Source organism: Streptomyces sp. NPDC048002 (assembly GCF_040653275.1).
GTDB lineage: Bacteria > Actinomycetota > Actinomycetes > Streptomycetales > Streptomycetaceae > Streptomyces.
This window is the reverse complement of record NZ_JBEZNL010000039.1, coordinates 1-56,367: the sequence shown is the minus strand read 5'-3', so window position 1 is coordinate 56,367 and position 56,367 is coordinate 1. Positions and strand designations below refer to the sequence as shown.

At 73.5% G+C, this 56,367-nt stretch carries 50 protein-coding genes and 1 pseudogene (1 of these 51 only partly in view); 33 read left to right on the top strand and 18 right to left on the bottom strand.

What is annotated here, in order from left to right:
- A protein-coding gene (locus AB0E07_RS32650) for a DUF6596 domain-containing protein (RefSeq protein ID WP_362260221.1) crosses the window boundary here: on the bottom strand, positions 1 to 166 show its 5' portion. It extends 980 nt beyond the left edge of the window; 166 of the gene's 1,146 nt are visible here — the first part of the coding sequence; it begins with the start codon at positions 164 to 166; the stop codon falls past the left edge of the window.
- Complete coding sequence (locus AB0E07_RS32645) at positions 159 to 572, bottom strand: YciI family protein (protein ID WP_362260219.1); 414 nt, start codon at positions 570 to 572, stop codon at positions 159 to 161. The genes AB0E07_RS32650 and AB0E07_RS32645 overlap by 8 nt, the downstream gene beginning before the upstream one ends.
- A 206-nt stretch (positions 573 to 778) precedes the next feature.
- Between AB0E07_RS32645 and AB0E07_RS32640 the strand changes: the two genes are divergently transcribed.
- The 9 genes from AB0E07_RS32640 to AB0E07_RS32600 all read left to right on the top strand — a co-directional run bounded on the left by AB0E07_RS32640 (position 779) and on the right by AB0E07_RS32600 (position 8,754).
- The gene (locus tag AB0E07_RS32640; protein ID WP_362260217.1) at positions 779 to 1,444 is read left to right on the top strand and encodes a helix-turn-helix domain-containing protein; all 666 of its coding nucleotides are present in this window, start codon (positions 779 to 781) and stop codon (positions 1,442 to 1,444) included.
- An 8-nt stretch (positions 1,445 to 1,452) separates the two neighbouring features.
- Entirely contained in the window at positions 1,453 to 2,232 is a 780-nt protein-coding gene (locus AB0E07_RS32635; RefSeq protein WP_362260215.1) for an SDR family NAD(P)-dependent oxidoreductase, read from the top strand.
- Between the two features lie 38 nt (positions 2,233 to 2,270).
- On the top strand, positions 2,271 to 3,311 hold the full coding sequence (locus AB0E07_RS32630) for an NAD(P)-dependent alcohol dehydrogenase (protein ID WP_362260213.1): 1,041 nt from the start codon (positions 2,271 to 2,273) through the stop codon (positions 3,309 to 3,311).
- A gap of 193 nt (positions 3,312 to 3,504) precedes the next feature.
- The gene (locus AB0E07_RS32625; protein WP_362260211.1) at positions 3,505 to 4,932 is read left to right on the top strand and encodes an ATP-binding protein; all 1,428 of its coding nucleotides are present in this window, start codon (positions 3,505 to 3,507) and stop codon (positions 4,930 to 4,932) included.
- A complete protein-coding gene (locus AB0E07_RS32620) occupies positions 4,929 to 5,351 on the top strand; it encodes a roadblock/LC7 domain-containing protein (protein ID WP_351931119.1) in 423 nt (140 codons plus the stop codon). The genes AB0E07_RS32625 and AB0E07_RS32620 overlap by 4 nt, the downstream gene beginning before the upstream one ends.
- On the top strand, positions 5,348 to 5,710 hold the full coding sequence (locus AB0E07_RS32615) for a DUF742 domain-containing protein (RefSeq protein ID WP_362260208.1): 363 nt from the start codon (positions 5,348 to 5,350) through the stop codon (positions 5,708 to 5,710). Before AB0E07_RS32620 ends, AB0E07_RS32615 begins: the two co-directional genes overlap by 4 nt.
- Complete coding sequence (locus AB0E07_RS32610; RefSeq protein WP_362260206.1) at positions 5,682 to 6,290, top strand: ATP/GTP-binding protein; 609 nt, start codon at positions 5,682 to 5,684, stop codon at positions 6,288 to 6,290. Before AB0E07_RS32615 ends, AB0E07_RS32610 begins: the two co-directional genes overlap by 29 nt.
- Complete coding sequence (locus tag AB0E07_RS32605) at positions 6,287 to 7,522, top strand: cytochrome P450 (RefSeq protein WP_362260204.1); 1,236 nt, start codon at positions 6,287 to 6,289, stop codon at positions 7,520 to 7,522. Before AB0E07_RS32610 ends, AB0E07_RS32605 begins: the two co-directional genes overlap by 4 nt.
- Positions 7,519 to 8,754, top strand: coding sequence for a cytochrome P450 (locus AB0E07_RS32600; protein ID WP_362260202.1), 1,236 nt, complete (start codon positions 7,519 to 7,521; stop codon positions 8,752 to 8,754). The genes AB0E07_RS32605 and AB0E07_RS32600 overlap by 4 nt, the downstream gene beginning before the upstream one ends.
- 126 nt (positions 8,755 to 8,880) lie before the next feature.
- Here the strand turns inward: AB0E07_RS32600 and AB0E07_RS32595 are convergent, their stop codons facing one another.
- Positions 8,881 to 10,386 carry a helix-turn-helix domain-containing protein gene (locus AB0E07_RS32595; RefSeq protein ID WP_362260200.1) on the bottom strand — a complete coding sequence of 502 codons (1,506 nt, stop codon included), beginning with the start codon at positions 10,384 to 10,386 and terminating at the stop codon, positions 8,881 to 8,883.
- Between the two features lie 185 nt (positions 10,387 to 10,571).
- On the opposite strand from AB0E07_RS32595, the gene AB0E07_RS32590 reads away from it, so the two are divergent.
- From AB0E07_RS32590 to AB0E07_RS32580, 3 genes are all read left to right on the top strand, one after another.
- On the top strand, positions 10,572 to 11,192 hold the full coding sequence (locus AB0E07_RS32590) for an L-threonylcarbamoyladenylate synthase (RefSeq protein ID WP_362260198.1): 621 nt from the start codon (positions 10,572 to 10,574) through the stop codon (positions 11,190 to 11,192).
- Positions 11,193 to 11,299: 107 nt separating this feature from the next.
- Positions 11,300 to 12,061 (top strand): dienelactone hydrolase family protein, encoded by a 762-nt coding sequence (locus AB0E07_RS32585; RefSeq protein ID WP_362260196.1) that lies wholly within the window; start codon positions 11,300 to 11,302, stop codon positions 12,059 to 12,061.
- Between the two features lie 111 nt (positions 12,062 to 12,172).
- Positions 12,173 to 12,952: an SDR family oxidoreductase gene (locus AB0E07_RS32580; protein WP_362260194.1), complete on the top strand. Its 780-nt coding sequence runs from the start codon at positions 12,173 to 12,175 to the stop codon at positions 12,950 to 12,952.
- 16 nt (positions 12,953 to 12,968) lie between these two features.
- Here the strand turns inward: AB0E07_RS32580 and AB0E07_RS32575 are convergent, their stop codons facing one another.
- Together AB0E07_RS32575 and AB0E07_RS32570 are read right to left on the bottom strand one after the other, a co-directional pair.
- Entirely contained in the window at positions 12,969 to 15,362 is a 2,394-nt protein-coding gene (locus AB0E07_RS32575; RefSeq protein WP_362260192.1) for an excinuclease ABC subunit UvrA, read from the bottom strand.
- A gap of 232 nt (positions 15,363 to 15,594) precedes the next feature.
- Positions 15,595 to 16,506, bottom strand: a complete 912-nt coding sequence (locus tag AB0E07_RS32570) for an EamA family transporter (protein WP_362260190.1) — start codon at positions 16,504 to 16,506, stop codon at positions 15,595 to 15,597.
- Between the two features lie 495 nt (positions 16,507 to 17,001).
- Between AB0E07_RS32570 and AB0E07_RS32565 the strand changes: the two genes are divergently transcribed.
- Complete coding sequence (locus AB0E07_RS32565) at positions 17,002 to 17,973, top strand: alpha/beta hydrolase (protein ID WP_362260188.1); 972 nt, start codon at positions 17,002 to 17,004, stop codon at positions 17,971 to 17,973.
- A 71-nt stretch (positions 17,974 to 18,044) separates the two neighbouring features.
- Here AB0E07_RS32565 and argG read toward each other — a convergent pair whose 3' ends face one another.
- On the bottom strand, positions 18,045 to 19,484 hold the full coding sequence (argG, locus tag AB0E07_RS32560) for an argininosuccinate synthase (protein ID WP_362260186.1): 1,440 nt from the start codon (positions 19,482 to 19,484) through the stop codon (positions 18,045 to 18,047).
- 175 nt (positions 19,485 to 19,659) lie between these two features.
- Between argG and AB0E07_RS32555 the strand changes: the two genes are divergently transcribed.
- A complete protein-coding gene (locus AB0E07_RS32555) occupies positions 19,660 to 20,499 on the top strand; it encodes an MHYT domain-containing protein (RefSeq protein ID WP_362260184.1) in 840 nt (279 codons plus the stop codon).
- 72 nt (positions 20,500 to 20,571) lie between these two features.
- The gene (locus AB0E07_RS32550) at positions 20,572 to 22,074 is read left to right on the top strand and encodes a metallophosphoesterase (RefSeq protein ID WP_362260182.1); all 1,503 of its coding nucleotides are present in this window, start codon (positions 20,572 to 20,574) and stop codon (positions 22,072 to 22,074) included.
- 110 nt (positions 22,075 to 22,184) lie between these two features.
- Here AB0E07_RS32550 and AB0E07_RS32545 read toward each other — a convergent pair whose 3' ends face one another.
- A complete protein-coding gene (locus AB0E07_RS32545; protein WP_362260180.1) occupies positions 22,185 to 24,008 on the bottom strand; it encodes a glycoside hydrolase family 15 protein in 1,824 nt (607 codons plus the stop codon).
- Between the two features lie 100 nt (positions 24,009 to 24,108).
- Positions 24,109 to 26,010 carry an alkyl sulfatase dimerization domain-containing protein gene (locus AB0E07_RS32540; protein ID WP_362260178.1) on the bottom strand — a complete coding sequence of 634 codons (1,902 nt, stop codon included), beginning with the start codon at positions 26,008 to 26,010 and terminating at the stop codon, positions 24,109 to 24,111.
- 245 nt (positions 26,011 to 26,255) lie between these two features.
- Between AB0E07_RS32540 and AB0E07_RS32535 the strand changes: the two genes are divergently transcribed.
- Together AB0E07_RS32535 and AB0E07_RS32530 are read left to right on the top strand one after the other, a co-directional pair.
- Positions 26,256 to 27,083, top strand: coding sequence for a YhjD/YihY/BrkB family envelope integrity protein (locus tag AB0E07_RS32535; protein WP_362260176.1), 828 nt, complete (start codon positions 26,256 to 26,258; stop codon positions 27,081 to 27,083).
- Between the two features lie 105 nt (positions 27,084 to 27,188).
- On the top strand, positions 27,189 to 27,695 hold the full coding sequence (locus AB0E07_RS32530) for a hypothetical protein (protein WP_362260174.1): 507 nt from the start codon (positions 27,189 to 27,191) through the stop codon (positions 27,693 to 27,695).
- Positions 27,696 to 27,713: 18 nt separating this feature from the next.
- On the opposite strand, the gene AB0E07_RS32525 is transcribed toward AB0E07_RS32530, so the two are convergent.
- The 5 genes from AB0E07_RS32525 to AB0E07_RS32505 form a co-directional block, all read right to left on the bottom strand.
- Positions 27,714 to 28,688, bottom strand: coding sequence for a TauD/TfdA family dioxygenase (locus tag AB0E07_RS32525; protein WP_362260172.1), 975 nt, complete (start codon positions 28,686 to 28,688; stop codon positions 27,714 to 27,716).
- A 126-nt stretch (positions 28,689 to 28,814) separates the two neighbouring features.
- Positions 28,815 to 29,282, bottom strand: coding sequence for a peroxiredoxin (locus AB0E07_RS32520; RefSeq protein ID WP_362260170.1), 468 nt, complete (start codon positions 29,280 to 29,282; stop codon positions 28,815 to 28,817).
- 75 nt (positions 29,283 to 29,357) lie between these two features.
- The gene (locus AB0E07_RS32515) at positions 29,358 to 29,864 is read right to left on the bottom strand and encodes a MarR family transcriptional regulator (RefSeq protein ID WP_362260167.1); all 507 of its coding nucleotides are present in this window, start codon (positions 29,862 to 29,864) and stop codon (positions 29,358 to 29,360) included.
- A 48-nt stretch (positions 29,865 to 29,912) separates the two neighbouring features.
- Positions 29,913 to 30,968 carry an iron chelate uptake ABC transporter family permease subunit gene (locus AB0E07_RS32510; protein WP_362260165.1) on the bottom strand — a complete coding sequence of 352 codons (1,056 nt, stop codon included), beginning with the start codon at positions 30,966 to 30,968 and terminating at the stop codon, positions 29,913 to 29,915.
- The gene (locus AB0E07_RS32505; RefSeq protein WP_362260263.1) at positions 30,965 to 31,966 is read right to left on the bottom strand and encodes an iron chelate uptake ABC transporter family permease subunit; all 1,002 of its coding nucleotides are present in this window, start codon (positions 31,964 to 31,966) and stop codon (positions 30,965 to 30,967) included. The genes AB0E07_RS32510 and AB0E07_RS32505 overlap by 4 nt, the downstream gene beginning before the upstream one ends.
- A gap of 141 nt (positions 31,967 to 32,107) precedes the next feature.
- Here AB0E07_RS32505 and fes (AB0E07_RS32500) point away from each other — a divergent pair, with 141 nt between their 5' ends.
- The 7 genes and pseudogenes from fes (AB0E07_RS32500) (at position 32,108) to AB0E07_RS32470 (ending at position 41,441) form a co-directional block, all read left to right on the top strand.
- Positions 32,108 to 33,418, top strand: a complete 1,311-nt coding sequence (fes, locus tag AB0E07_RS32500) for an enterochelin esterase (protein ID WP_362260163.1) — start codon at positions 32,108 to 32,110, stop codon at positions 33,416 to 33,418.
- 41 nt (positions 33,419 to 33,459) lie between these two features.
- The gene (locus tag AB0E07_RS32495) at positions 33,460 to 34,434 is read left to right on the top strand and encodes an ABC transporter substrate-binding protein (protein WP_362260161.1); all 975 of its coding nucleotides are present in this window, start codon (positions 33,460 to 33,462) and stop codon (positions 34,432 to 34,434) included.
- Positions 34,435 to 34,585: 151 nt separating this feature from the next.
- Complete coding sequence (locus AB0E07_RS32490) at positions 34,586 to 35,779, top strand: isochorismate synthase (RefSeq protein ID WP_362260159.1); 1,194 nt, start codon at positions 34,586 to 34,588, stop codon at positions 35,777 to 35,779.
- 82 nt (positions 35,780 to 35,861) lie between these two features.
- A pseudogene (locus AB0E07_RS32485) lies at positions 35,862 to 36,488 on the top strand (isochorismatase family protein); the annotation flags it as partial.
- On the top strand, positions 36,477 to 36,788 hold the full coding sequence (locus AB0E07_RS32480) for a phosphopantetheine-binding protein (protein ID WP_362260261.1): 312 nt from the start codon (positions 36,477 to 36,479) through the stop codon (positions 36,786 to 36,788). The pseudogene AB0E07_RS32485 and the gene AB0E07_RS32480, both read left to right, overlap by 12 nt.
- Positions 36,785 to 40,633, top strand: coding sequence for an amino acid adenylation domain-containing protein (locus AB0E07_RS32475; protein ID WP_362260157.1), 3,849 nt, complete (start codon positions 36,785 to 36,787; stop codon positions 40,631 to 40,633). The genes AB0E07_RS32480 and AB0E07_RS32475 overlap by 4 nt, the downstream gene beginning before the upstream one ends.
- 28 nt (positions 40,634 to 40,661) lie before the next feature.
- Positions 40,662 to 41,441, top strand: a complete 780-nt coding sequence (locus AB0E07_RS32470) for a 4'-phosphopantetheinyl transferase superfamily protein (RefSeq protein ID WP_362260155.1) — start codon at positions 40,662 to 40,664, stop codon at positions 41,439 to 41,441.
- On the opposite strand, the gene fes (AB0E07_RS32465) is transcribed toward AB0E07_RS32470, so the two are convergent.
- Positions 41,368 to 42,624 (bottom strand): enterochelin esterase, encoded by a 1,257-nt coding sequence (gene fes / locus AB0E07_RS32465; RefSeq protein WP_362260153.1) that lies wholly within the window; start codon positions 42,622 to 42,624, stop codon positions 41,368 to 41,370. The two genes, AB0E07_RS32470 and fes (AB0E07_RS32465), sit on opposite strands and share 74 nt — an antisense overlap.
- 137 nt (positions 42,625 to 42,761) lie before the next feature.
- On the opposite strand from fes (AB0E07_RS32465), the gene AB0E07_RS32460 reads away from it, so the two are divergent.
- Positions 42,762 to 44,504 carry a hypothetical protein gene (locus tag AB0E07_RS32460; protein WP_362260151.1) on the top strand — a complete coding sequence of 581 codons (1,743 nt, stop codon included), beginning with the start codon at positions 42,762 to 42,764 and terminating at the stop codon, positions 44,502 to 44,504.
- Between the two features lie 50 nt (positions 44,505 to 44,554).
- A complete protein-coding gene (locus tag AB0E07_RS32455; protein ID WP_362260149.1) occupies positions 44,555 to 45,607 on the top strand; it encodes a YncE family protein in 1,053 nt (350 codons plus the stop codon).
- Positions 45,608 to 45,771: 164 nt separating this feature from the next.
- Here the strand turns inward: AB0E07_RS32455 and AB0E07_RS32450 are convergent, their stop codons facing one another.
- Positions 45,772 to 46,419: a TetR family transcriptional regulator gene (locus AB0E07_RS32450; protein ID WP_362260147.1), complete on the bottom strand. Its 648-nt coding sequence runs from the start codon at positions 46,417 to 46,419 to the stop codon at positions 45,772 to 45,774.
- 188 nt (positions 46,420 to 46,607) lie between these two features.
- Here AB0E07_RS32450 and AB0E07_RS32445 point away from each other — a divergent pair, with 188 nt between their 5' ends.
- The 3 genes from AB0E07_RS32445 to hemC all read left to right on the top strand — a co-directional run bounded on the left by AB0E07_RS32445 (position 46,608) and on the right by hemC (position 49,580).
- A complete protein-coding gene (locus tag AB0E07_RS32445) occupies positions 46,608 to 47,588 on the top strand; it encodes an ATP-dependent DNA ligase (RefSeq protein ID WP_362260145.1) in 981 nt (326 codons plus the stop codon).
- 163 nt (positions 47,589 to 47,751) lie between these two features.
- Positions 47,752 to 48,528 carry an NPP1 family protein gene (locus AB0E07_RS32440; protein WP_362260143.1) on the top strand — a complete coding sequence of 259 codons (777 nt, stop codon included), beginning with the start codon at positions 47,752 to 47,754 and terminating at the stop codon, positions 48,526 to 48,528.
- 116 nt (positions 48,529 to 48,644) lie between these two features.
- On the top strand, positions 48,645 to 49,580 hold the full coding sequence (gene hemC, locus AB0E07_RS32435; RefSeq protein ID WP_362260141.1) for a hydroxymethylbilane synthase: 936 nt from the start codon (positions 48,645 to 48,647) through the stop codon (positions 49,578 to 49,580).
- Between the two features lie 9 nt (positions 49,581 to 49,589).
- Here the strand turns inward: hemC and AB0E07_RS32430 are convergent, their stop codons facing one another.
- Entirely contained in the window at positions 49,590 to 50,105 is a 516-nt protein-coding gene (locus AB0E07_RS32430) for a hypothetical protein (RefSeq protein ID WP_362260139.1), read from the bottom strand.
- 428 nt (positions 50,106 to 50,533) lie between these two features.
- On the opposite strand from AB0E07_RS32430, the gene AB0E07_RS32425 reads away from it, so the two are divergent.
- Positions 50,534 to 51,325 carry an RNA polymerase sigma factor SigF gene (locus AB0E07_RS32425; protein ID WP_362260137.1) on the top strand — a complete coding sequence of 264 codons (792 nt, stop codon included), beginning with the start codon at positions 50,534 to 50,536 and terminating at the stop codon, positions 51,323 to 51,325.
- Between the two features lie 204 nt (positions 51,326 to 51,529).
- Positions 51,530 to 52,333, top strand: coding sequence for a VOC family protein (locus AB0E07_RS32420; protein WP_362260135.1), 804 nt, complete (start codon positions 51,530 to 51,532; stop codon positions 52,331 to 52,333).
- 21 nt (positions 52,334 to 52,354) lie between these two features.
- Here the strand turns inward: AB0E07_RS32420 and glgX are convergent, their stop codons facing one another.
- Together glgX and AB0E07_RS32410 are read right to left on the bottom strand one after the other, a co-directional pair.
- Positions 52,355 to 54,505, bottom strand: coding sequence for a glycogen debranching protein GlgX (gene glgX / locus AB0E07_RS32415; RefSeq protein ID WP_362260133.1), 2,151 nt, complete (start codon positions 54,503 to 54,505; stop codon positions 52,355 to 52,357).
- A complete protein-coding gene (locus AB0E07_RS32410) occupies positions 54,502 to 54,999 on the bottom strand; it encodes a pep a2 (protein ID WP_362260131.1) in 498 nt (165 codons plus the stop codon). Before AB0E07_RS32410 ends, glgX begins: the two co-directional genes overlap by 4 nt.
- Before the next feature lie 327 nt (positions 55,000 to 55,326).
- On the opposite strand from AB0E07_RS32410, the gene AB0E07_RS32405 reads away from it, so the two are divergent.
- Positions 55,327 to 55,626: a DUF5133 domain-containing protein gene (locus AB0E07_RS32405; RefSeq protein ID WP_362260129.1), complete on the top strand. Its 300-nt coding sequence runs from the start codon at positions 55,327 to 55,329 to the stop codon at positions 55,624 to 55,626.
- Positions 55,627 to 55,704: 78 nt separating this feature from the next.
- A partial coding sequence (locus AB0E07_RS32400) for a maltotransferase domain-containing protein (RefSeq protein ID WP_362260127.1) occupies positions 55,705 to 56,367 on the top strand: 663 nt, incomplete at its 3' end.

The following is a 56,367-nucleotide window of genomic DNA, read 5'->3' as shown; positions in this document are numbered from 1 at the left end:
TGACCAGCCAGCCCTTGGGGTCGCGCGGCGGATCCGCGGGCCACACCCGCAGCGCCCCGATCAGCGCCTCCTGTACGGCGTCCTCGGCCGCCGCGAAGTCTGCTCCGCGGCGGACGAGGACGCCGATCACGCCGGGCGTGAGGCTCCTCAGCAGGGCCTCATCCATGGCAGTCCAGGGTGGGGGTCGCGGCCAGGAAGGGGCGCACCTCCAGCCACTCGTGGATCGGCCGGCCGCCCGCGCCGGGGGCGGCGGACAGTTCCCCGGCCAGTTCGACGGCGCGCTCGTAGGTGTCGACGTCGATGATCATCCAGCCGGCGATGAGGTCCTTGGTCTCGGCGAAGGGTCCGTCGGTGACCGGGGGGCGGCCCTCGCCGTCGTAGCGGACCCAGGCCCCCTCGGGGGCGAGCGCCTGGCCGTCGACGTACTCGCCGCTCTTCTCCAGCCGCTCGGCGAAGTCCCGCATGTACTGGACGTGCGCCGAGATCTCCTCCGGGGTCCACTGGTCCATGGGGACGTCGTTGGCCGGGGCCGGGGCGCCGCGGTAGTGCTTCAGCAGCAGGTACTTGGCCATGATCGCTCCTCGGTACGCGTGCGGCCCATTGTGGTCGCGTTCACCCCGGGGACGGAGCCGGACCGGGGTTCTCGACATCACCGTACGGAGATTTCCGCACGAGTTTCCGTCGGCGCCCGATCGGGTTCCGGTTGATGTCTCAATGGGATACATGTCTCACCGGGCCTCATGTCCCATTGGGACATGACAGGTGTACCGTGGAGGACATGAAGGCAACGGAGCCCCCCGCACCGGAGGACCGCCGGCAGCGCAAGGCGCGGCAGACCCGTGACGCGCTCGCCACGGCCGCCCTGGACCTGATCCTGGAACGCGGCGCGGCGGCCACCACGGTCGAGGAGATCGCCGAACGCGCGGACGTCACCCGCCGCACCTTCAGCCGGCACTTCACCGGCAAGGAGGAAGCGGCCCTGGACTTCGTCCGCGGCGACGGCGACCGGATCAACGCCCTGCTGCGGGACCGCCCGGCCACGGAGCCGCCCCTGCTGGCCTACCGGCTGGCGGTACGCGCCTGGCTCGCCGACCGGGAGAACCCGGCCTGGCATCTGCGTCCGCGGATGCGCCGGCTGCTCGCCCTGCTGGACGGCGAGCCCGCTCTGTTCGCCGCCTACGAACGCATCCGGGTCGACGCCCAGGAGGAATCGATCCGGATCATCGCCGACCGGCTCGGCACCGACGACGTACGGGACCTGCGCCCGGCCGTCGTGGTCGACGCCGCCGCCGGCGTCCTCACCGCCGCGCTGCGCAACTGGGCGCGTCGCGGCGGTGACCCGGAATCGGGAGCCGCAGACCTCGCCGCACTGGTGGAGCAGGCCTACGACGCCCTCGTCTCGGAGGCCGCGACCGCGGCCTCGCACCGCACCACCGAAAGGTGAGCAGCACCATGAGCACCACTCCCCTCACCGACTACGCCACCGAGTTCGCCGGGCGCACCGCCCTGGTCACCGGTGCCGCCTCGGGCATCGGCCTGGCCACCGCCCGCCGGCTGGGCGCCGGGGGCGCCCACGTCGTCATCGCGGACTTCAACGAGGAGGGCGCGCGGAAGGCCGCCGCCGAAGTCGTCGCCGAGGGCCTGTCGGCCGCGGCCGTGGGCCTGGACGTCACCCGGCCCGAGTCGGTCGAGGCGGCCGTCCGGTTCGCCGTCGACACCTTCGGCGGCCTGGACCTGGCCGTGAACAACGCCGGCATCGGCGGCCCGAGCGCCCCGACCGGCGAGTACGACATCGCCGCCTACGACCGCGTCGTCCGCACCAACCTCGACGGCGTCTTCTACTCGATGCGCCACGAGCTGCCCGCCATCGAGGCCGGCGGCAGGGGCGGCGCGATCGTCAACGTCGCCTCCATCCTCGGCTCGGTCGGTTTCGCCGGCTCCCCCGCGTACGTCGCCGCCAAGCACGGCGTGGTGGGCCTGACCAAGGCGGCCGCCGCCGAGTACGCCGCCAAGGACATTCGCATCAACGCCGTGGGGCCCGGCTTCATCGAGACCCCGCTGCTCCAGGGCATGGACCAGGCAGCCTACGACGGACTCGTCGGCCTGCACCCGGCCGGCCGCCTCGGCCGCCCCGAGGAGGTCGCCGAACTGATCGTCTTCCTGCTCTCCGGGCGCGCCTCCTTCGTCCACGGCAGCTACCACCTCGTCGACGGCGCCTACACCGCCGTCTGAGTCCCCCCACGTTCCCCCTCGGACGAAGGAGTCCGGCCATGAAGGCACTTCAGTACCGCACCATCGGCGCACCCCCCGAGGTGGTCACCGTCCCCGATCCCGAACCGGGCCCGGGACAGGTTCTGTTGAAGGTCACCGCCGCGGGCGTCTGCCACTCCGACATCGCGGTGATGAGCTGGCCCGCCGAGGGCTTCCCCTACGCGCTGCCCCTCACCCTCGGCCATGAGGGCGTCGGCACGGTCGCCGCCCTGGGCGCGGGGGTCACCTCGGTACGCGAGGGCGACGCGGTCGCGGTGTACGGGCCCTGGGGCTGCGGCACCTGCGCCCCCTGCGCCGAGGGCAAGGAGAACTACTGCCTGCGCGCCCAGGAGTTGGGCATCAACCCGCCGGGGCTCGGCGCGCCCGGCTCGATGGCCGAGTACATGATCGTCGACGATCCGCGTCACCTGGTGCCGCTGGACGGGCTGGACCCGGTGGCCGCGGTCCCGCTGACCGACGCGGGGCTGACGCCGTACCACGCGATCAAGCGCTCGCTGCCGAAGCTGGTGCCGGGGTCGACCGCGGTGGTCATCGGCACGGGCGGGCTCGGGCATGTGGCGATCCAGTTGCTGCGCGCGCTGACGCCGGCCCGGGTCATCGCCCTGGACGTCAGCGAGGACAAGCTGCGGCTGGCGCGCGAGGTCGGCGCCCACGAGGCGGTGCTCTCCGACGAGCGCGCCGCGGGCGTGGTGCGCGAGCTGACCGGCGGAGTGGGCGCGCAGGCCGTGTTCGACTTCGTCGGGGCGCAGCCGACCGTCACCACGGCAGGCGCCGTCGCGGCCGTCGAGAGCGACGTCACGATCGTCGGCATCGGCGGCGGGGCGCTGCCCGTCGGCTTCGGTCACCTGCCCTTCGAGGTGTCGGTGACCGCGCCGTACTGGGGCAGCCGCAGCGAACTGGTGGAGGTGCTCGCGCTCGCCCGGTCCGGGGCGGTGTCGGTGCACACGGAGACGTTCTCCCTCGACGAGGCTCCGCTCGCCTACGAGCGGCTGCACTCCGGCAAGGTCAACGGGCGCGCGGTGATCCTTCCGAACGGCTGAGCTGGGCGTCAACTCGCCGCACGCGTACGGCAATTCAGACAGTTGGCACAGAAGTACACAGAGAGTGGGCGGATTCGGAGCGAAGTCGCCGTCGACCGTGCGAGACCGGTCGATGACAGTGTGTACTGTGCTGCGAGCGCCTCCTGAGGGGTCCTCGCGCCCACCCCTGCCCACTTCTCTGGATACCGATTCCATGATCGAACTACCGGACCTTGCCGTCGGCGGACTCGCCTTCGGCACACTGTCCGCGCTCGCCCTCGGCGGTGGGCTGCTCCGGTCACGGCGACAACGGGCCGCGCAGCGCGACGAGATCGCCGCGCTGCGCGCCCATCTCGACGGCGTGGTGCAGTCGTTCGCCGCCGAGATCGAGCACCTGGCGGCCCGGCGTCTCCCGGCCGCCGCCCGCCAGCTGACCCACCCGCACATCGTCGTGCCGGGCCCGCTCCAACTCCGCACCTCCGGCTCGTCACCCGGCGTGGCGATGGAGAACGTACTCAACCAACTGCGTGTCGAACTCACCGCGCAGCACCAGCGGATCGACGCGGCGGCCCAGGCCGGGATGCGCGGCGCGACCCGGGAGATCCAGGCCGCGCTCTACCGGCTCCAGGACGCACTGCGGGGACTGCAACAGCAGTACGACGACCCCGAGTTGGCGCAGACCCTGTACGAACTCGACCACGAGAACGAGCAGTCGCTGCGGCGCGCCCAGGTGGCCGCCGTGGTGTGCGGGGCCTGGGTGGGGCTGGCCCGCGAGGAGTCCCACCTGGTGGACGCGGTGACCGGCGGCCAGGCCCGGCTCGCGGGCTACCACCGGGTCCAGGTCAACAACCACCTCCAGCCGGGTAGCGCCCTCGTCTCGCACGCCGTCGAACCCGTCGCGATCATCGTCGCCGAGCTGCTGGACAACGCGCTCAGGCACTCCGCGCCGGACACCGACGTGGTGGTGAACCTGGAACACGTCCACCACGGCGTCTGCGTCACCGTCGACGACGCGGGCCTGGGCATGACACGGGACGAACGCGACCGCGCCCAGCGGACGGTGGCCGGTTCGGAGCCGATCCTGCTCACCGACCTCGGCGACCCGCCTCGCATGGGCCTCGCCGCGATCGGCCAGCTGACCCGGCAGTTCGACCTGTCCGTGGACCTCTCCTCGCCCTCCCCGTACGGCGGGGTCCGGGCGGTCCTGCGCGTCGACAGCCACCTGCTGACCCGCATCGACCCCGAGACCCGGCCGCCGGCCGCCAGCGCCCCGCGCCCCACACCCCGGGCCACCGCGGCACCGGCCCCCGCGCCGGCACCGGGACCGGCGCCCGCCCCCGCGCCCTCGAACGCGCACGCCTACGTCGCCGAACCCGACGACACCCCGGCCGCCTCGGGCCACCACGGCGCCCAGCCCGGCACGGACGGCCTGCCGCAGCGCCGGCGCCGCGCCCGGACGGCGGCCGCCTCGGCCGTACCCGAGCAACGCACGCCCGCCCGGCGGCCCGAGGAGTCGGCGGCCGCGCTCGGCGGTCTCCAGGCCGCCACCGCCGCGGCCCGCTCGGCGGCGGCCGAGGACCAGCCGGACGCCGACCACCGAGGCGACCGGGACGACCACGAACAAGGGGGAACGGCCCGATGACCGGCCGCGAAGCAGGAGACACGGCGTGGGTTCTGGACCCCATCCTCGAAGTGCCCCATGTGGTGGCCGCGGTGCTGCTCACCCGGGACGGGCTCGTCACCGGGTACACGGACGCCCTCAGCAGACCGTCCGCCGAGCGGGTGGCCGCCATCACCAGCACCGTACAGGGCGCCTGCCGGACCGCGGCCGCCGCGTTCGCCGACCGGGACCGGGCGGAGGTACGGCAGGTCGTCATCGAGTCCGACCACGGTTACGTCCTGATCGTGCCGACCGACCACGGCACCTGCGTGGCCGCGTACGGGGACGGCGAGACGCGGCTGGACCTGCTCGCCCACCGGGTGCACTCGCAGGTCGCCCGGCTCGGCGAGAAGGCGATGGCCGCGGCGCCCCGGGGAGGCGACTCAGGCGCGCCGGCATGACCGGACGACCGGGCGGCCGTCCGCTGGTCCCCGCGTATCTCTCGACCGGCGGCGTGGCCCGGTCCAGCCGGCCCCACCTGGAGCGGCTCTCGGTGCTCACCGGCAGCGGCGAACCCGTGCCGGCCGGACTGCCGGCCGCCGAACTCGCCCTGCTGGAGGCCCTGGACGGCGGCTCCCTGACCGTGGTGGAGGCCGCCGCGCATCTGCGGCTGCCGGTCTCCGCCGTGCGGGTGCTGGCCGGGACCCTGCTCGACCGGGACCTGATTCTCACCCGGGCCCCGGTCCCGGCCGCCGACCGCTTCGACCCCGACCTGCTGAAGAGAGTGGCCGATGGCCTTCGCGCCCTCAAGCACGACTGACGGCATCCACCTGCCCGACACCGCCCGCGAACTGGTGAAGATCCTCGTCGCGGGCCCGTTCGGGGTGGGCAAGACGACACTGATCGACTCCGTCTCGGAGATCCGGCCGCTGCACACCGAGGAACGGCTCAGCGAGGCGTCCGCCCCCGTGGACGACCTCGCCGGGATCCGCGAGAAGGCGACCACCACGGTCGCCATCGACTTCGGGCGGATCAGCCTGGCCGGCGGCGTCGTGCTCTACCTGTTCGGCACGCCGGGCCAGGAGCGGTTCCGCTCCCTGTGGGACGACATCGCCCACGGGGCGCTCGGGGCGCTGGTCCTCGTGGACAGCCGCCGGATCGACGCCTCCTTCGACGTGCTCGGTCTGGTCGAGGAGAGCGGCCTGCCCTACGCCGTCGCCTTCAACACCTTCCCGGACGCGCCGGACCACCACACCGCGGCCCAGTTGCGCGCCGCGCTGGACCTGGCCCCGGACACGCCGATGGTGACCTGCGACGCCCGGGACGCCGACTCCTCCGTCGACGCCCTCCTCGCCCTGGTCCAGCACCTGATCGACCGCCACCCCCCGGAGAACCGGTGACCACCCACCCCACCGCCCAGCAGACCTTCTCCCGCACGGCCCCCGTACGGCTGTGGGAGGACGGCTTCGCGCGGGACCCCCGTCGCTACTACGCGGACCTGCGCGAACAGGGCCCGGTCGGCTGGGCCGAACTGGCCCCGGGCGTCCCCGCGTACGTCGTCACCGAGCGGCGGGCCGCGCTGGACCTGCTGCGCGACACGGAGACGTTCTCGCACGACCCGCGGCCCTGGGAGTCGACGGTCGCCGACGACTCGCCGGTGCTCGGCATGATGCGGTGGCGGCCCAACACCCTGTTCGCCGACGGTGCCGCGCACGTCCGCTACCGGACCACGCTGATCGACGCCTTCGACCGGATCGAGCCGCACGACCTGCGGGCCCGGGTGCACCGCGCGGTACGGCTGCTGGCCGGCCGGTTCGGGCCGCGCGGCGAGGCCGATCTGGTGGGCGACTTCGCCCGGCCGCTGATGGCGCTGGTCTTCAACGACCTGTTCGGGCTGCCGGACAGCGCGAGCGACCGGCTGGACGCGGCCCTGGGCCGGATGATGGAGGGCGGCGCGGAAGCCGCCCGCGGCGAGGCCGAGTTCGGCGGCTACGTACTGGAGCTGATCGCCGCCAAGGCCGAACAGCGCGGCGAGGACCTGCCGAGCTGGCTGCTGGACCACCCGGCCGGCCTCACCGCGGAGGAGGTCACCTGGCAGGTGTTCCTCACCCTAGGCGCGGGCCACGAGCCGACCGCGAACCTGGTCTCCAACGCGCTCTCCCGGATCCTCGGCAACCCCTCCTACTACTCCACCCTGACCAGCGGGGCGCGCCCGGTGACGGACGCGGTCGTGGAAGTGCTGCACCACGAGACCCCGCTCGCGAACTACGGAATCCACTACGCCCGTCGGCCGGTGACCTTCCACGGGGCGTGGATCAGGGCCGCGGTCCCGGTGGTGGTCTCCTACGGGGCGCTCGCGCAGACCGCGGAGGAGGACGGCGGCCACCCGCGTCCCCGTGACGCCTCCCACCTGTCCTGGTCGGCGGGCCCGCACGCCTGCCCGGTCAAGCAGCACACCCTGCTCATCGCCACCGAGGCGATCGAACGGCTCACCCAGTGGCTGCCCGACCTCGAACCCGTGCTGCCGCGTGAGCGCCTGACCTGGCGGCCGGGTCCGTTCCACCGTTCGCTGACCTCCCTGCCCGTGCGGTTCAGCCCCCGCTCCCCCGATCTGCCTGGAGGCCCGTCGTGACCGTCACCGACCGCACCGAACGCTTCGCCCTCGACCCGTTCGGATCCGACATCGCCGCCGAGTCCGCGCGGCTGCGCGCCCTCGGCCCCGTCGTCCCCGTCGACCTGCCCGGCGGGATCCCGGCCTGGGCGCCGACCGGACACGGCACCCTCAAGCAGCTGATCCTCGACCCGCGGGTCAGCAAGGACCCCCGCAAGCACTGGCGGCTGTGGCCGGAGGTCGCCGAACACCCCTCCTGGGGCTGGATCCTCGGCTGGGTCGGCGTGGTCAACATGCTCTCCACCTACGGCCCCGACCACACCCGGCTGCGCAAGCTCGTGGCGCCCAGCTTCACCCAGCGGCGCACCGAGGCGATGCGGCCCCGGGTGGAGGCCATCACCGCGGAGCTGCTCGACGCGCTGGCGAAGTCCGGGGACGGCCCGGTGGACGTCAAGGCGGCCCTCGCCCATCCCCTTCCGCTGCGGTTCGTCTGCGAGCTGTTCGGGGTGCCCGACGACCTGGTCGCCGACACCACCGCGCTGATCGCGGCCATCATGGACACCTCGGACCCCTCCCCCGAGCACGCCGCGTCCGTCCAGCGGCAGATCGGCACGGTGCTGCCCGCGCTGATCGCCCACCGCACCGAGCACCCCGGGGACGACCTCACGACCGAGCTGATCCGGGTGCGGGACGCGGACGGCGACCGGCTCAGCGGCGAGGAGCTGCTGTACACCCTGCTGCTGGTGATCGGCGCGGGCTTCGAGACGACGGTGAACCTGATCGGCAACGCGGTGGTCGCCCTGCTGCGCCGTCCCGAGCAGCTGGCGGCGGTCCGGTCCGGGGAGATCGGCTGGGACGCGGTCGTCGACGAGACCCTGCGCGCGCACCCGTCCATCGCCGCGCTGCCGCTGCGGTTCGCGGTCACCGACATCGAGATCGCGGGCGTCACGATCCCGGCGGGCGACGCGATCATCACGACGTACGCCGCCGCGAACCTGGACCCCGAGCACTACGGTCCGGACGCGGACACCTTCGACGCCACGCGCGGCGCGGACGACCACCTGGCGTTCGGGATCGGCGTGCACCGCTGCATCGGGGCCCCGCTGGCCCGGGTCGAGGCGCTGACCGCCCTGCCCGCGCTGTTCGACCGGTTCCCGGGGCTGCGGCTCGCCGTCGACGCGGACGAACTGCGTCAGGTGCCGTCGTTCATCGCCTTCGGCTGGCGGGAGATCCCGGTGCTGCTCGGCGAGTGACGCCGCGAACGGGCGCGAGGGCCGACCGGTCCCCCGTTCCGGTCGCACCCTCGCCGCTCGTCGAACCTACGGGGCGGGCAAGGTGCTTGTGAACCGTGTTGATGCCCGCTGCCGGGGTGACGGCACTCACCTGTGCACAGGTGAGTCCGGTTCGCCCCGCTCCGTCCCGCGCAGCGCGGGCGGGTCGAGGACACCGGCCGCCAGATGGGCGAGCACGACCTCGTACAGGTCGCCGCCGCCGGCCAGGAGCTGCCGTTCCAGCACCGGTTCCGCCGCCCGCACGTGGTCGCGCACGGTCTGCGCGTGGACGCCCAGGCTCTGCGCGGCGCGTTCGGCGTTGCCGCCGGCGGCGATCCAGGTGCGCAGGGTGCGGCGCAGGTCGCGGCCGTCGGCGTCCAGCCGGGCCAGCAGGTCCCGCGCCCAGGAGCGCAGCGCCGGGCCGCCGAGCAGCTCGCCCGGTTCCCCGGCCTGGCCGCTCCGGCCGGCCGGCGGCCGCTTGGACCGCTCCGGGCTCTCCTGGGCGTTGAGCGCCAGGTGGACGACGGCACGGGCGGCGAGGTCGGAGAAGTCCGCGCCCAGCAGTCCCTCCACGCGTTCCATCCGGGCCCGTACGGTGTTGCGGCTCACGCCCAGGACCTTCGCCGCGCTGACCGCGGTGAACTCCAGGCCCAGCCGGGTGGTGGCCAGGAGTTCGGCGCGGACGTGATGGGGCAGCCGGTCCAGCGGACGCAGCAGTCCGGCCGTCCAGCGGTGCAGCGCGGCGGGGTCGATGAGCCGCTCGGGGTGGGTCCGCTCGGCGTAGACCGCCGCCCGGTCCGACCGGAAGTGCGCGACGGCCAGGGCGCTGACGGCCTGCGCGTAGGCGGTGGCGGTGTGGGCCAGGCTCTGGCGGGCGCTGCCGCCGAGGTAGACCCGCGGGCGCGGGCCGACCAGGGAGCGCAGGGCGCCGGCCACCGCCTCCCGGGGTGTCACGACGATCACATGTTCGTCCTTGGCCGGGCAGCGCACCACCAGCGCCTGCTCCCGGGTCACGTCCCGGCACTCCTCGGCGAGGCCGTCGCGTTCCTCGGGCCGGCTCTCCACGACGTAGACACTGGCCGTGTCGGTGTCCAGCAGTCCGGGCCACAGACCGGCGGCGACCCGCCGCGCGGAGACGGTGTCCTCGACCATCAGCAGTTGCAGGATGGCGAGCCGCAGGTCGGAGGTGGCCCGTTCCAGACGGTCTCCGGCGACGGTCGACTCCTGTGCCCTGAGCAGCAGTTCGAGGATCTGGACGGTCCGGGCGACGATGTCGGAGGCGCGCCGGTCGAAGGGCTCCGGGCGGGAGACGGTCAGCACGGCCACCGGTGCCGCCACCCGGGCCAGCCGCAGATGGCGGCCCTGGCCCTCCCACGCGGCCGAGGCGATCCGGCCGGCGACGATGTCCCCGACGAGATGCTCGAACGGCCCGTTGTCCAGGGCGGTTCCGGCGAGGACGGTGCCGGTGCCGTCGTGCAGGCACGCCGTGCCGTCCACCGCGTCCGCGAGCCAGGACACGACCTGCCGCACGCTCTGTCCGCCGGGCCGCAGCAGCTCCAGCAACTCCCGCTCCCACGCCCCCTCGTCGGCGCTCCGCCCCTCTCGGCCAGCCACGATCGGCCTTCCCTCGTCCTTCGTCCCGCTTGTCGACTTATCGCTCGGGACGTTACCGCACGCGGCCCGGACCGGCCGAGCCCGCGCGCCAGGTGAGCGGGGGCCCGGCGCCCGGCGGTTCGGTCGGCGGAGGGACGGCGGCCCGCCGCGCGCGTCCCGGCGGGCGGAGGGCATACGCTCGGTGAATGGCGAAGTACTTCGATGTGCACCCCGACAACCCCCAGCCGCGCGTGATCTCCCAGGTCGCCGACAGCGTCCGAGCCGACGCGCTCATCGCGTATCCCACCGACTCCTGCTACGCCCTGGGCTGCCGGCTGGGCAGCCGGGACGGGATCGACCGGATCCGGTCCATCCGGCGGCTGGACGACCGGCACCACTTCACCCTGGTGTGCCAGGACTTCGCGCAGCTCGGGCAGTTCGTGCGGATCGACAACGACGTGTTCCGCGCCATCAAGGCCTCCACGCCGGGCAGTTACACCTTCATCCTGCCCGCGACCCGGGAGGTGCCGCGGATGCTCCAGCACCCGAAGAAGAAGACCGTGGGCGTGCGCATCCCCGACCATGTGGTGACCCAGGCCCTCCTCGCCGAGCTGGGCGAACCGCTGCTCTCCAGCACGCTGCTGCTGCCGGACGAGGACGAACCCATGACCCAGGGCTGGGAGATCAAGGACCGGCTCGACCATGTGCTGGACGGCGTGGTCGACTCCGGGGAGTGCGGCACCGAGCCGACGACGGTCATCGACTTCTCCGGCGGCGAGGCGGAGATCGTCCGGCGGGGCGCGGGGGACGTCACCCGGTTCGAGTGAGCCGGGGGTGCCCGAGGGGCGCCGGAGAGCACGTGTCACCATGGCTGTGACCTGGCCCTTCCAGGGGCCGGGCCGGCGCCTCCCCACGCAGAAGGGCACGACCCCGCATGACCGTCGTCCAGGGAACCACCGTCGACCTCGTCACCGAGGACGGCGTCGCCGACGCCTATCTGAGCCGCCCCGACGACGGCGCGCCCCACCCCGCCGTCCTGCTCTGCATGGACGCCTTCGGACTGCGGCCCCGGCTGCGGGAGATGGCGGACCGGATCGCGGGGGCCGGGTACACCGTCCTGGTCCCGAACCTCTTCTACCGGCACGGCCGTACGCCGGTGGTGGAGATGCCCGGGTTCATCGACCCCGCCGCCCGCCCGGAGATCTTCGAGGAGCTCGGGCCCGTCATGCGGTCGCTCACTCCCGAACTCGCGGTACGGGACACCGGCGCGTATCTGCGGTGGCTGGCCGAGAACCCGTACACCACCGACGGCCCGGCCGGAGTGACCGGCTACTGCCTGGGCGCGCGGGTCGCGCTGCTCACCGCCGGGACCCACCCGGAGCGGGTGGCGGCGGTGGCCGGTTTCCACGGCGGGCGGCTGGCCACCGAGGACCCGGACTCCCCGCACCTGGTCGCCGCGAGCGTCACGGCCGAGGTGTACTTCGGTCACGCGGACCAGGACCCGGGGCTGCCCGTGGAGCAGATCGAGCGCCTGGAGAAGGCGCTCACCGAGGCGGGTGTCCGCCACCGCTGCGAGGTCTACGCGGGCGCCCACCACGGCTTCACCCAGTCCGACACGGCCGCCTACGACCGGCAGGCCGACGACCGCCACTGGACGGCCCTGCTCGACCTGCTGGCCCGGAACCTCACGACCTGACGCCCAGGTCTCCCAGGGGCGCGGGGAACTGCGCGACCAGCCACGACGGCGCCGCGGCCGCATGCTGAACGCCGTACCCCCGCTCCCCCTGGAGCGCCTATCGTGCGGATCATGACTTCGCAGGACTATCTCTCCGAACTGTTCTCCCTCGACGGACGCGTCGCCCTGGTGACCGGCGGCAGCTCCGGCATCGGCCGGGCCATCGCGGGCGCCCTCGCCGGCGCGGGGGCGAGCGTGGTGGTCGTCGCCCGCAGGGAGGCGGAACTGGTCTCCACGGTCGCGGAGTTGACGGAGGCCGGCGGCCGGGCCGCCTGGGTGAGCGCCGATCTGAGCACCCGGGACGGGGTGCGGGAGGCGGCCGAGGCCGCGGCCGCCGTGTTCGGCGAACCGGACATCCTGGTCAACTCCGCCGGGATCAATCTGCGGCCCCCCATGTCCGAACTGGACGACGAGGTCTGGGACACCACGATGGCCGTGAACCTGGACGCGCCCTTCCTGCTCGGCCGCCGGTTCGGGCCGGGCATGGCGGAGCGCGGCTTCGGGCGGATCATCCACATCACCTCCCAGCAGGCGCACCGGGCGTTCGTGCAGAGCGGCGCCTACGGCGTCTCCAAGGGGGCGCTGGAGTCGCTGGCCCGGTCCCAGGCGGAGGCATGGTCGCCGTACGGCGTCACCTGCAACACGCTGGTGCCGGGGTTCGTGATGACACCGCTCAACACCCGGCTGTCGTCGGACCCGGAGAAGGTGGCGGCGCTGGCCGCGCGCACCATGGTCGGGCGCAACGGCCTGGCCGAGGACTTCGCGGGGGCGGCGGTCTTCCTCGCGAGCCGCGCCTCCGCCTACGTCACCGGCCAGGCCCTCTTCGTGGACGGGGGATTCTCCGTCCACTGAGGAGGCCGCCGGGCCGTCAGCCGCCGACGTAGTCCGCGAGGTGCTCGCCGGTGAGCGTCGAGCGGGCCGCGATCAGGTCGGCGGGGGTGCCCTCGAAGACCACCTTGCCGCCGTCGTGACCGGCGCCGGGACCGAGGTCGATGATCCAGTCGGCGTGGGCCATGACGGCCTGGTGGTGCTCGATCACGATGACCGACTTGCCGGCGTCCACCAACCGGTCGAGCAGCCCGAGCAGTTGCTCGACGTCGGCGAGGTGGAGGCCGGTGGTCGGCTCGTCGAGGACGTAGACACCGCCCTTGTCGGCCATGTGCGTGGCCAGCTTCAGCCGCTGCCGTTCACCGCCGGAGAGGGTGGTGAGCGGCTGGCCGAGGGTGAGGTAGCCGAGGCCGACGTCCGCGAGCCGGCCCAGAATGGTGTGCGCGGCCGGGGTGCGCGCGTCGCCCGAGCCGAAGAACTCCTCCGCCTCCGTCACCGACATCGCCAGCACCTCGCTGATGTCGCGTCCGCCGAGGTGGTAGTCGAGGACCGCGGCCTGGAACCGCTTGCCCTCGCAGTCCTCGCAGGGGGTGGCGACGCTCTGCATGATGGCCAGGTCGGTGTAGATGACGCCCGCGCCGTTGCAGGTGGGGCAGGCGCCCTCGGAGTTGGCGCTGAACAGGGCGGGCTTGACGCCGTTGGCCTTCGCGAAGGCCTTGCGGATCGGGTCGAGCAGTCCGGTGTAGGTCGCCGGGTTGCTGCGCCGGGAGCCGCGGATCGGGGTCTGGTCGACCGACACGACGCCCTCGGCCGCGGGGATCGAGCCGTGCACCAGGGAGGACTTGCCGGAGCCGGCGACGCCGGTGACGACGGTCAGCACGCCGAGCGGGATGTCGACGTCGACGCCCTGGAGGTTGTTGGCCGTCGCCCCGCGGATCTTCAGGGCGTCGGTGGACTCGCGCACCGTCTCCTTCAGCGCGGCCCGGTCGTCGAGGTGGCGGCCGGTGACCGTGTCGGAGGAGCGCAGGCCGTCGAGGGCGCCCTGGAAGCAGACGGTGCCGCCACCGGAGCCGGCGCCGGGGCCGAGGTCGACGACGTGGTCGGCGATGGCGATGGTCTCCGGCTTGTGCTCCACGACGAGCACGGTGTTGCCCTTGTCCCGCAGCCTCAGCAGCAGGTTGTTCATCCGCTGGATGTCGTGCGGGTGCAGGCCGACGGTCGGCTCGTCGAAGACGTAGGTGACGTCGGTGAGGGAGGACCCTAGGTGGCGGATCATCTTGACGCGCTGCGCCTCGCCGCCGGACAGGGTGCCCGATGGCCGGTCCAGGGAGAGGTAGCCGAGGCCGATCTCCACGAACGAGTCGAGGGTCTGCTGGAGCGCGGTGAGCAGCGGCGCCACCGACGGTTCCGTCAACTCGCGGACCCAGGTGGCGAGATCGCGGATCTCCATCGCGCAGGCGTCGGCGATGGAGATCTTCTTGATCTTCGAGGAGCGGGCGCCCTCGCTGAGCCGGGTGCCGTCGCACTCGGGGCAGGTGGTGAAGGTGACGGCTCGCTCCACGAAGGCCCGGATGTGCGGCTGCATCGCTTCCTTGTCCTTGGACAGGAAGGACTTCTGGATCTTGGGGATCAGACCTTCGTAGGTCAGGTTGACGCCGTTGACCTTGACCTTGGTGGGTTCGCCGTAGAGGAAGTCCTGCATCTCCTTCTTGGTGAACCGGCGGATCGGCTTGTTCGGGTCGAGGAGACCGGACTGGGCGTAGATGCCCACGGTCCAGACGTTGTCGGACTTCCAGCCGGGGATGGTGAAGGCGCCCTCGGCGATCGACTTGGTGTCGTCGTAGAGCTGGCTCAGGTCGATGTCGGAGACCTTGCCGCGGCCCTCGCAGTGCGTGCACATGCCGCCGGTGCGTTCGAAGGTCGCCTTCTCCGCCTTGGTCTGGTTGCCGCGCTGCACGGTGATGGCGCCGCTCGCCTTCACCGAGGCCGTGTTGAAGGAGTACGCGGTGGGCGGGCCGATGTGCGGCTTGCCGAGGCGGCTGAAGAGGATGCGCAGCATGGCGTTGGCGTCGGTGGCGGTGCCGACGGTGGAGCGCGGGTCGGAGCCCATGCGCTGCTGGTCGACGCTGATCACGGTGGTCAGACCGTCGAGGACGTCGACCTCGGGCCGGGCCAGGTTGGCCATGAAGCCCTGGACGAAGGCGGGGTAGGTCTCGTTGATCAGCCGCTGCGACTCGACGGCGATGGTGTCGAAGACCAGGGAGCTCTTGCCGGAGCCGGAGACTCCGGTGAACACGGTCAGCCGGCGCTTGGGGATCTCGATGCTGACGTCCTTGAGATTGTTCTCGCGGGCGCCGTGCACGCGGATCATGTCGTGGCTGTCGGCGATGTGCGGCACAGGCGCCTGCGTGTCCGTCCTGGTGGCCCTGCTCATCGTGTCTCCGTCTCGTCGGTGCCGCCTGACCGGTTCTGACCGGCTTCGAACAGTACGTGAGGTTGTACTCGATCACCGCCGGAGCGGCAATTTCCGCTTTCCCGGCCGCCGGCGACGCCCATGAGGCCGGGCGCCGGGCACCACGTTAGGCGCCCGGCGCCCGGCCCCGCTTCTCCGTTCCTGACCGGTCCGCGCGCGGGCGGTTCGGTGGGTTCGGGTGGGGACGGTCCGCTCAGGCGGGGAGGGTCAGCAGGACCAGGCCCGTCGCGAGGACCGCGAGGCCGGCCCAGGACGCCGCTCCGAGGCGTTCGCCGAGCACGGCGACGCCCAGGACGGCCGCGACGGCCGGCTCGGCGAGGGTGAGGGTGGTGGCGACCGAAGCGGGTGTCCGCCGCAGTCCGCGTCCGAAGAGCCGGTAGGCCAGGAAGACGGTGAACAGGGCGAGGTACCCGGCGACCGCGGCGCCCCGGCCGGTGGCGAGCCATCCCGCTCCGGCCCCCAGGACCAGCGGCAGCACCAGCAGCCCGCCGCCGCCGAACAGCACCCCCATCACCGCGTCCGAGGCGTGTCCGCGGCTGATGAGCCCGCCGCCGATGAGCGAGTACACGGCGTACGACAGTCCGGCCCCGGCGGCGAGCAGGACACCGGCCGGTTCGACCGGTGTGCCGTGCCCGGTGAGCGCGGGGCCCAGCACCAGCAGGGCGCACCCCAGGACGGCGGCGAGGGTGGCGACGGTCCAGCGCGCCGTGGGCCGGGCCTGTCCGGACGCCAGGGCGAGCAGCCCGGCGAAGACCGGCGCGCTGCCCAGCGCGATCACCGTGGCCACGGCCACGCCGGTGGACGCGACCGCCGGATAGAAGGTCGTGGGGTAGGCGGCCACGGCCAGGGCGCCGAGGACGAGCAGCCGCCGCTCCCGGCGGGTGCAGGCGGCGGGCAGCCGGCGCGCGCCGGGGGCGGTGAGGAACAGCAGGAGTCCGCCGAGGACGAGTCCGGCACAGCCGACGGCGGCGGCCGGGGCGCCCGCGGGGGCCAGCGAACCGGCGGTGCCGGTCGTGCCCCACAGGACGGCGGAGACGAGGATGGGCGCGGCCCCGGTGAGGAGGCGGGGGCGGGCGGTCCGCGGTCCGGGGGTGTCCGGGCGCACGGGGGTGACAGGGGAGGTTCGGTTCGGCACTGGCGTGGTCTTTCGGTCGTCGCACACGTCTGGGAGGGGTCCGGAACGGGCGCACGACGCGGCTCCCCGGCCGCCGCGGGGGCGGGGCGGGGCCCGGAGGTTCAAAGCCGTCGGTGTCGGCGCCCGTCAGGCGGCGAGCGGCGGCAGAACGACGTGCCAGTAGGAGTTCATCCGGCGATATTAACCGATCACCCGAGGTGCGCCTGGGGGCACCTCGGGCTCTCGATGCGGGGCGCGTCGGGCTCTCGATGCGGGGCGCGTCGGGCTCTCGATGCGGGGCGCGTCGGGCTCTCGATGCGGGGCGCGTCGGGCCGGATGCCCAGCCTCCGCGGCCGTCCGCCCGGAACCGTGCACGGTGGGAGGCATCGCCGTGCGCTGTGGGGCAACCGCCCGCGCCGGGCCGTCCCTAGCGTGGGGGCACGCCTGCCACCGAGGCGGGCATCGAGCGAGACCCGGGAGTCACACATGTCCGACGCCTTCGAGCCGGTCCGGCCGGTCCTGGAGCCGGCCGCCGCCGCCTTCGCCGAGGCGACCGCCAACCCGCCCTATCTGTTCGAGCTGGCTCCGGCGGAGGGCCGCAAGGCGGTCGACGAGGTCCAGTCCGGGGAGATCGAGAAGCCCGCGGTCGACGAGGAGTGGGTCACGGTCGACGGCGGCCCCACCGGGAGCGTGCGGGCCCGCGTGGTCAGGCCCGCCGGCGCCGAGGGCGTCCTGCCGGTGATCCTCTACATCCATGGCGCCGGGTGGGTGTTCGGCAACGCGCACACCCATGACCGTCTGGTGCGGGAGCTGGCCGTCGGCGCGGGGGCCGCCGTGGTGTTCCCGGAGTACGACCTCTCCCCCGAGCACCGCTACCCGGTGGCCGTCGAGCAGAACTACACCGTGGCCCGGTGGGTCGTGACCGAGGGCGCGTCCAAGGGTCTGGACGGGGCGCGGCTGGCGGTCGCCGGTGACTCGGTCGGCGGCAACATGACGGCCGCGCTGACCCTGATGGCGAAGGAGCGGGGGGACGTGCCGCTGGTGCGGCAGGTGCTGTTCTACCCGGTGACCGACGCGAACTTCGACACGCCGTCCTACCGGCAGTTCGCCACCGGGTACTTCCTGCGCCGGGACGGCATGCAGTGGTTCTGGGACCAGTACACGACCGACGAGGCCGAGCGCGCGCAGATCACCGCCTCCCCGCTGCGCGCCACCACCGAGCAGCTGGCCGGGCTGCCCGAGGCTCTGGTCATCACCGGCGAGGCGGACGTCCTGCGGGACGAGGGCGAGGCCTACGCCAACAAGCTGCGCGCGGCCGGGGTCGCCGTCACCGCCGTCCGCTTCCAGGGCGTCATCCACGACTTCGTGATGCTGAACGCGCTGCGCGGGACGCACGCCGCCGAGGCCGCGATCACCCTCGCGGTCACCACGCTGCGTTCGGCGCTGCACCCCGCCTGACCCGGTGCCGTGAGGCATGCGCGAGGGGCCCCGTACCTGGTACGGGGCCCCTCGCGCATGCCGTCGGCGGATCAGTCGGTGCCGAACTCCATCGCCGCGCTGTCGAGCAGCTCGTCGCCGTCGGGGCTCGCGCCGCCGGAGGCGATGGCCTCGGCGCCGCCCTCGGTGAGGGCGCCGATCAGGCTGGTCGCGCCGGCCTCGACGGCCGCCGTCTGCGGGCCGCCGACCATGCCGAGCCCGGCGTACAGCTCCAGCTTGGTGCGGGAGTCGGCGATGTCGAGGTTGCGCATGGTGAGCTGGCCGATCCGGTCCACCGGGCCGAACGCGGCGTCCTCGGTGCGCTCCATGGAGAGCTTGTCCGGGTGGTAGCTGAACGTGGGACCGCTGGTGTCGAGGATCGAGTAGTCCTCACCGCGCCGCAGCCGCAGGGTCACCTCACCGGTCACGGCCTGGCCGACCCAGCGCTGGAGCGACTCGCGGATCATCAGCGCCTGCGGGTCCAGCCAGCGGCCCTCGTACATCAGCCGGCCCAGGCGCCGGCCCTCGTTGTGGTACTGGGCGAGGGTGTCCTCGTTGTGGATCGCGTTGACCAGGCGCTCGTACGCGGCGTGCAGCAGGGCCATGCCGGGCGCCTCGTAGATGCCGCGGCTCTTGGCCTCGATGATCCGGTTCTCGATCTGGTCCGACATGCCGAGGCCGTGCCGGCCGCCGATGGCGTTGGCCTCCATGACCAGGTCGACGGCGGAGGCGAACTCCTTGCCGTTGACGGTGACCGGGCGGCCCTGCTCGAAGCCGATCGTGACGTCCTCGGTGGGGATCTCCACCTCGGGGTCCCAGAACCGCACGCCCATGATCGGCTGCACGGTCTCCAGGCTGGTGTCCAGGTGCTCCAGGGTCTTGGCCTCGTGCGTGGCGCCCCAGATGTTGGCGTCGGTGGAGTACGCCTTCTCCGTGGAGTCCCGGTAGGGCAGGTCATGGGCGACCAGCCACTCCGACATCTCCTTGCGGCCGCCGAGTTCGGTCACGAAGTCCGCGTCGAGCCAGGGCTTGTAGATCCGCAGGTTCGGGTTGGCGAGCAGGCCGTAGCGGTAGAACCGCTCGATGTCGTTGCCCTTGAAGGTCGAGCCGTCGCCCCAGATCTGGACGTCGTCCTCCATCATGGCCCGCACCAGCAGGGTGCCGGTGACGGCCCGGCCCAGCGGCGTGGTGTTGAAGTACGCCCGGCCGCCGGAGCGGATGTGGAACGCACCGCAGGTCAGTGCCGCCAGCCCTTCCTCGACCAGCGCCGCGCGGCAGTCGACCAGGCGCGCGATCTCGGCGCCGTAGGTCTGCGCGCGGCCGGGCACCGACGCGATGTCGGGCTCGTCGTACTGGCCGATGTCGGCGGTGTAGGTGCAGGGCACGGCGCCCTTGTCGCGCATCCAGGCGACCGCCACCGAGGTGTCGAGGCCACCGGAGAAGGCGATCCCCACACGCGAGCCGACGGGGAGGGAGGTAAGCACTTTGGACATAGCAGAAGTATGCACGACGACGCATGAACATGCAACGCCGGGTGTACGGCGCCGTCGCGGGGGACGCGTCAGTTCCGAATAAGCGGTGACAAGTAGATGTGAAGGCTTGCTTCACACGGCACTCACACGTTTAACCTTGCACCACAACAAGCCATCGCTCTGGGGGAAATGGCGCATGGAAGGCACCATCGACGGGTTCCGCTACGGAGCGGTGACCCCTGCGGCGGCCTATGTGATGGCATGCCTGGGCGGAGCCCTGGGGCTGCGCTGCATCGTCCGGACCCTGATCAATCCGGAGTCCTGGCGGACCGGCTGGCTGGCGCTGGGCGCCACCTCGATCGGCTCCGGCATCTGGACCATGCACTTCATCGCGATGATCGGCTTCCAGGTCGAGGAGACCCGGATCCGCTACAGCGTCCCGCTGACCGTGCTGAGCCTGGTCGTGGCGATCGTGGTCGTCGGCATCGGCGTGTTCATCGTCGGCCACCGGGGCGCGGGCGCGGCCTCGCTCAGCGTCGCCGGCGTGATCACCGGACTCGGCGTCGCGGCCATGCACTACCTCGGCATGGCCGCGATGGAGCTGAACGGGGACATCCGATACGACACCGTCACCGTCGGCCTGTCGCTGGTGATCGCCGTCGCGGCCGCGAGCGCCGCGCTGTGGGCGGCCGTGTCGGTGCGGGGCTTCCTGGCGAGCCTCGGGGCCAGCCTGGTGATGGGCGTGGCCGTGTCGGGCATGCACTACACGGGCATGGCGGCGGTCGACGTCCATCTGCACGCGACGGCCATGGACTCGTGGTCGGGGGACTCACCCACCTCCCTGCTGCTGCCCATGCTGCTGGGACCGTGCGTGTTCCTGCTGCTGGCCGGCGTGGTGGTGATGTTCGACCCGCTGCTGGTGCTCGGCGAGGGCGAGTGGAACCGCAAGGCGCCGCGCACCGCCCCGGAGCCCGAACCCGCCCCTTCCGCCTTCGCCCCGCGGAACAAGGGCCGCCAGCGCAGCGGCAGTTGGTGAAACGGTCCTGCGGCGGGCCGTCAAGAGCGGTCCGCCGTAAGCGTGTTCGTAGATCGTTGTTACGGTTCACCGGTGCCCGACTCTTCACGCGACACTCCTGAAGGAGCCGGCTGGGGCACCGCGGAACGCGGTGCTTACCGGCGGCTGATGCCCACCGAGGTCCAGAAGATCTCCTGGCTCGACCCACGGATGCTCTGGGCGGCCCGCAACGGCGTGCTGGCCTCCTGGTTCGGCGACCCGACCGGCCGCACCCGCGGCCGCTGGGTGGCGCAGCGGACGGCGGCGGGCGCCCCCGCGGACAAGGTCGTCCGGCGGACCGACCCCGACCGCTTCTCGTTCCTGGTCATCGGGGACACCGGCGAGGGCGGCGAACCCCAGTACGCCGTCGTGCCGGGGCTGCTGGCGGCGGGCGCTGACACCAGCTTCGCGGTGCTGGCCAGCGACGTCATCTATCCGGTGGGCAGCGCGGACGACTACGCCACGAAGTTCTTCCGCCCCTACCGGGACTACCCGGCGCCGATCTACGCGATACCCGGCAACCACGACTGGTACGAGGACCTCGGCGCCTTCATGCGGGTCTTCTGCGGCGACGCCCCGCCCCTGCCGCCCGAGCCGGCGCCGCGCCCGCTGACCCGGGCCTGGCTGCGCGCCCTGCTCTGGCACCGGCCGAGCGACACCGACGGCCGCCACCTGGACGAGGCCCGCACGTACCGCTCCGACCCGGCCCAGGAGGCGGTCCAGCCCGGCCCGTACTGGGCCATCGACGCGGGTCCGGTGCGCATCGTCGGCCTCGACACCGGGCTGCTCGGCACGATCGACGCCGAGCAGGGCGCCTGGCTGCGCGAGGTCTCCCGCGACCCCCGGCCGAAGATCCTGATCACCGGCTCGCCCCTGTACGTGGACGGCGCCCACCACCCGTGCGCGATCGAGGGCGGCGGCACGGTCGACGAGATCGTCCGCGACCCGGCGCACCGCTATGTGGCCGCGATCGGCGGCGACATCCACAACTACCAGCGCTATCCGGTGCGGGTGGGCGACCGGACGATCCAGTACGTGGTCGCGGGCGGCGGCGGTGCCTTCATGCACGCCACGCACACCATCGGCCGGGTCGACGTGACGGACGTGACCGAGGGGGACTTCCGCTGCTACCCGCTGCGCGGTGACTCGCTGGCCTTCTACAGCACGCTGTACGGCCGCCGGACGCGGCTGCGCCGCTTCTTCACGCTCACCGAGGCGGAGGCGGCGGCGGTGGTCGCCGAACGCCTGGGCATCCCCCTGACCCGGGACCAGCGCGCCGAGGTCCGGATCACCCGGCGCGTCCGCCTGGTGGCGAGCCTGCTGGGCGCCGGCCGCCGCCCCGACCGCACCGCCCGCCTCCGGCTGCCGGTGCGCAAGATCTACACGTCCCTGTTCTCCCCGGGCTCCGCGACCTACAGCCCGCCGTTCTTCAAGTGCTTCCTGCGCCTGGACGTCTCCCCCGAGTCGGTGCGGCTGCGCTGCTACGCCGCCACCGGCAACCGCGCCCAGGAGACCGACCCGCCGGTGGAGGACGAGGTGACGATTCCGCTGGCCTGAACGGGACGGCACCGGCCCGCGCGCGGTTGCACGGCATCTCCTCCCCGGTCACCTGCCGGCCACGGTCGACGTCGTGTCCGGCGGCCGGCCGACCTCTCCGGGGCCGGGGGTCACCGTTCGGCCCGGTCGAACTCCTCGTCGAGCGCCAGGGCGGCGGTGATCAGCGCGAGATGGGTGAACGCCTGCGGGAAGTTGCCCAGTTGGTGTCCGGTGGGGCCGATCTCCTCCGCGAAGAGACCGACGTGGTTGGCGTAGGTCAGCATGTTGTCGAAGGCGTACCTGGCCTGGTGGAGCCGGCCGGCGCGGGCCAGGGCGTCGACATAGAGGAAGCTGCACAGGGAGAAGGTGCCCTCGTCGCCGCGCAGGCCGTCCGGTGAGGCGGCGGGGTCGTAGCGGTGGACGAGACTGTCGGCCACCAGGTCGGTGTCCATGGCGTCCAGCGTGGACTGCCAGCGCGGGTCGCCCGGCGTGATGAAGCCGACCGCCGGCATGAGCAGCAGCGAGGCGTCGAGCACGTCGCCGCCGTAGTGCTGGACGAACGCCCCGCGCCGCTCGCTCCAGCCGCGCTCCATGATCTGGCGGAGGATGGTGTCGCGGGTCCGGGTCCAGGTGGTGAGGTCGGCGGGGCGGGCCAGGGCGCGGGCGACGCGGATGCCCCGGTCGAAGGCGGTCCAGCACATGACCCGGCTGTAGGTGAAGTCCTCGCGGCCCCCTCGGGTCTCCCAGATGCCCTCGTCCGGGCGGTCCCAGTGGTGCACCAGCCAGTCCAGGAGCGCGGACAGCCCGAGCCAGCCGTCGTAGTGCAGGTACCGGGCGAGGTCGTCGATGCGGGTGAGGGCGTACACCGCCTCGCCGTAGATGTCGAGCTGGAGCTGGTCGGCGGCGCCGTTGCCGATCCGTACGGGGGCCGAACCCCGGTAGCCCTCCAGGTGGTCGAGGGTCTCCTCGGCGAGGTGGGGGTCGCCGTCGATCCGGTACATGATCTGCAGGGGCTCGCCCGTGACCGTGCGGCGCTCCATCAGCCGGGCGGCGATCCAGCGGCGGAAGGCCTGGGCCTCCTCGACGAAGCCCAGGCCGAGCAGGGCGTTCAGGGACAGCGACGCGTCCCGCACCCAGGTGTAGCGGTAGTCCCAGTTGCGTTCGCCGCCGAGTTGCTCGGGCAGGCCGGCCGTAGCCGCCGCGACGGGGGCGCCGGTGGGCGCGTAGGTGAGCAGCTTCAGGGTGATCGCGGACCGGTTGACCGTCTCCTGCCAGCGGCCCCGGTAGGTGCTGCGGCGGATCCACCGGTACCAGAAGGCGCGGGTGTCGTCGAACTCGGCGCGGAGGGACTCGGCCGTGGGCGGCTCCGGCCGGTCCCCGCCCGCCGCGCGGACCGTCAGCACGGTCGCCGCCCGCTCCCCCTGCCGCAGTTCCACCTCGGCCCGGACGTCGTCACCGTCCCGTTCCAGCACCAGCGGCCCCGCGGGCTGGAGGTGGACGTCGAGGCCGGGGCCCGCGAAACGGGCGACGCCGTCGTCGAGGGTGAGCCGGTGCGGGGCGCGGGCGTAGTCGAAGCGGGGCCGGCAGGACAGGGTGAAGCGGACCCGGCCCCGCGTGACCCGCAGGACCCGGACCAGCCGGTGCCGGTCGGTGGCCGTCTCCGGCCGGTCCACCGGCATGAAGTCGACCACCTCACCGACCCCGTCGGGGGTGAGGAACCGGGTGATGAGGACGGCGGTGTCGGCCAGGTACAGCTGGCGGGAGGTGACCTCGGGCCCGTCCACGGTGACCGCGAAGTGGCCGCCGCGGTCGTGGTCGAGGAGCGCGGCGAAGATGCTGGGCGAGTCGAACCGGGGCGCGCAGAACCAGTCGATCACGCCGTCGGAGGAGACGAGGGCCGCGGTCTGGAGGTCGCCCACCATGCCGTGGTCCTCGATGGGCGGGTAGCGGCGCATGGCGATCGGTTCCTTCCCGTGTGCCGGTCCGTGCCACCGGGCCGCCCCGGCCGGTGGCGCGCCCGCTCGGACGGTGACGCGCGTCCGCGGGGCGCGGATGTCAGGGGGTGACGACGGCGAAGTCGGGGTCCGGTTCGACGAGGTGGCCGAGCAGCTCCGTGAGCCGGCCGAGGTCGCCGGAGACCTCGACGCCCTCCCGTGCCGCCAGATCGTCCGGCCCGAGGACACCGAGCAGGACGCCCCGCAGTTCCGCCTCGTCGAGCCCGATCTCCAGATCGGGCTCGGCCGCCGCGGCGCCGCTGCCGGTGCCATGGGTGAGGACGCCGTTGCGCAGGCGCATCGTGACGGCCTCGCCGTCCCTGATCCGCCAGCGCACCACGATGTCCGCGTCCCGGCTGCCGGGACCGTCGACCCGGATGGCCAGGGCGTCGAAGAGCTGCTCCAGCGTCAGCGCAGCCAGCAGGTCCGGGGAGTTGGTCTTGGTGGGTGTGCCCACCGGGCCGTGCCGCAGCTCGTGGGCGCCGGTGAGGTAGAAGTTGCGCCAGGTGCCGTTCTCGCTGCCGTAGCCGAGCTGTTCGAGGGCGTCGGCCTGGAGCGCGCGGGCCTCGCCGTTCTCCGGGTCGGCGAACACCACGTGGTTGACGACCTGGGCGACCCAGCGGAAGTCCCCCTCGGCGAAGGACTGCCGGGCGCGGCGCAGCACTTGGGCGGCGCCGCCCATGAAGTCGACGTAGCGCCGGGCGGCCTCGGCCGGCGGGTGCTCCCACAGATGGGCCGGGTTGCCGTCGAACCAGCCGAGGTAACGCTGGTACACGGCCTTGGTGTTGTGGCTGACCGAGCCGTAGTAGCCGCGGGTGTGCCAGGCCCGTTCCAGGGCCGGGGGCAGCTCCATCCGCTCGGCGATCTCCAGTGCGGTCAGGCCCTGGTTGAGCATGCGCAGGGTCTGGTCGTGGAGGTAGGCGTACAGGTCGCGCTGCTCGGACAGGAAGGCGACGATCCGCTCACGGCCCCACACCGGCCAGTGGTGGGACGCGAAGGCGACCTCGCTGGTGTCGGCGAACAGGTCGACGGCCTCGGTGAGGTAGCGGGCCCACACCCGCGGGTCGCGGACCTGGGCGCCGCGCAGGGTGAGCAGATTGTGCAGGTTGTGGGTGGCGTTCTCGGCCATGCACAGCGCCGCCCGGTCGGGGAAGTGGACGTTCAGCTCGGCGGGCGCCTCGGTGCCCGGGGTGAGCTGGAAGACCATGCGGACGCCGTCCACCGTCTCCGTCTGCCCGGTGCGCGTGATGTGGACGTTCGGCGGGATGAGGCCGACCACGCCGGTCGCCGTGGTCTGCCCGAGTCCGGCACCGATCTGCCCGCGCTCGCCCTTGGCCAGGGCGGCGCCGTACATGTAGGCGGCGCGGCGGGCCATGGCCGTACCGGCGTACACGTTCTCGCTGACGGCGTGCTCCAGGAAGCCCTCCGGGGCGAGGACCGGTACGCCCCGCTCGATGTCCTCCTCGGTCAGCACACCGCGGACGCCGCCGAAGTGGTCGACGTGGCTGTGGGTGTACAGCACGCCCGTCACGGGGCGGTCCGCGCGGTGGGCGCGGTACAGGGCGAGGCCCGCGGCGGCGGTCTCGGCGCACAGCAGCGGGTCGATGACGAAGACGCCGCGCTGCCCCTCGACGAGGGTCATGTTCGACAGGTCGAAGCCGCGTACCTGGTAGATGCCCTCGGTCACCTCGAACAGGCCGTGGTCGGCGCAGAGTCCGCCCTGCCGCCACAGACTGGGGTTGGCCGTGCTGGGGCAGTCCCCCGCCAGGAAGCCGTAGGCGTCGAGGTCCCAGACCGTACGGCCCTCGGCGTCCCGGACGATGTTCTCGGCCGCCGTGCCGAGGAAGCCCCGGCGGGCGTCCTCGAAGTCCCGTTCGTCGTCGAAGGGGAGTCGTCGGCGGACCTCCTGGTTGGCCCGGGCGATCGCCGGTTCCGCGGGCCTGGCCCCGGTGTCCTGCGCCATGTCGCTCTCCCTCGCTGACGGCGGCCGCGGCCGTCCCTGCGGCACGGCCCGAGCCCACCCTGCCCCGGCGGGTACCACCACCACGAGCGGTGCGGGCCGTACGGGGTACGGCGCCCCGCGCCCACGACCGCTTCGGCGCCGGCGGGTGACCGGGTCCCCGATCGGCTCAGCAGGGCTCGCCGCGCGTCGCGGGCCCCCCTTGACTGTCGGGGACGGTCCGACGCGGGGTGGGAGCGGGAGGCGGCATGGCGTGGACGACCCGGATCCAGCGCCTGCGCGCCCGTACCGAACAGCGCTTTCCCGTCGTGACCGAGGTGACGGGCCGGCTGCTGGGGGCGAACCTGCTGGACTCCGCGACCCGGCTCGCGGCGCAGGTGTTCCTCGCGGCGGTGCCGCTGCTGTTCGCCGTCGCCGCCTTCGCCCCGTCGAGCGTCCGTGACCAGCTGCGGGACTCGCTGCGGGCCATCTTCGGTCTGAGCGGCGCGTCGGACGCGCAGTTGAAGCAGGTGCTGGAGCACTCCTCGGACGAGGAGCTGCGGGAGACCACCGGTGCCGTCGGCGTGGTGGTGGCGCTGGTCTCGGCGACGAGTTTCAGCCGTGTCATGGCCCGGGTCTGCGAGCGGGCCTGGCTGCTGCCGAGGGCGAGTACCCGGATCGCGGCGTGGCGCTGGGTGGTGTGGCTGCTGGTCATGGTGCTGGTGGTCATCCTCCAGGGGCCGATCCGCGGCGGATTCGGCGTCGGGCTGTGGCTGGGCACCGTCATCCTCTTCCTGGTCAGCACGGGTGTGTGGCTGTGGACCCAGCATCTGCTGCTGGCCAACCGGATCCCGTGGCTGCCGCTGCTGCCCGGCGCGCTGCTGGCGGCGGGCGCCACCACGGCCCTGTCGCTGACGGCGCGCCTCTACGTGCCGAACGCGCTCAACCGGGCGCTGGCGGAGTACGGCTCGCTGGGTCTGGTCCTGACCATGCTGTCCTGGCTGATCGTGGTGTGCGCCGCCGTCACCTGCGCGGTGACCGTGGGCGCCGTGCTGGCGGAGGAGTGGCCGGGGCTGCCGGGCCGGCCCGAGCAGTAGCGGCCCGGGTCCGGTTCCGGACGGCCGGGGTTCGGCGCACCGGGCCTCGGGGCTGCCGTCCTGTGTTCTACTCGCTCACACGACGAAGCGACGACGGAGACCCCCATGGGCGTGCTGCACGGCTACTTCCAGGCGAGCGACCACGCGACGGCGGTGGACGCCGCCTTCGGTCCCGGTGGCGTCGGACCGGGAAGGGTCCTGGAGGCGGGCGCCGGCCGGTTCGACGCGCGGGGCCCGGATCCGGACGTCGCCCTGGCCGCCCTGGTGGTCCACGCGGAGGCCGCCCCCCGCGCCGTCCGCCCGGACGGCCCGGAGCTGGTGTGGCCCGAGCCGTGCGACCTCCGGCAGGATTCGGCCGGGTCCGACTGGGCCTGGCACACGGGGCTGGTCCTCCAGCAGCTCCCGGACCGGTGGCGGGACGTGCTCGCCGACCTGCCCGAGGAGGCCGTACCCCTGGTGGCGGCCCAGTGGTACGAGGGCGACGACGTGGACTTCACCGACTACGCCGTCACCCGGGACACCGTCGAGGCGCTGGCCCGCCTGGCCCGTGGCGCACGTGCGGCGGGCGGCCACCTGTACTGCCGCAGCGGCCCCCCGGCGCGCGCCGCCTGAGCCGTCCCGGGCGGGCCGTCACCAGCGGCCCGGCTCGCTGCCCGTCAGCGGCTCCGCCGGCTTGCCGTCGACGCCCACCGGTACCTCCCCGGCGAGCATCACCCGGTGCATGACCCGCGGGTGATCCAGGTGGGCGTTGTCGGAGGGGGCGAGGTGGATGGTGGCCCGGTTGTCCCAGAAGGCGACGCTGCCGGGTTCCCAGCGGAAGCGGACGGTGTACTCGGGGCGGACCGCCTGGTCCAGGAGGAGGTCGAGCAGGGCCTGGCTCTCGGCGCGGGACAGATCGGTGATCTGGTCCAGGTAGTAGCCGTTGACGTAGAGGATCCGCTCGCCGGTCTCCGGGTGGACGCGCACCAACGGGTGGAGCGTCGCCACCTGGTGGTCCAGCAGATGCCGTACGTAGGCGTCGTCCCCGGGGCGGGCCTGGTAGCCGACGCCGAGGCGGTGCTCGGCCCTGAGGCCGGACACGAACTCCCGCATCGGGGCGGACAGTCCGGCGTAGGCCGCCGCCAGGTTGGACCAGGTCGTGTCCCCGCCGTAGGGCGGAACCGTCTCCGCGCGCAGGATCGTCGCGGCGGGCGGGTCGACGCGGGCGCCGTGGTCGCAGTGCCAGCCGCGCAGCAGGGTGTGCCGGCGGCGGCGCAGCCATTCGTCGTGGTCCATGCCGAACCGGCCGCCGAGTTCGAGGCGGTCGGCCGTCGTCTCCACCTCGGGGAAGCCGTCCGGGGACGCCTTGCCCCGGCGCGGCAGCACGACGGGGTCCCCGAAGCGGCGCGCGAACGCCACATGACCGGCGTGGTCCAGCCGTTGCCCCCGGAAGAAGACCACCTTCCACCGCAGCACCGCCGCCCTGATCGCGGCGACCACGGCGTCGTCCAGGTCGGCGGCCAGGTCCACGCCGGTGATCTCCGCGCCGATGTGCCCGGCCACCGGTCGCACCTCGATCCCGGCGGCCCGCTCCGTCCCCCGGGCCCCGGCCCTCTTGGTCGTCATGCGCACTCCGTCGTCGGTCCTCGGGGCCGGCTCGGGTTCCCGCCGCCCCCTCAAGATCGTGTCAGGGAAAGGCGGTTGTGGCGAGGGCGCGCCGGGCTCAGCTCTCGCGGGCGCGTCGGGCGGGGATCAGCTCTCGCGGGCGCGCAGGGCCGCCAGCGCGCGGTCGGCGTGGGCGTTCATGCGCAGCTCGCTGCGCACGACCTCCAGCACCTTGCGGTCCTGGCCGATGACGAAGGTGGTCCGCCTGGTCGGGGCCAGCGACAGCCCTCGCTTCACGCCGAACCGCTCCCGGACGGTGCCGTCGACGTCGGCGAGGAGCGGCATGCCGAGCGTGTGGCGCCCGGCGAACTCCTGCTGACGCTCGACGGGATCGCCGCTGATGCCGACCGGCCGGGCGCCGGCGGCGGCGAACTCGGCGGCCAGGTCGCGGAAGTGGCAGGCCTGCGCGGTGCAGCCGGCGGTGAGGGCCGCCGGGTAGAAGAACAGCACCACCGGCCCCTCGGCGAGCAGTTCGGACAGCTTGCGGGTGGTGCCGGTCTCGTCGGGGAGGGCGAAGTCCTCGACCGTGTCCCCGATCTCCACACGTGCGCTCACTTCTGTCCCTCCGTGGTCCGGGCGGTGCGTCGTCCGCCACCGGATGTTACCGGAGGGTACGCCGAAGCGGACCGCTCAGGTCCGGGCCGACTGCTGTTCCGGCTCCTCCTCGACGGCGTACACCAGGAAGTCGTCGACCATACGGTGGAAGAGTCCGGCCAACTGCCGCAGCTCCTCCGGCTCCCAGCCCGCAAGCGCCAGTTGCATGCCCCGGACTCCGGCGGCGCGCACATCGGCGACGGCGCGCCGGCCGGACTCGGTGAGTTCGATGCGCTGGGCACGGCGGTCGGCGGGGTCGGGGACGCGGGAGAGGTACCCGGACCGCTCCAGTTGCTGGACGGTGCGCGTGACGTGCGAGGCCTCCACTCCGAGGCGGTGGGCCAGTTCCCCCGGGCGCAGCGGCTCCGACTCGGCGACCTGCCGCAGCAGCGCCACGGCGGCACGGTCGAGCGGGACGCCCGCCGCCGCCATCAGGCGCTCGTGGTGGCGGGCGCGCGTGCTCAGGTAGGTGATCCGGCTGAGGGCGCGCTCGATCTCGGTCACTTCTGGGGAGGCGGGGCCGTCCGGGAGGGGGGTGGGCATACCTCCACTTTACCATCTCGTTGCCTAACTCAATCAACTTGCCCTGGTTCAGACGCGTCCCGCCCGCCGCTCCGCGCGCAGCAGCCAGGCCAGGTAGAGCCCGCCGGCCACCCCCGTCGTCACCCCGACCGGCAGCAGCGCCGAGCCGGTGACCCGCTGGGTGAGCAGGTCGGCGGCGCAGACCAGGAGGGCGCCGGCCCAGGCGGCGGGCAGCAGGTTGGGGCCCGGGGCGCGGGTGACGCGGCGAGCCAGCTGGGGCGCGGCCATCGCCACGAAGGGGATCGGCCCGGCCGCGGCCACCGCCATGGCGGTCAGCCCGGTGCCGGCGCAGAGCAGGAGCAGCCGGCTGCGCTCGGGCGGCACTCCGAGGGCGGCGGCGGTGTCGTCCCCCATCTCCAGTACGGCCAGGCGGCGGGCGAGGACGAGCACGACCGGGACGAGGAGTACGAGGCCGAGGGCGGCGATCGCCACGTCGTCCCGGTCGCGAGCGTTCAGGGAGCCGATCATCCAGCTCGCCGCCTGGGCCGCCTTGCCGATGTCGGCGCGGACGTAGAGGAAGCTGGTCGCCGAGCCGAGCACCGCGGAGGCGCCGATGCCGACGAGGACGAGCCGGTAGCCGTGCACCCCGCGCTTCCAGGCGAGCAGGTAGACGGCCGCCGCGGTGGCGAGGCCGCCGCCGACCGCGCCGAGGGCGGTCTGCGAGGTCCCGGCGTCGAAGAGGATGATCGCGACCAGCGCGCCCGCCGAGGCGCCGTTGCCGAAGCCGATCACATCGGGACTGCCGAGCGGGTTGCGGGTCAGCGACTGGAACACGGCGCCCGCCATGCCGAGTCCGAATCCGGCGAGCACGGCGACCAGGGCACGCGGCAACCGCAGGTCCAGGACGATGAACTCGGCCCCGGGCGGCCCGTTCCCGGCGAGGGTGCGCACCACGTCCCCGGGCGAGAGCGCGTAGCTTCCGGTGCCGAGACAGAGCACGGTCACGGCGGCCGTGACGAGGGCCAGGACGGCGCACACCGCGAGGGTGCGGGGGTCGTACCGCAGCGACCAGCGCCGGGCGCGCAGCACGCCCCGGCTCGGGGCGTGTTCCCGGACGAGGCTCACAGGTGGGCCGCCTTCCGCTGTCGTACCAGGTGGATGAAGACCAGGCCGCCGAGGAAGGCGGTGACGGTGCCCACCTCGATCTCCGAGGGGGCGACGACCAGCCGCCCGACCACGTCGGAGACGAGCAGCAGCACCGGCGCGTACACCGCGCAGTACGGCAGGAGCCGGCGCGGGTCGGGTCCGCAGAAGGCGCGGACGGCGTGCGGGATCATCAGGCCGAGGAAGCCGATCGGCCCGCACACCGCGGTCGCTCCCCCGCACAGCAGGGTGATGGCGAGGACGGACAGCAGGCGGGTGCGGCGGACCCGGGTGCCGAGGGCGCGGGCGTGGTCCTCGCCGAGCGCGAGGGCGCCGAGCGGCCGGGCCAGGGCGAGGGCGAGCACGGCCCCGGCGAGCAGCACCGGCAGGGCGGTGAGCAGCAGTGCGGCGTCGCGTTTGGCGAGGGTGCCGACGGACCACATGCGCATCGCGTCCAGGGTGTTCAGGTTCCACAGCTGAAGGCCGTTGACGTATCCGAAGAGGGCCGCGTTGAGCGCGGTTCCGGCCAGGGCGAGGCGTACCGGGGTGGCCCGCCGGCCGCCGCCGAGGGCGCCCACGGCCAGGGCCGCCAGGGCCGCCCCGGCGAGGGCGAACCAGAGGTAGCCGGTGAACGAGGTGACACCGAGGACGCCGATCGCGGTGACGACGGCGGCCGCGGCGCCCGCGTGGACGCCGAGCAGCCCGGGGTCGGCGAGCGGGTTGCGGGTCAGCGTCTGCATGACGCCGCCGCCCAGGCCCAGGGCCGCTCCGACGGCGATGCCGATGAGGGTGCGGGGCAGGCGCAGGTCCCGCACGATCACGTCGTTCTCGGTGCCCGACGGGGAGGTCAGCGCCGACCAGACCTGGTCGGGCGGGATCTGCTTGGTGCCCACCGTCAGGGACAGCGCCGCGGCCGCGGCGAGCAGGGCCAGACCGAGCGGCAGGCCCGCGGAGCGGAGCCGGGGGCGGATACGTTCCATGTACAACATGTGCTTAGCTTAGGCTAACCTAACCGTGGGTGTTGACGATTTCGTCGACGTTCCACCCCGGCATGTCCGGCCTGTCCAAGTGCCCGCCGCGCGCGTTCGGTTGCCGCCGTCGGCGAACGAGAGGAGGAAGAGATGACCGTCGTGACCGTTCGCACCCGTCACCGCGACGCGCTGCCCGTCCGGATCACCGGCCCCCGGGTGGCACGCCTCGTCGACGAACTCGCCACGGCCGACGAGACCCGGCGCACCGCCCTGACCGAAGCGTTCTGGGACGAGGTGGAGCGCCTCGGCACCCCGCTCGTGGAGGAGCTGGCCGGGGAGCCCGCGCACCGGGCCGTCACCTTCCTGTGGCGGGGACACCGGGCGACCCGTCAGGTGCTGCTGCACGCCAACCGCCTCGGCGACCGTGAGCGGCTCGCCGGGTCCCTGCTGGAACGGGTGCCGGGCACCGACGTGTGGCACCTGTGCCTGCGGCTGCGGGCCGACCACCGCGGCTCCTACCGGATGGCCGCCGACATCACCCCCAAGGCGCCGCCCACCGCGCCCGACGCGCTCCAGGACCGGCTGCGCGCGCTGTCCGCGCACGCCGCGCCGGACCCGCTCAACCCCCGTACCGTGCCCTCGCGTTGGGATGCGTTCCCGTCGTCCGTGTTCGCGCTGCCCGAGGCTCCGGCCGAGCCCTGGGCGGGCCGGCGCGGCATGGTGCCGGCGGGCCGGGTGGAACGGCACCGGATCACCGCCCGGTCGCTGGGCGAGCCCCGCGACACCTGGGTGTACCTGCCGCCGGGACACCGTGACGACGGCTCACCGCTGCCCGTGGCGGTGCTGACCGACGGCGACATGTGGTTCGGGCGGCTCGACCTCGGCGCGACCCTGGACGCGCTGATCGCGGACGGCGCGCTGCCGCCGCTCGCCGTGCTCGCGCCGCACGCGGTCGACCGGCACTCCCGGTGGCTCGAACTGGGCGCCCGGGACGACTTCGTGGCCTTCCTCGCGGACGAGCTGCTGCCCTGGGCGGCCGGCCGGTGGCCGCTGACCACCGACCCCCGGCGTACCGTCGTCGCGGGGCAGAGCCTCGGCGCCATGACCGCGCTGCACGCCGGGTTCCTGCGGCCCGAGCGGTTCGGCAACGTCCTCGCCCAGTCGCCCTCGCTGTGGTGGCGCCCGGGGCCCCTCGCCCGCAACGGCCCCAAACCCCGGGTCATCGGCCCGCCCTGGCTGGTGACCCGCCTCGCCCGCTCCGCCCCGCGCCCCCTGACCGTCCATCTGGACGTCGGGCTGCACGAGGGCGTGATGGTCGACCACAGCCACGCCCTGCACCAGGCGCTGCGCGCGGCCGGTTACCGGGTCACCCTCGACGAGTTCAACGGCGGCCACGACTACGCCTGTTGGCACGGCGCGCTCGTCGCCGGCCTGGTCCGGCTGCTGGGCCGCACCTCCTGACCCCCTTCAATCCCCCCGTTCCCGCTAGGAGCTGCACCACCATGTCCTCTGCACGTACGTCCCGCCGGGCGCTGTCGACGTCCGCCGCCACCCTCGTCACCGGTGCGCTGCTGCTCACCGGCTGCGGTGGCGACGGCAACTCCGGCACCGCGGGTCAGGAGGCACAGACGCGGCGGATCACCGACGCCACCGGCCGCGCGGTCGAGGTACCGGCGTCGCCGCGGAAGGTCGTCACGCTGAGCGAGCCCACGCTGGACGCCGCCCTCGCCCTCGGGGTGGAACCCGTCGGGGCCACCGCCGGCCGCGGCCAGAGCGGTGTCTCCTCCTACCTCGCGGACAAGGCGTCCAAGGCCCAGGTCGTCGCGACCGTCGCCGAGGCCGACATGGAGAAGCTGGCCGTCCTCCAGCCGGACCTGATCCTGCTCGACGAGACCACCGCGGTGAAGGGCGAGGTGGACAAGCTCCAGGCCATCGCGCCCACCGTGGTGACCGCCAAACTCAACGCGGACTGGAAGAAGGCGTTCACCGCGACCGCAGACGCCCTCAACAAGAAGGCAGAGGCGACCCGTTGGCTCGACGGCTTCGCGTCCGACGCCACAGCGGCGAAGAAGAAGCTCGGTGCGAACGCGGGCGCGGAGGTCAGCGTGGTCCGCTGGCAGAACGGCGCGCCCTCCGTCGTCGGCCGGGGTGTGGGGCACGTCGGCTCGACGCTCACCGGGCTCGGGCTTCAGCGGCCGAAGGACCAGACGGGCACCGGCACCGGGCACAGCGAACCGGTCAGCCTGGAGAAGCTCTCCACCATCGACGCCGACTGGCTGTTCTTCGGCGTCCTCGGCGACACGGCGGCCGGCGAGAAGGCGTACGCCGAGGCGCGGCAGGTGCCCAACTTCGGGCGCCTGTCGGCGGAACGCGCCGGGCACGTCGTGGTCGTCGACGGCTCCGCCTGGAACAGCGCCGGCGGACCGCTCGCCGCCCGGATCGTCCTCGCCGACGTCACGAAGGCGCTCGCCTCGTGAACACCGCGTACGCCGACGGGGACGCCGACCCGCGCGCCTGACGGGTCCCGCCCGTCCCGGCACGCCTGACCGGCCGCGCCCGTCCCCCGCGCCCGACCGGCCCCGCCCGTCCCCGCACGCCGTCCCCCCACCGCCAGCAGTGGAGACACCCATGTCCCTCACCGTGCCCGCACCCACCGCCCCGCCGGTCTCCCCCGGCGCCGCCACCGCCCTCCTGGACGCCTACCGCCCCGCCACCGACCGGTTCCTGGCCACCCCCCACCGCACCCTGCTGGGCCGCGGTGCCGGGACCGAAGTACCGCACGGCACGGGCCCGTTGGCGGCGCGCGTCCACGAGGTGCTGAACGGCCTGCGCCGGCCGGACGCCCCGGCCCCGGTCGTCGTCGGCTCCCTGCCCTTCGCACCCGAAGCGCCTCCCGCCCTGACCGTGCCCGACCTGGTGCACTGGGCGCCGCCGCTGCGCGAGGACCCCCTCGTCGCCCTGCCGGTGCCGAGGACCGGGCAGCGGCCCGACTGGCGGGTGCGGGAGGTCCCGGCGCCGGAACGGTACGGCGAGGCGGTCGCCGCCGTCGTCGCGCGGATGCGGGCCGGGGAGTTCGACAAGGTCGTCCTCGCCCGCACCCTGGAACTCACCTCCGACCGGGAGCCGGACCTCGCCGCCATGCTCCGGGCGCTGGCCCACCGGGACCCCGACGGCTACACGTTCGCCGTGCCGAGCGGCCCCGGCCGCACCCTGATCGGCGCCAGCCCCGAACTCCTCGTCTCCCGGCGGGCCGACCGGGTCACCGCCAACCCGCTCGCCGGGTCCGCCCCGCGCAGCGCCGACCTCGCCGAGGACGTACGACTGGCCGCGGCACTGCTGGAGTCCCCCAAGGACCTGCACGAGCACGCGGTCGTCGTGGCCGCCGTACGCGAGGCGCTGGCGCCGCACTGCGCGGAGCTGGACGTGCCCGAACGGCCGACCCTGGTACGCACCGCCGCCCTGTGGCACCTCTCCACCACCGTCACCGGCCGGCTCGCCGATCCCGGCACCACCGCGCTGGACCTGGCCTCCGCGCTGCACCCCACCCCGGCGGTGTGCGGCACCCCCACGGAGGTGGCGCGCGCCGTGATCGCCGAGTCGGAGCCCTTCGACCGGGGCCCGTACACCGGGATGGTCGGCTGGCAGGACGCCGACGGCGACGGTGAGTGGGTCGTCACGATCCGCTGCGCCGAGGCCGAGGGCGGCTCGCTGCGGCTGTTCGCGGGGGCCGGAGTGGTCGCCGAGTCCTCGCCGCACGCCGAGACGGCGGAGACCGCCGCCAAGTTCCGCACGTTCCTGCACGCGGTGGGGGCCGCGCTGTGACGAACACCCCGGCCGGCCAGGACCGGCCGCGCGCCACCGCCGAGCAGCACTGAGCCGAGCAGCACTGAAAGGCCCCACCCTCATGGCACTTCCCGCCGTCTCCCCCTATCCGCTGCCCACCGCCGCCGAACTGCCCGAAGCCAGGGTGTCCTGGACCGTCGACCCGGCGCGCGCCGTGCTGCTCGTCCACGACCTGCAACAGCACTTCCTGTCCGCGTTCCCCGCCGGTGAACAGCCCCTGACCGGCCTGCTCGACAACACCGAACGGCTGCTGGCCCGCGCCCGACGGCTCGGTGTGCCGGTCGTCCACTCCGCGCAGCGCGGCGGACAGACGCCCGCGGAGCGGGGACTTCAACTCGACTTCTGGGGACCGGGCGTGGCCGACGACCCCGAGGCCCTCGCCGCGCCCGCGAGCGTCGCGCCGCGACCCGGCGACACCGTGCTGACCAAATGGAAGTACAGCGCGTTCGCCCGCACCGAACTGGAGGCGCTGCTGCGGGAATCGGGCCGCGACCAACTGGTCGTGGTCGGCGTGTACGCGCACATCGGGGTGCTGATGACCGCCGCCGACGCCTGGAGCCGGGACATCGAGGCGTTCGTCGTCGCCGACGCCGTGGCCGACTTCTCCCGCGCCGACCACGACATGGCGCTGCGCTGGGCGGCCGGCCGGTGCGCGGCCGTGACCACCGCCGACGCCCTGTTCCGGGAGAGCGCCGCGGCGTACCGGGAGAGCCCCGCCGCCTTCCGGGACAACCCCTCGCCGTACCGGGAGAGTCCCGCGGCGCCGCTCAGCGTCGCCCGGATCCGCGCCGACATCGCCGACTGCCTCGGCGACGACCCCGCCGACATCCCCCTCGACGAGAACCTCCTCGATCACGGCCTCGACTCGGTGCGCGTGATGGCGCTGCTGGAGCGCTGGCGCGAGACCCACGACGTGCACGCCGACTTCACCGACCTCGCCGAGCGGCCCACCGTCGACGCCTGGGCGCGCCTGCTGGGGGCGGTATGACCTCGCTCGCCCTCACCGCGGCCCAGTCGGGCATGTGGTTCGCGCAGGCCCTCGACCCGCTCAGCCCCGCGCAGAACACCGCCGAGTGCCTGGAGATCGAAGGCCCCCTCGACCCGGACCTGTTCGCCACCGCGCTGCGCCAGGTCACCGACGAGGCGGAGGCGCTGCGCGTGGTCGTCGAGGACACCCCCGACGGGCCGCGTCAGCGCCTGCGCGACACCGTGGAACCGCCCCTGACCGTGTTCGGCCCGCTCGACGAGGAAGCGGCCGAGGCGTGGATGCGCGCCGACCTGGCCGAGCCGTGCGACCTGGCGGCGGGACCGCCGTTCCGGCACGCCCTGTTCCGGGTCGGTGAGCGGCGCTGGCTGTGGTACCAGCGGATCCACCACCTCGTGATGGACGGCTTCGGCTACTCCCTGCTGGTGCGCCGCACCGCGGAGGTGTACACCGCGCTCGCCCAGGGCCGCGATCCCGGTCCGCGGACCTTCGGCACCCTCGCGGACCTGGCGGCCGAGGACGCCGCCTACCGCGGCTCGGCGGCCTTCGCGGCCGACCGCGCGCACTGGGCCGAGGTGCTCGCCGACCGCCCCGAGGCTCCCCGGTTGGCGGGCCGCGGCGCGCTGCCGTCCCGTACCTTCCTGCGCCGTACGGCCCACCTGGCGCCGGAGGTCACGGCCCGGGTCCGTGACCTGGCCGCCCGGCTGCGCGCCACGTGGCCGGACGTGGTGATCGCCGCGCAGGCCCTGTACACGGCACGCGCCACCGCCCGCACGGACGTGGTGCTCGGTCTGCCGATGATGGGCCGGATGGGTTCGGCGGCCCTGCGGGTGCCCGGCATGGTCATGAACGTGCTGCCGCTCAGGCTCATCGTGCCGCCGGACGCGAGCTTCGCCGACCTGGTCCGCCAGGTGGTGCTCGGCATCCGCGAGGTGCGCCGCCACCAGCGTTACCGCTACGAGGACATCCGCCGCGACCTCGGGCTGCTCGGCGAGTCCCGGGGCCTGGTCGGCCCGCTCGTCAACGTCATGCCCTTCGACTACGCCGTCGACTTCGCCGGCGCGCCCGCCCGCGCCCGCAACCTCTCCGCCGGACCGGTCGACGACCTCACGGTCAACGTGTACGACCGCGCCGACGGCCGGGGCCCGCGCATCGACCACGACGCCAACCCCGCCCTGTACTCGGACGCCGAACTCGCCGCGCACCAGGCCCGGTTCCTGCACCTGCTGGCCCGGCTCGCCGAGACCGACCCGCACCTGCCGCTCGCCGGCCACGGCATCGCCACACCTGACGAACGGGCTCTGGTGCTGGACGAGTTCAACCGCACCGAGGCGGTGCTGCCGCCGACCACCCTGATCGGTCCGATCGAGTCCCGGGCCGCCCGCACCCCCGACGCCCCCGCGCTGGTCTCCGGCCCCACCACCCTGACGTACGGCGAACTGAACTCCCGCGCCAACCGGCTCGCCCACCACCTGCGGTCCCTCGGCGCCCGGCCCGGATCGGTCGTCGCGGTGTCCCTGCCGCGCTCGGTGGAACTGGTGGTCTCGCTGCTCGCGGTGCTGAAGTCGGGGGCCGCGTACCTGCCGCTGGACCCGGACTATCCGGCGCCCCGGCTGGCGTACATGCTCCGGGACGCGCGGCCGGTGTGCGCGGTCACCGACCGCGCCGACCGCCTGCCGGCGGACTCCGGGACACCGGCCGTGATCCTGGCGGGGCTGGACGTGTCGGCGTACCCCTGGGTGAACCCGGCGCGCGGGCTGACGCCGTCGCATCCCGCCTACGTGATCTACACGTCCGGTTCCACGGGCCGCCCGAAGGGCGTCGTGGTGTCGCACGGGGCGATCGACAACCGGCTGCGCTGGATGCAGCACGCCTACCGGCTGAGCCCCGGGGACCGGGTGCTCCAGAAGACGCCGTCGTCCTTCGACGTGTCCGTGTGGGAGTTCTTCTGGCCGCTGCGCGAGGGCGCGACGCTGGTCCTGGCCGAGCCGGGCGGTCACAAGGACCCCGTGTACCTGGCCCGGCTGATCCGCGAACAGGCGGTCACCGTCTGCCACTTCGTGCCGTCGATGCTCCAGGTGTTCCTGGCCGGACCGGACGCCGCCGGGTGCGGCGGGCTGCGGCAGGTGTTCTGCAGCGGGGAGGCGCTGCCCCGGGAGACCGCGAACGCCTTCGGGCGGCTCCTGCCCGGCGTCGAACTGCACAACCTGTACGGGCCGACCGAGGCGGCGGTCGACGTGACGTACCACGCCTGCGTTCCGGACGGGTCCGGGCCGGTGCCGATCGGGCGGCCGGTGTGGAACACCCGGCTGTACGTCCTGGACTGCGCCCTTCAGCCCTGCCCGCCGGGGGTCGCGGGCGAACTGTACTTGGCCGGACGGCAGTTGGCGGACGGCTACCTGAACCGCCCGGCTCTGACGGCGGCCCGGTTCGTGGCCGATCCGTTCGGTCCGGCGGGGACCCGGATGTACCGCACGGGCGATCTGGCGCGCTGGACCGACGGCGGCGAGATCGAGTATCTGGGGCGCACCGACGACCAGGTCAAGCTGCGCGGCCAGCGCATCGAACTCGGTGAGATCGAGGCCGCGTTGGCAGCCCGGCCCGGGGTCGACGGGGCGTGCGCGCTGGTGCGCGAGGACCGCCTGATCGGCTATGTGACCGGCGACGCCGACCCGGTGACCGTACGGGCCGCCCTCGCGCGGGAGTTGCCGGAGCACATGGTGCCGGCCGCGGTGATCGGCCTCGCGGCGTTCCCGCTGAGCCCGAACGGCAAGCTCGACCGCCGCGCGCTGCCGGCCCCGCGCTTCACGGGCGCCGCCGCCGGGCGGCCCACCGACGCCCGCGAGGAGGCCCTGGCCCTGCTCTACGCGCAGGTGCTCGGCGCCGAGGCGGTCGGCCCCGACGACGCCTTCTTCGACCTGGGCGGCACCTCGCTGCTCGCGGTGCGGCTGGTGACCCGGATCCGGCAGGAGTTCGGCACCGAGCTGACCATCGGCTCCCTGTTCGAGGCGCCGACCCCGGCGGCGCTCGCCGCCCGGCTCCAGGACACCGGACCGGCCGCCGCCGACGCCCTCGGCGTCGTCCTGCCGCTGCGGACCTCCGGGGACCGGCCGCCGCTGTTCGCCGTCCATCCGGCGGGCGGACTCGCCTGGTGCTACGCGGGACTGGCCGCGCGACTGGATCCGGGGCAGCCGGTCTACGGCATCCAGGCGCGCGGACTGACCGGCGACGAGCCGCTGCCGCGCACCCTCCAGGAGGAGGCCGAGGACTATGTGCGGCACATCCGCGCCCTGCGGCCGCACGGCCCGTACCGGCTGCTCGGCTGGTCGGTCGGCGGAGTGCTGGCGCACACCGTGGCCGTGCTGCTCCAGGAAGCCGGTGAGCGGGTCGAACTCCTCGCGCTGCTCGACGCGTTCCCCGCCGAGCAGTGGCGGGACCGTCCGGCGCCCGAGGAGGGCGACGCGCTGACCGCGGTGCTGCGGATGGCGGGGTTCGAACGCCGCGCCGAGCGGACCCGGGACGACGTGCTGGCCACCCTGCGCCGGGCGGGCAGCCCGCTTGCCGGGCTGCCCGAGCACGCCCTCGGCCGGATCGTCGACATCGTGCCGAACCACGCCCGGATGATGCGCGCCCACCACCACCGCCGCTTCGACGGGGACGTGCTGTTCCTCACCGCCGCCGCCCCGCGCCCGGAGGACTGGCTGACCCCGCGCGCCTGGCTGCCGCACGTGAGCGGCGCCGTCGACGACCACGACATCGACTGCACCCACCCGCAACTCCTGCGCGACCGGCACCTCGACGCGGTCGCCGCGCACCTCACCGCACGACTCAAGGAGCTGGACGCATGACCGGCCCGTTCGATCCCCGGACCGCGTCATGACGACGACCCTCGTCCCGCGGGTCCTGGTCCGCGGCCCCGGACTGCGGCCCCCGGGCCTCGCCCGCGGTCCGCACCTGTGGGTCGTGCGGGCACCGGAGCCGGGCGTGCCGCTCGACGAGTCGGTGCTGGACGCGGTGGAGCGCCGCCGCGCGGCGGCGCTGCGTCGACCGGCCGAACGAGCCCTGTACGTCGCCGCGCACAGCGCCCTGCGGCGGGTGCTCAGCGCGTACACGGGCGTCGCCGCCCCCGCGCTGCGGATGGTCCGGCAGCCGTGTCCGCGCTGCGGCGAACCGCACGGCAGACCGGCGGTCGCGGGGCCGGCCGGCACGGGCGTGCACTTCTCGCTGTCGCACTCCGACGGGCTCGCGCTGCTGGCGCTGGCCCCGGCGCCGGTCGGCGCAGACCTCCAGCGGGTCCCCGAGGCGCGGGTGGTGCGGGAGGCGTCCCGTTCCCTGCACCCCTCCGAGCGGAGCCAGTTGGACTCGCTGCCCGCCGAGGCCCGCCCGGCTGCCTTCGCCCGGTGCTGGAGCCGCAAGGAGGCGTTCCTCAAGGCGCGCGGCGACGGGCTGTCCCTGCGGGCGCTGCGCGAGGTGTACGTGGGCAGCGGGGCCCGTCCGTCGGGTCCGGCCGGCTGGTCCTTCGCCGATGTCGAGGTGCCGGCGGGCTGGGCCGGGGCCTGCGTGGTGCGCTCGGCGGCGCGGCTCAGTCCCCCAGCAACTCCGCCAGTCCGTCAGCAAGTTCCGTGCGCCAGCAGAGGTAGTCGTGTCCGCCGTTGAACTCCCGGTAGGAGGAATCGTGATAGCCGAGGGCGGTGAGCGTGTCGCGCAGGCGGCGGGCCGCGGGCAGTGCCACCCACTCCTGCTCGCCGAAGGAGAGCCGGAACCGCACCGGGAGCCGGGGCAGTTCGGCGAGGACCCCGGTCAGCCACTCGGCCCGCTCCCCGACGGGCCACCAGAACGAACCGGACTGCACGAGGGCGTTGCCGAACCGGTGCGGGGCGAGGACGGCGGCGTAGGCGGCGGTGAGTCCGCCGAGGCTCTGCCCGGCGACCACCGTGCGCGCGGGGTCGCCGGTCAGCGGGAGCCGGGTCGCGGCCCAGGGCAGCAGTTCCTCGCCGAGGAAGGCCACGTACTCGGGGCGGCAGGACAGTTCGCCCCAGCGTGTGGTCTCGTCGACGGCGTCCGGCAGGACCGCGGCCAGCGGCGGGATCCGGCCCTCGGCGATCAGGTCGTCGAGGAGCCGGGAGAGTCCGAGGCGCGGCTGCCAGTGGTCGCCGTCGAGGAGGACCAGGACCGGCAGCGGCTCCGCCGGCCGGCCGGCGAGCGGCGGCCGGTAGAGCCAGACGCGACGGCGGGCGCCCAAGTGCGCGCTGTCCACCTGGTGTTCCGTGACGGTGCCGCGTTCGGCGTCCGGCCGGAGCGGCGGGTCGGCCGAGCCGGGCGCGGCCGGCAGCGCCGCCCAGGAGACCGTGCCGTCGCCCCAACGGTGCGGCAGGGCACGCGGGTTGTAGGGGTCGTGGCGGCGCCGGGTGCGCAGCCAGGGCCAGTAGCCGGAGGTCCCGGGCGCGGGGCCCTCGCCCTCGTCGACGTACAGGTCGTAGGTGCCGCGCCAGTCGTGGCGCAGCCGGACGGTCCAGTGCCACACGTCCGTGCCGGGGACGCGCTCCATGAGGTTGCCGTCGGGGTCGCGCGGGTCGCCGAGCTTGTTGGGCAGGACCTGGACGGCACGGGTCGTGGGACCTCCGCGCCACAGGAAGGTCACGGCCCGGTGGTCGGCCGCGCCCAGCGGGTCGGGACCGACCAGGGGTGTGCCCCGGCGGCGCGCCTCGGCCCAGAACTCCTCGACCCCGTTCGGGCCGGGCAGCGCGCGCGCCGGGGCGGACAGCCGCGGCACCGGCCCGGGACGAGCCGTGCGGGGCGGGTGGTGCGGGCTGTCGTTCGGCGGTGCGGGCACGGGCATGTGGCTGGGCTCCGGATGGCAGGTCGTTTCTTCCGATTAGGCAAGCCTAACCTCACCCCTTTTCGTTCCCCGGGCGCTCCCCGGTCCGCCTCCCGAAATCCCTCCCACCCCTTCTCCCTGCCAGGAGCACTTCTCCCATGACCTCTCACAGACCCGCGCTCAACCGTGTGCTGGTCGTCACCGCGGGTGCGGCCCTGGGCCTCGGCGCCCTCTCCGCGCCCCTCGTCGGCTCGCAGGGCACGGCCCTCACGGACCAGGTGGCCCTGGTCGCCGACGCCTCGGCACCCGCCGTCGCCCTGGGCACGGCCTCGGTGCGCGCCGGGGGTGACGTCTCGTTCACCGTCACCGGCTTCCCCGCCGCCGCCACGCTCAGCGTCAAGTTCGACGACACGACCCTGCTGAAGCAGTTCACGCTCGGCGACGACGGCAGCCTCTCGGGGACGGTGACCGTTCCGGCCGGCGCGAGCGTCGGCGACGGCCACTGGCTGCGCTTCCTGGCCCCGCAGACGAGTGTGAAGAGCGAGCCGCTGACGGTCACGGCCGCCACCGACCCGACTCCCACACCGACCCCCACCCCCACCCCGACGCCGACGCCCACTCCGACGCCCACCCCGACCGCTCCAGCGGCCGACCCCGCGGTGCGGCTGACGTCCGGGGCCGAGGTCACGGCCGGCGGCAAGGTGTCGTTCAAGCTCTCCGGCTTCGTCGAGGGTCAGAAGATCACCGTCAAGCTGGACGACAGCGGGATCCTCGCCCAGTGGTCCGACGCGGTGAAGGCCGACGGCACCTTCTCCGGCACGGTCACCGTCCCCGCGTCCACCGCGGCGGGCGCGCACTGGCTGCGCTTCCTGGCCCCGGACCCGGCGACCAGCCTCAAGGCCGATATCACCGTCAAGTCCGCCTCCAGCGGGGGCGGTTCGGGCGGAGGTGACACCGACTCGGGCTCCGGATCGGGTTCGGGCTCCGGGTCGGACTCCGGCACCGGCACCGGCACCGGCACCGGTTCGGGCTCCGGGAGCGGCACCGGCAGCTCCGCCGCCTCCGCCGCCATCACCGCGGGGTCCCGGGTGGCGGCGGGCGGCACCGTCTCCTTCCGGGTCACCGGGTTCCCGGCGGGCGAGCAGCTGACGGTGAAGCTCGACGACGGGGCGATCCTCGGCCAGTGGACGATCGGCGCCGACGGGACGTACTCCGGCAGCGTCGCCGTTCCCGAGGACACCACGAAGGGCGCGCACTGGCTGCGCTTCCTCGCCCCCAACCCGCCGACCAGCCTGAAGGCCGGCTTCACGGTCACCTCGTCCACCGCCTCCGCCACGGACACCGACGACAGCGGCAGCGGCAGCGGCACCGCGTCGGGCTCGTCCGCGACGCCCGTTCCGGCCGCCTCGGGCGCCCCGGCCGGCGCGACCAACTCCGCCGGAGCGAAGGCCGAGATCACCGCCACGGAGGTGCAGCCGGGCGGCACGCTGCACTTCGCGGTGACCAAGTTCCCGGCCGGCGAGCAGCTCACCATCAAGCTCGACGACGAGGCCATCCTCGGCCAGTGGAAGACCGACGCCGACGGCTCCTACGAAGGTGACGTCACCGTCCCCGCGGACACCTCCGTCGGCGCGCACTGGCTGCGCTTCCTCGCCCCCAACCCGCCGACCTCGCTGAAGGTCGAGTTCACGACCACCGGGGCCGGCACCGGGGACGCCGAGGCGTCGTCCACCACGGCCCCCGACACGTCCGCGAAGACCCTCGCCGCCGCCACCGTGGAGGCCCCCGTCTCCTACGCGACGATCGCCTGGTCGGCGGCTGCCGCCGCCGCGGGCGGAGCCGCCGGAGCCGCGGCGACGACCCTCTTCGTCGTCCGTCGCCGCCCCACCGCGGCCAACTGACCACTCTCCCTCATTTCCTTCACCATCCCTTGCACAGGAGTTGAATCAGCATGACCCGTTCCACCCGCACCTCCGTCGCGGCGGCCGTCGCCGTCGCCCTCACCGCCGTCAGCGGCGTCGCGCTGGCGGGCACCGCCTCGGCCGACTCGGCCCGGACGACCGGCTCGACCGTGACCACCGCCCCGCTGGTCCGCGGCCTGTACCAGTCGGCCTACTCCGAGCGGAACGACGCCCTCTGGGTGACCGTCTCCCTGGGCCGTCCCCCGGTCACCGACACCAGCCTGCTGAAGGTGGACCCGGACACGCTGGCCGTCGAGGAGACGATCACCCCGCCGGTCACCGACGCCGCCACCGGCGCCCGGGAGGCCGTGTACGGCGTCGCCGTCGACGACGAGCACAACACGGTCTGGGTGACCAACACCCGCAACAACACCGTCGCCGTCTACAGCCAGCGGACCGGCGCGCACCTGGCCACCCTGCCGAACGTGGCGCACGCCCGGGAGATCGTCGTCGACGAGCGGCACAACACCGTGTGGGCGAGCGGCTTCGGTGACGGCACCCTGGTGGCGTACGACTCCAAGACCTTCGAGGAGAAGCGCCGGATCACCGTGGAGGGTGCCGGTCCCACCGGCCTCGCGGTGAACGAGAAGTCCGGCGCGGTGTACGCCGCGGACCTCAACGGCGACCGGATCATCGAGGTCTCCGCCAAGTCCGACACCCCGCGGTTCGTCCCGGCGGGCGACGGCCCGATCTCCGTCGCGCTGTCCGAGAACGGCCGTACCGCGTACACGGCGGACCAGACCGCCGGCACGGTCTCGGTCGTGGACCTGAAGTCGGGCACCGTCACCAAGTCGGTCGCCACGGGCGCGGGCGCGCTGTCCGTCGCCGCGGAGGACCGGACCGGCAAGGTCCTGGTGGTCAACCGCACCGCGGCGAACGTCACGGTGGTCGACCCCCGCAAGGGCACGGTCGTCCAGACGATCGCGACCGGCGCCAACCCCAACCACGTCGAGGTGGACGGCCGGACCGCGTACCTGGTCGACAAGTCCGGCGCCGGAGCGGGAGGTGAGGACCAGATCACCCGGGTCCGCCTGAGCCGCTGACGCGCACCGGGGCCCGGCGGACCGCTCCGCCGGGCCCCGGCAGCAAAGAGCGGGCGAGGCGTCGGGCCGGGGTGTACGCGGAGGCGTCACGCCAGGGGGGGTACGCGGAGGCGTCACGCCAGTGGTGTACGCGGAGGCGTCACGCCGGGGTGTACGCGGAGGCGTCAGGCGGCGGTGACCGGCGCCCGCCACATGCCGACCAGCGCGTCGACCAGGCCGGTCGCGGCGTCCGCCCAGTCGGCGCGCGGGGTGGGCGCCCGCTCGGCGAGCGCACGCTCCCGCTCCGAGGTCATGTGGACGATCAGATGACGCGCCATGTCGCCGCGCTCCGCCCGGACGTCCTCGGGCAGCTCGGGCAGGCTGCGGCGCAGCCCCTCGACGATCTCCCGCAGTGCCGGGGAGCCGAGGGCCTCCTCGACCATGATCCGGTGCAGCGCCGGGTCGGCCATGACCTGGGCGCAGAACCGGGCGTACCACGTGGGACTGCCGAGGTCGGCGAGGTGAGCGAAGACGGGCCGGACCAGACAGTCCACCCAGTCGCGCAGTTCGGTGGAGCCGGTGACCCGCTCGACCAGCCGGGCCCTGATCTCCTCGATGGGTGCCGCGTGCCGGCGCACGATGGCCCGGACCAGGTCGGTCCTGGTGCCGAAGTGGTAGCCGACGGCGGTGTTGTTGCCCTGTCCGGCGGCCTCCCCGACCTGCCGGTTGGAGACCGCGTACACCCCGCGCTCGGCGTACAGCCGCTCGGCCGCGGTCAGGATCAGCTCCCGGGTCGCGCCGGCCTGCTCCGCCCGGACCGTCCTGCCTGCCATGCTCATCACCACACGGGGACCACTCCGCCCGCGCCGGCCGGTCCCCACCGCCGGCGCGGCCCGCCTCGTGACGGTCGCTCCAGAGGGGCAAGCCTACGGGGAGCCGCCCCGGCCGCGCTCGGCGGCCGTTCAGGCGAAACCCGAGGCCGGCGGGCGTGCGGGGGTCCCGGTCCGTCGACACCTCACCCGTGGACCTGCCGCTGATCCCCCCGATGCTCGCCACCCCGGGCACCCTCCCGCCGGCCGGGCAGGACGCCCGCTGGGCGTACGAGACCAAGCAGGACGGCCAGCGGGTGGTGGCCTGTCTCACCGGGGACGGCGGTCTGGTCCTGCGGGCCCGTTCCGGCGAGGAGGTCACCGCCGCCTACCCCGAACTGGGCCCGTTGGGCACCGCGCTGGGCGGCACGCCCGCGGTGCTGGACGGGGAGGTCCTGGCGCCGGACGCGGAAGGGCGCGCCGACTTCCAGGCGCTCCAGTCCCGGATGGGGCTCGCCCACGCCCCGGAGCGCGCGGCCCGGCTCGCCGCGCGGGCGCCGGTGCATCTGGTGCTGTTCGACGTCATGCACCTGGCCGGGGAGTCCCTGATCCGTCTGCCCTACCGGCGGCGGCGCGAGCGGCTGGAGGGCCTGGGCCTCGACGGACCCCGCTGGTCGACGCCGGCCGCCCTCGTGGGCCACGGGGAGCAGGCGCTGCGGGCCACGCGCGAGCACGGGCTGGAGGGGCTGGTCTGCAAACGGCTGGACTCCGTGTACGAGCCGGGGGTGCGGTCCCGGTCCTGGATCAAGATCCGCAATCTGCGCACCGAGGACGTGGTGGTCGGCGGCTGGCTCCCGGGCAGGGGCCGGATCACGGGGCTGCCGGGCGCCCTGCTGCTGGGCCAGCGGTTCCGGGGGCGGCTGCGCTACGTCGGCGGGGTGGGCACCGGCTGGAGCGCCCGCGAGCGTGAGCAGCTCGGTGAGCTGTTGGGCGTCGCCGCGACCGACGAGTGCCCCTTCGACCCCGTGCCGGCGGTGCCGGGGGCGCGCTGGGTCGTGCCCCGGATCGTCGGCGAGGTGCGGTTCAGTACGCGGACCCGGGCCGGGCTGCTGCGTCAGCCGTCCTGGCTGCGGCTGCGTCCGGACCTGACCCCGGAGGAGTCGGCGGCCGAACTCCCCGACGACCTCGGCTGACCGACGGCCCGGGTCGGCCGAGACCGCCGTCATGATCCCACTGTTGGGACAGCCGTCACCGGAGTGACGCCCGCACCCTCTTGGCGCGGACATGAAAAGCGGGGAAGCTGAACTTCCCTTTCCCCCCACAGCCGTTGGGCTGCGCCCACCCGAGGAGGACGCAGTGTCGTCATCGTCGTCGAAGAAGCACCGCGGGAGATGGCTCACCGGATTCGCCGGTGCCGCCGTGCTCGTCGTCGCCTTCCCCTCCGTCGCCCTCGCGGCCCCGCCGCAGGCGCTGCCCGCCAACGCCGAGTCCGCCGAGTTCACTTATCAGCCCGCCTTCGACTACGACACGGACGGCTGCTACTCCACGCCCGCGATCGGCCCCGACGGCACGGTCAACGGCGGCCTGAACCCGACCGGCGCGCTCAACGGCAGCTGCCGTGACGCCTCGGACCTCGACAACACCAACAGCTACTCGCGCTACAAGTGCAACAACGGCTGGTGCGCCTACCTCTACGGCCTGTACTTCGAGAAGGACCAGGCCCTCGCGGGCAGCAGCATCGGCGGGCACCGGCACGACTGGGAACATGTCGTGATCTGGGTGCAGAGCGGCGCCGTCAAGTACGTCTCCACCTCCAACCACGGCTCGTTCACCGTGACCGGGGCGTCCTCCGTCCGCTTCGAGGGCACCCACGCGAAGGTCGTCTACCACAAGGACGGCATCAGCACGCACTGCTTCCGGCTCGCCAACTCCAACGACGAGCCCCCGGAGAACCACAAGGGGACCTGGCAGTACCCGCCGCTGGTCGGCTGGAACGGCTACCCGGCCGGCGTCCGCGACAAGCTGACCGCCTACAACTTCGGCAGCGCCAACTTCGGTCTGAAGGACGCGAGTTTCGCCAACCACCTGTCCTCCGCCAAGCCGTCGGGCATCACCTTCGACCCGTACGCGTGATCCGCTCGGCCCGGGGCGCGGGACCGGCGCCGCCCGCCTCCCCCGCCCCGGGCCCGATCGACGTGAATCGAGCGGTACGGCCCGGAGCGGGTGATCCGAAGGTCTATCGTGTCGGCATGTCCGTGCCCGAACTGATCCGTATCGTCTCCCGCGACTCGCCCATGGCGCTCGCCCAGGTGGAGCGTGTCCGAGCCGAGTTGACGGCCCTGTACCCGCACGTGCGCACCGAGGTCGTGCCGGTGCGGACGACCGGCGACAAGTGGCTGGGAGACCTGGCGAAGGTCGAGGGGAAGGGGGCGTTCACCAAGGAGGTGGACGCCGCGCTGCTGGCGGGCGAGGCCGATCTCGCCGTGCACTGCGTGAAGGACGTGCCCGCCGACCGGCCGCTGCCCGCGGGCACGGTGTTCGCCGCGTTCCTGAAGCGGGACGACATCCGCGACGCCCTGGTGCACCCGGACGGCCTCACCCTCGACGAACTGCCCGACGGCACCCGGATCGGGACCTCATCGGTGCGCCGGGTCGCCCAGCTCGCCGCCACGCACCCGCAGTTGGAGTGCGTGCCGTTCCGCGGCAACGCCAACCGGCGGCTGGCGAAGCTGGCGGCCGGGGAGGCCGACGCGCTGCTGCTCGCGGTGTCCGGCCTGGAGCGGATCGACCGCTCCGACGTGATCAGCGAGATCCTCTCCCCCGAGGCGATGATGCCGCCGATCGGCGCGGGCATCCTCGCACTCCAGTGCCGGGAGGGCGACAGCGAGCTGATCGACGCGGTCAGCGCGCTCGGCGATCCGGACACCCACCGCGAGGCGACCGCCGAACGGATGTTCCTGCACGTCCTCCAGGGGCACTGCAACAGCCCGATCGCCGGGTACGCGCGGGTGGACCACGGCGGGGAGCTGTCCCTGCGGGCGTGTGTCTTCACCCCGGACGGCAAGACCCGGCTCAACGCCCACGAGTGGGCGGGCCGACTGGATCCGGCCACCCTCGGCACCTCGGTCGCCGTGGCGCTGCTGCGTCAGGGCGCCCGCGAGATCATCGACGGCATCCCGCACTGACCCACCGGGTCAGGCGGTGCCCTCCTCGGCCTGGTCGCGCAGGAAGACGCTCACCTGGTGGGCCAGGCACTCCCGCCCGGCCCCGGTGTGCGACGGGCCCTCGTGCAGACCGATGCCGCCCGCCCAGAGCCGACGCTCCGTCCACTCCTCGTCGACCCGCAGCTGGATCTGCACGTCGACCTGGTCCAGGCTCGCCTCGGGCCCGGCCGCGAACAGCACGGCGGTGGCCCGGCGCAGCGGATAGACGTCGAAGCCCTCGATGAACTGCGTGTTGCGCCAGTCCAGGAAGGCGCTCTCCCCGTCCGGCCCGATCCGCACGTCGATCTGGCCGTCCTCCAGGTGGATGCCGTAGTGCCGCTCGCCGCGGTTCTCGACCGTCACCCGGACGGTGAAGTAGGTCAGGCCCTCGGCGGCGTCGTCACGTCCACGCGGAGGCTCGGCCTGCTCCAGACGGTGGACGCGGACCCGCAGACCGGCATGCTCGTCGTACTCCTGCCAGTCCCCGACCACGTTCGGCTCGCACACACTGCACCTCTTCGACCTCAGAGAGCTGCTTCCTATCTGTGTGCTCAGCGCACTGTCAAATGAGCGGAATGCGCTGTGGCCAGCGCATTCACCCCCTTTGATCGCCGATCAAGCGCTGCCCAGCGGGTATCCGCCGCCGGGTCCCGCGGCCGGAGGCGGGAGCGTGCCGCACATCACGTCGGCCCGGACGATCGCGGGGCGCTCTCACGCCTCGAAGTCGAGCGATCTCAGTATGTGCATCATTTAGTCTGATATCAGGACATTTTGTTTGAAGGGAGAGTGGCTGGGAATGCACCGTGGAGTGCTTCGGACAGGAGGCACGTCCGTGGGAACCCGGCTCAAGGGTTCCGGACCGCCTCCGCGTGGATCCGGACCGCGCCTCTCACGGTGACTGTCCCAGCCGGCACCTGCTGAGGGAGGTGCGCCTCATGGCCACCACCGGCAGAACGAAGCAGCACCCGCACGACGACGCCCCCGACACCGCCGCCGCGTTCCGAAGGCTCGCCCGGCTCCCCGAGGGGCCGCAGCGCAAGGCCCTGCGCGACACGCTGGTGCAGGCGTGGCTGCCCATGGCCGAACGCATCGCGGTCCGCTTCAAGGGCCGCGGCGAGGCCCTGGAGGATCTCTACCAGGTGGCCGCGCTGGGCCTGGTCAAGGCCGTCGACCACTACGACCCGGACCGGGGCTGCGCCTTCGAGGCGTACGCGGTGCCCACCGTCACCGGGGAGATCAAACGGCACTTCCGTGATCACATGTGGACGCTGCACGTGCCCCGCCGGGTCCAGGACCTGCGCAACCGGGTGCGCCAGGCGGCGAAGGACCTGGCCCAGACCACCCCGGGCCACGCCCCCACCGTCCCGGAGATCGCCGACCTCACCGACCTCAGCGAGGCCGAGGTGCGCACCGGGATGGAGGCGCTGGACTGCTTCTCCGCCCTCTCCCTGGACGCGGAGCTGCCCGGCACCGACGGGTACGCCCTCGCCGACTCCCTCGGCGGACCCGATCCGGCCTACGACATCGTCGTCGACCGGGTGGCCGTGCGCCCCTGCCTGGAACGCCTCCCCGAGCGCGAGCGCACCATCCTCTATCTGCGCTTCTTCCGCGGGATGACCCAGAGCCGCATAGCCGAGCAGCTGGGCATCTCCCAGATGCACGTCTCCCGGCTGCTCAGCGGCTGCTTCGACCGGCTGCGGGAGGAGTTGCTGACCCAGGCTCGCTAGCCCGTGCCCAGGAGGCTGCGGATCCGCCGGCCGGCGGATCCGCGGTGTCACCCGCGCGGCGGTATGCCCTCGCCCACGGCCTGGAATCATCATTGTTTCGGCGTGACGGCCGGGGTACTCGGCAAGCGCCTTCCGGGGTACCGGCCGGACACTGGGAAGAGACACCGGTGGCCGCCGGACCGGCGAGACCAGGACGCGACAGCCATGAATCACGACACGAAGCCCACCCGCCGCACCCGGGGCGTCGTCTCCACCCACTCCGTGTTCGGGGCACCCTGCTGGGTGAGCCTGACCAGCCGGGACCTGGAGGCCACCCAGGCGTTCTACACCGCGGTGCTCGGCTGGCGCTGGCGCACCGGCAAGCTCGGCGACCGGTTCCGGATCGCCCTGGCCGACGGGGTCCCGGTCGCCGGGATCGCCGCGGTCGCGACCATGTGGCAGATGGCGGTCGCCTGGACCCCGTACTTCGCCGTGCCGAGCGCGGACGAGGCGGTGGCGCGGGTGCAGGAGCGCGGCGGCACGGCGGCCGTCGGTCCGATCTCCTTCCCGCCGGGGCGCGCGGCCCTGCTCGCCGACCGGGACGGCGCGACCTTCGGCATCTGGGAGGGCGAGCTGGTCACCGACTGGGAGAACTGGCGCCGCTCCACCCCCGCCTTCATCCGCCTGCACACCCGCGACGCCTTCGACGCGGCGATCTTCTACGGCGAGGTCCTGGACTGGGCGACGGACCGGCCCGGCTGCTGCGAGGTGCACTACGAGGGCGGCGAGGTCGTGCTGCGCAGCGGCGGCGACGCCGTGGCCCGGATCGAGTCGGGCGCCCTCGGTGCCGCTCCCGACCCCACCATCCGCCCGCACTGGCAGGTCCACTTCGCCGTCGCCGACGTCTCGGCCTGCGCCCGCACCGCCGAGCAGCACGGCGGCAGCGTCCTGTCGAAGTCCGACGAGGAGGCCATACTGCGCGACCCGGACGGCGCCCAGTTCACGGTCACCTCACGCCGCGAACCCTAGGCGCCGTCATCGGCACGCGTCCTACGGGGTGCCCTTCGTGCGGGACGGGCGGGAGAGCAGGACCAGGCTGCGGGCGGTGACCGTCATGGTGGTGGCCGCCTTGTGCTCGGTCTCGTCGGGGGCGCCCCCGTCCTCGGCGGTGTCGATCAGCGTGGTCCAGCGTTCGCCGTAGCGGCTGTTCGGGAGCCGGAAGTCCACCGGCTCCCAGAAGCTGTTGAGCAGCAGCAGGAACGAGTCGTCGACGACGGGCCGGCCGCACCGGTCGGGCTCGGCGATCGCGTCGCCGTTGAGGAAGACGCCCACGCAGTGGGCGTCCGAGCGCTGCCAGTCCTCCTCGGTCATCTCCCGCGCGTCCGGCAGGAACCACACCAGGTCGGGCAGGGGCTGACCGGCGTGGGTCACGGTCTCCCCGCGGAAGAAGCGACGGCGGCGCAGGACGGGGTGGGCCGTGCGCAGGCCGATGACGTGGCGGGTGAAGTCGACGAGGTCGCGCTGCGCGGCGCCGAGCCGCCAGTCGATCCAGGAGACCTCGTTGTCCTGGCAGTAGGCGTTGTTGTTGCCGCGCTGGGTGCGGCCGAGTTCGTCGCCGTGGCAGAGCATCGGGATGCCCTGGGACAGCAGCAGGGTGGCGAGGAAGTTGCGCTGCTGGCGGGCGCGCAGCTCCAGCACGGCCGGATCCCTGGTCGCGCCCTCCGCCCCGCAGTTCCAGGACCGGTTGTCGCTCTCCCCGTCCCGGTTGCCCTCGCCGTTGGCCTCGTTGTGCTTGTCGTTGTACGAGACCAGGTCGCGCAACGTGAAACCGTCGTGCGCGGTGACGAAGTTGACGCTGGCGCGCGGACGGCGCCTGCTGTGCTGGTACAGGTCGGAGGAGCCGGTCAGCCGGGACGCGAAGTCGCCGAGGGTGTGTTCGCCGCCGCGCCAGAAGTCCCGGACGCTGTCGCGGTACTTGCCGTTCCACTCCGACCACAGCGGAGGGAAGTTGCCCACCTGGTAGCCGCCCTCGCCGACGTCCCAGGGCTCGGCGATCAGCTTGACGCGGCTGATCACCGGGTCCTGCTGGATCAGGTCGAAGAACGCCGACAGCCGGTCCACCTCGTGGAACTGCCGCGCGAGCGTGGCCGCGAGGTCGAAGCGGAAACCGTCGACGTGCATCTCGGTGACCCAGTACCGCAGCGAGTCCATGATCAGCTGGAGCACGTAGGGGTGCCGCATCAGCAGGCTGTTGCCGGTGCCGGTGGTGTCGTAGTAGTGCGACCAGTCGCCGTCCACCAGCCGGTAGTAGGAGGCGTTGTCGATGCCGCGGAAGGAGAGGGTGGGGCCTTTCTCGTTGCCCTCGGCGGTGTGGTTGTAGACGACGTCCAGGATGACTTCGAGCCCGGCCTCGTGCAGCGCCTTGACCATCGACTTGAACTCGGCGACCTGCTGGCCCCGACTGCCGTGGGCGGCATAGGAGTTGTGCGGGGCGAAGAAGCCGATCGTGTTGTAGCCCCAGTAGTTCGCGAGCCCGCGGTCGGTGAGGACGCCGTCCTGGACGAACTGGTGCACCGGCATCAGCTCGACGGCCGTGACCCCGAGCGAGGTGAGATGCTCGACGACCGCGGGATGCGCCAACCCGGCGTAGGTGCCGCGCAGTTCGGCGGGCACCCCGGGGTGGGTGCGGGTCAGTCCCCGCACATGGGCCTCGTAGATGACGGTGTCCGCGTACGGGCGCCGCGGCGGGCGGTCGTCGCCCCAGTCGAAGAAGGGGTCGGTCACCACGCCGAGCATGGTGTGCCCGGCGCTGTCACCGGGCGACGGTCCGTGCGGGTCGCGTTCGAAGAGCGAGGCGTGGTTGTCCATCTGCCCGTCGACCGCGCGGGTGTACGGGTCGAGCAGGAGCTTCGCCGGGTTGCACCGGTGGCCGAGCTCCGGGTCCCAGGGGCCGTGCACCCGGTAGCCGTAGCGCTGGCCGGGGCCGACGCCGGGCAGGAAGCAGTGCCACACGAACCCGTCGACCTCGGCCATGTCCACGCTGCTGTGCCGCCCGCGGTCGTCGACCAGGACCAGCTCGACCCGTTCGGCGACCTCGCTGAACAGGGCGAAGTTGGTGCCCTGGCCGTTGTAGGCGGCACCCAGCGGGAAGGGGTGCCCGCTCCAGACGGGCACCCCTGCGCGGTCCTTGCGCGCGGTCACCGCACCCCCTCCAGCACCCGCTCGGCCGGTCCGGCCGGCACGACGGCCGCCCGGGGCACCCGGCGCCGCTCGCGCAGGCTGGGGGCCGGGCCGAGGGGCACCAGCGGGAGGCGCTCGAAGGCGCGGGCGCGCCGGGAGAACCAGATGACCTTGGCTCCGGCGGCCGTGGCGCAGCAGCCCCAGCCGTCGCTGATCGCGGCGATGCGGCCCAGGCAGCCGCGCAGGTCCTGGTCGGGGCGCAGGTCGCGGTCGTCGCCCGCGACGGCGGTGATCAGATGCTGGCCGTTCCACCACATCTCGATCGAGGTGTTCTTGTCCCTCGCGTGCTCGTCGATGGCGTTCAGCAGCAGCTCGGCGCCGCCGCAGACGGGCTCCACGAGGTTCTCCAGGTCCCAGTGACGGAGATGGGCGGCCAGGATGCGCCTGACCTGTCCGACCCGTTCGGGGCTGACTTCCACGTCGAGGTGGTAGTAGCAGGGCACTGCGGTGTTCATCGTCGTTGGCTCCTCACCGGCGAGGCTCGGCGCTTGCTTCCGTCCCCGCGGGACGGGCCCCGAACGCGAAGCGTGAGCATCGATCGCTTCTGAGTCACCTCCAGCGTGGGATCGCTACGCCATTCGTGCAACACGAGCACCGAGCGCGACGGGAGGGCGGCCGCGCGACATAGTTGAAGCTATAACAAGACGTTGGGTCACCATCCGTGCACCATGTGTGGTGACCCCTGTGCCCGCACGGCATCCCGTGTGTCGCATCCGTGTGTCCGCACGACCACCCCTGACCGTCCGGTGACGTGCCATGCAACCGAGAGGTGAAACGGCGTCATGTTGCTACCGGCCAAGACCGAAGTCGCCCGCCAGCTTGGGCGCTACCGGGCATGGGAACGCGTCATGCTCGCGGCCCCCGACGACCGTACGGCGCGGGCCACGTTCGAGGACTCGGGCTACACGCTGTGCGTGCTGATGGGCAAGCGCTGCGCGCGCGAGGCCGCGGACGCGGCCGAGCGCTATCTGCGTTGCAGTGTCGGCGCCTATCTGCGTGAACAGAACGACCGCCCCCGGCCGGGCGTCGCCGTCAGGCGCGGTCCACCGGCCGCCAAGCGGCCTTCCCCGGCGGGCAGGTAGCCACCCCCTTCCCGCGCAGCTTGAAAACCCGGCCGGGCCCGTCAGGGTCCGGCCACGACTACGGCGGAGACAAAGAGCATGAAGGCAACCACGGCCATCGGCCGTGTCCCGGTACGGAACGTCCAGCCGGCCGTGGAGTGCGGCCGACGCCCGGCGAAGGCGGTCGTGGACGAGACGTTCGAGGTGTCGGCGACCGTGTTCCGCGAGGGGCACGACGCCGTGGCCGCCAATGTCGTGCTGCGCGGTCCCGACGGTCGGCCGGGCCCGTGGACGCCGATGCGCGAGCTGGAGCCGGGAAGCGACCGCTGGGGCGCCGAGGTCACCCCGAACGCCCTCGGGCGCTGGACCTTCCGGGTGGAAGCGTGGAGCGACCCGGTGACGACCTGGCGGCGCACCGCCCGCATCAAGGTGCCGGCCGGCATCGACACCGGCGTCGTGCTGGAGGAGGGCGCGGACCTGCTGGAGCGCGCGGCGGCCGGGGCGCCCGCCAAGCGGCGGCCGGTACTGCTCCAAGCGGTCGGCACTCTCAGGGACGACTCTCTGCCGGTCGCGACGCGCCTGGCGGCCGCGTTCCGCCCCGAGGTGGAGGCGGTGCTGGCCCGCTACCCGCTGCGGGAGTTCGTGACGGCGTCCGACAAGCTGCCGCTGCTGGTGGAGCGGGAGCGGGCGTTGTACGGGGCGTGGTACGAGTTCTTCCCGCGGTCGGAGGGCACCGAGGAGGTGCCGCACGGGACGTTCCGT

Coding starts and splice junctions, on each gene's coding strand:
- AB0E07_RS32645 (WP_362260219.1), bottom strand. CDS start 572: ATGGCCAAGTACCTGCTGCTGAAGCACTACCGCGGCGCCCCGGCCCCG.
- AB0E07_RS32640 (WP_362260217.1), top strand. CDS start 779: ATGAAGGCAACGGAGCCCCCCGCACCGGAGGACCGCCGGCAGCGCAAG.
- AB0E07_RS32635 (WP_362260215.1), top strand. CDS start 1,453: ATGAGCACCACTCCCCTCACCGACTACGCCACCGAGTTCGCCGGGCGC.
- AB0E07_RS32630 (WP_362260213.1), top strand. CDS start 2,271: ATGAAGGCACTTCAGTACCGCACCATCGGCGCACCCCCCGAGGTGGTC.
- AB0E07_RS32625 (WP_362260211.1), top strand. CDS start 3,505: ATGATCGAACTACCGGACCTTGCCGTCGGCGGACTCGCCTTCGGCACA.
- AB0E07_RS32620 (WP_351931119.1), top strand. CDS start 4,929: ATGACCGGCCGCGAAGCAGGAGACACGGCGTGGGTTCTGGACCCCATC.
- AB0E07_RS32615 (WP_362260208.1), top strand. CDS start 5,348: ATGACCGGACGACCGGGCGGCCGTCCGCTGGTCCCCGCGTATCTCTCG.
- AB0E07_RS32610 (WP_362260206.1), top strand. CDS start 5,682: ATGGCCTTCGCGCCCTCAAGCACGACTGACGGCATCCACCTGCCCGAC.
- AB0E07_RS32590 (WP_362260198.1), top strand. CDS start 10,572: ATGGCGAAGTACTTCGATGTGCACCCCGACAACCCCCAGCCGCGCGTG.
- AB0E07_RS32585 (WP_362260196.1), top strand. CDS start 11,300: ATGACCGTCGTCCAGGGAACCACCGTCGACCTCGTCACCGAGGACGGC.
- AB0E07_RS32580 (WP_362260194.1), top strand. CDS start 12,173: ATGACTTCGCAGGACTATCTCTCCGAACTGTTCTCCCTCGACGGACGC.
- AB0E07_RS32575 (WP_362260192.1), bottom strand. CDS start 15,362: ATGAGCAGGGCCACCAGGACGGACACGCAGGCGCCTGTGCCGCACATC.
- AB0E07_RS32565 (WP_362260188.1), top strand. CDS start 17,002: ATGTCCGACGCCTTCGAGCCGGTCCGGCCGGTCCTGGAGCCGGCCGCC.
- argG (WP_362260186.1), bottom strand. CDS start 19,484: ATGTCCAAAGTGCTTACCTCCCTCCCCGTCGGCTCGCGTGTGGGGATC.
- AB0E07_RS32555 (WP_362260184.1), top strand. CDS start 19,660: ATGGAAGGCACCATCGACGGGTTCCGCTACGGAGCGGTGACCCCTGCG.
- AB0E07_RS32545 (WP_362260180.1), bottom strand. CDS start 24,008: ATGCGCCGCTACCCGCCCATCGAGGACCACGGCATGGTGGGCGACCTC.
- AB0E07_RS32540 (WP_362260178.1), bottom strand. CDS start 26,010: ATGGCGCAGGACACCGGGGCCAGGCCCGCGGAACCGGCGATCGCCCGG.
- AB0E07_RS32535 (WP_362260176.1), top strand. CDS start 26,256: ATGGCGTGGACGACCCGGATCCAGCGCCTGCGCGCCCGTACCGAACAG.
- AB0E07_RS32530 (WP_362260174.1), top strand. CDS start 27,189: ATGGGCGTGCTGCACGGCTACTTCCAGGCGAGCGACCACGCGACGGCG.
- AB0E07_RS32525 (WP_362260172.1), bottom strand. CDS start 28,688: ATGACGACCAAGAGGGCCGGGGCCCGGGGGACGGAGCGGGCCGCCGGG.
- AB0E07_RS32515 (WP_362260167.1), bottom strand. CDS start 29,864: ATGCCCACCCCCCTCCCGGACGGCCCCGCCTCCCCAGAAGTGACCGAG.
- AB0E07_RS32505 (WP_362260263.1), bottom strand. CDS start 31,966: ATGGAACGTATCCGCCCCCGGCTCCGCTCCGCGGGCCTGCCGCTCGGT.
- fes (WP_362260163.1), top strand. CDS start 32,108: ATGACCGTCGTGACCGTTCGCACCCGTCACCGCGACGCGCTGCCCGTC.
- AB0E07_RS32495 (WP_362260161.1), top strand. CDS start 33,460: ATGTCCTCTGCACGTACGTCCCGCCGGGCGCTGTCGACGTCCGCCGCC.
- AB0E07_RS32490 (WP_362260159.1), top strand. CDS start 34,586: ATGTCCCTCACCGTGCCCGCACCCACCGCCCCGCCGGTCTCCCCCGGC.
- AB0E07_RS32475 (WP_362260157.1), top strand. CDS start 36,785: ATGACCTCGCTCGCCCTCACCGCGGCCCAGTCGGGCATGTGGTTCGCG.
- AB0E07_RS32470 (WP_362260155.1), top strand. CDS start 40,662: ATGACGACGACCCTCGTCCCGCGGGTCCTGGTCCGCGGCCCCGGACTG.
- fes (WP_362260153.1), bottom strand. CDS start 42,624: ATGCCCGTGCCCGCACCGCCGAACGACAGCCCGCACCACCCGCCCCGC.
- AB0E07_RS32460 (WP_362260151.1), top strand. CDS start 42,762: ATGACCTCTCACAGACCCGCGCTCAACCGTGTGCTGGTCGTCACCGCG.
- AB0E07_RS32455 (WP_362260149.1), top strand. CDS start 44,555: ATGACCCGTTCCACCCGCACCTCCGTCGCGGCGGCCGTCGCCGTCGCC.
- AB0E07_RS32450 (WP_362260147.1), bottom strand. CDS start 46,419: ATGGCAGGCAGGACGGTCCGGGCGGAGCAGGCCGGCGCGACCCGGGAG.
- hemC (WP_362260141.1), top strand. CDS start 48,645: ATGTCCGTGCCCGAACTGATCCGTATCGTCTCCCGCGACTCGCCCATG.
- AB0E07_RS32425 (WP_362260137.1), top strand. CDS start 50,534: ATGGCCACCACCGGCAGAACGAAGCAGCACCCGCACGACGACGCCCCC.
- AB0E07_RS32420 (WP_362260135.1), top strand. CDS start 51,530: ATGAATCACGACACGAAGCCCACCCGCCGCACCCGGGGCGTCGTCTCC.
- AB0E07_RS32410 (WP_362260131.1), bottom strand. CDS start 54,999: ATGAACACCGCAGTGCCCTGCTACTACCACCTCGACGTGGAAGTCAGC.
- AB0E07_RS32405 (WP_362260129.1), top strand. CDS start 55,327: ATGTTGCTACCGGCCAAGACCGAAGTCGCCCGCCAGCTTGGGCGCTAC.